This window comes from Bradyrhizobium sp., from assembly GCF_050014615.1.
Taxonomy (GTDB): Bacteria; Pseudomonadota; Alphaproteobacteria; order Rhizobiales; family Xanthobacteraceae; genus Bradyrhizobium.
Genome location: NZ_JBEKCZ010000002.1, coordinates 1 through 56797 on the forward strand (window position 1 = coordinate 1; position 56797 = coordinate 56797).

Below are 56797 nucleotides of genomic sequence, written 5' to 3' on the forward strand. Positions count from 1 at the left end.
CCGATCCATGCAAAGCCAGCAGGCTGACACCGGTCGCGAGTAGCACCTTGCGCATAGTGAATCCTCCCATTTGTGAACGAAGCGGTTCCGTCAAAACGGTCCACTTTTCAGTTGTGTTCATCGCTAGTCCTACTCCGATCGGAAATAGGAAACTTGCCTAAGAGAGAAGTGCGTTTGCGCGAACGACTATATTTTTCTCACACGCCTTCTCCCAGGGGCTTCGCCTGGAGGGTCGCGGACGCTCCTTGGACTACGTATTCTCCACGGGACGTCTTCGCCCTCTTTTTGGATGAATGTTTTCCGATACCATGTCACAGCCTGTGGGTCGCATCACGGCCTGTGAATTTAGAGTGCGGCAAGCAATGCCCACCTAAGTCATCGAAACAACAACGGCTTTCCCCGTTCACCGCTGCTGACGAAGTCAGAAGAGAGCAAAGCTTAGGTAACTCCTTGCGCGGAAGCAAGTTATGATTTGCGACCGTCCGACGACCGATTTGATCGTCTCTTGCACTGCAATGTAAATGGGAACCGTTATGATTCCTGTTGAACAAAGAGGAGCCTGCGATTGGAACCGCCTGCGATAACAGCGCGCCCTGTCGGCATAGCCTTTAGTATTATTCTTGCGCTGCTCGTTTGGAGCCCGGCTCTGCGCGAGAGCGGGGCGCGCGAACAAGAAACGCTCGAACCGCTACGGATCTCCGAAGTCGCGCCCGGCATCTACGTTCACATCGGCGATATCGCTATGATGAATGAAGCCAATCAGGGCGATACCGCCAATTTGGGTTTTGTGGTTGGCGAGAATGCGGTGGCGGTAATCGATTCCGGTGGCAGCGTTCGAGAAGGGACGCGCCTGCTCGCCGCGATCCGCGCGGTGACGCCAAAGCCGGTGCGCTATGTCATCAACACGCATGTTCATCCGGATCACATTTTTGGTAACGCCGCGTTCGTCCGGGACGAAACCATCTTCGTGGGGCACAGGAACCTGCCGCGCGCGATGACGGCGCGGGGCGACTTTTACCTGAAGGCGTTCCGAATCCCGCTCGGTGACGCGCTCATCGACGAAGTGAGGATTGTTCAGCCCACGCTGCTCGTCGACGACGAAATGCCAATCGATCTCGGCGGGCGCAAGCTGATTTTGAAGGCATGGCAGGCCGGGCATACCGACAATGATTTGACCGTGTTCGATAGCGCAACTTCGACCCTGTTTGCCGGCGATCTGCTTTTCGTGGCGCATGTGCCGGTCCTTGACGGCAGCATTCGCGGCTTTCTCGCTGACTCCGAGGAGTTGCTGCGTATTCCCGCCGAGCGCGTTGTCCCCGGACATGGACCTGTTGTCAGCGATTGGCGAGGCGCTGTTGAGGACGAGCGCCGCTATTTCAATGGCCTGGTCAGCGAGCTGCGCGCGCTCATTGCCAAGGGGGTCCCGCTCTCCCAGGCTGCCAGGGAAGCCGGGCGAAGCGAACAGTCGCGGTGGAAATTATTCGACGAGTATGGCTCGCGCAACGTCATTGCTGCGTTCAGCGAACTCGAATGGGAATGAGGCCCTTCGCAAGCCGGGTTGCGCCAGGCGCGGCGCAGCTTGCTGCCTGTCGGCTTTTCGTATAATTTACGTTGACGCTGTTTCATTTTGGAAGTGGAACTCGGCCATGTCGACCTTCTCCAGAGTGATCGCCGCCGCGCTGATGGCGGCGGTTTTTGTTGCGGTGCCGACGGCGGTGCGAGCTCAGGCTACCGCCGGCCAGGATCAGCCCTCTGAAGAGACCTGGAACAGCATCAAGGACGACATCTTCAAAGGTCGCCCCATTCTCGATGGCTCCGGGCTGGTGATCCTCGATGCGCCACGGCGTGCCGAGGATGCCGCCGTCGTGCCGATCGGCATGCGCGTCAACTTTGCCGGCGACGACAAGCGTACGCTGCAATCGCTGACGCTTGTCATCGACGAAAATCCCGCGCCGGTCGCAGGAACGTTCACGATCGGCCCGCGTTCCGGCGTGACCTCGATTTCGACGCGCGTCCGCGTTAATTCCTATTCCTATGTACGGCTGGTGGCCGAACTCAGCGATGGCAAACTCTACGGCGTCAAGACATTCGTGAAAGCGTCCGGCGGATGCTCCGCGCCGGCTTCTTCGAACGGCGATGCCACCACGTCGATGCTCGGGCAGATGAAATTCCGCACGTTCAGGCCGGAGTCGGGCGCGCCGCCGGAAGCCCAGCTCATGATGCGTCATCCGCAAAATTCGGGCCTGCAGATGGATCAGCTGACACGGCTCTATATACCACCGTTCTTTATCGAGAATCTCAAGATCTGGCAGGGTGACAATCTGCTGGTGGAGATGGAAGGCGGCATCGCAATTTCGGAAGACCCGAACATCCGCTTCAACTTCAAGCCCAACGGTGCCGACAAGTTTCGCGCCGAAGCCATGGATACGACCAGGAAACTGTTCAGGGACGAATGGTCACTCGAAAAATCGGTGTTATAGCGCTGCCGATGCCCAAGGCTTGATTGGAAAAAGGCTTAACCTGTAAAGAGGCTTAACTTAGAAAAAGCAGGCTTAGCTTAGAAAAAAGGCTTGGTTCAAAAGCAGCGAACTTCCGCTTCCGCTTGCGCCCGCCGGAATTCCTGCAATGCCAGCTTCGCCGTTTCGGTCGATCGGAACTCGGAACCAACCGGTCCCGTGACCTGGGACATCGACAGGATGGTTTCGGTCGTCACATACCGGTCATAAGGGATCAGCGACGCAATCACGTCGATCGAGCAGGAACATTTTTGCAGGATTTCCTGCGTTTCGCCGTTGGCCTTCATGCAACCAAAGACGTAGTCCGCGCGCGCCGCCGTCGGATAATCGTTGAGATCATCGGCGCGGGCAGAGGGTGCCGCGGCGAAAATCAAGACCGCGAAAACTGCGCCTGATCCGAAGGTGCGAAAGCCGATCATCTCAACGCCTCTCTCAGGTGTCCTGCACGCAAGAGCGAAGGCCTGGTCCAGCCTGCGTCAAATCGGCGGCGCCGATCAGGACTTTTTGCCGTCGGCGCCGAGTTGCGACGCCACGATGCGCTGCAACACAGGCGAGCAGCGTGGCTGCATTGCGTGGCCAATTTTAAATAGTTCTGTCAGGATAGGTAATCCGGGTCAAGCTTGTGCGGCTGAAGCTTGCTGCACGCAACGTGGTAGGCTAAATCGCGTTCATGAACCTGAAAGTCTGCGCGTGGAATTAGCTCAGGTCCCCGCCCTCGATGTCAGCCGCGTCAGCCATCGCTACGGTGCGCGGGTCGCGTTGAACGATGTGAGCCTGACGGTCCGCCAATCGTCCTTTACCGTGCTGCTGGGATTGAACGGGGCCGGCAAGTCGACGCTGTTTTCGCTGATCACCCGTCTCTATGCGATCCGATCGGGACAAATCCGCATTTTCGGGCACGATGTGGCGAGCGAGCCGGGGGCGGCCCTGAGCAAGCTCGGTGTCGTGTTTCAGTCCCGCGCGCTCGATATCGACATATCGGTGCGGCAGAACCTGCTGTATCACGCTGCGCTGCATGGTATCGGCAGCAAGCGAGCCAGCGAGCTGATCGCGCAGGTCCTCGACCGCGTGGCCATGACGGACCGTAGCCTGGACCGCGTCGGAAATCTCTCGATCGGCCAGATGCGCCGCATCGAGATTGCCCGCGCGTTGCTGCACCAGCCCCGCCTGCTGTTGCTGGACGAACCGACGGTCGGTCTCGACATCAAGGCTCGCGCCGACATTCTCGATCATGTTCGCCGGCTATCGAAGGTGGAGGGCATCGGCGTGCTCTGGGCGACGCATCTCATCGACGAAGCCGGCGCGGGCGACGACGTCGTGATACTGCACAAAGGCAAGGTGCTGGCCGGTGGTGCGATCGGCGAGGTCGTCGGCAAGTCCGGCGGCACCGATCTGCGCGATGCGTTCAACCGTCTGACCGGAACGGCCGATCAGGGTGAACTGGAATCCGCCGGATGACGGTCGCCGCACAAGCAACTGACAGACACAGCTTCACGCTGGCGCAGTATTTTATCTGCTTCAAGGGCATCGTCTGGCGCGAAGCGTTGCGCTTTATTCATCAGCGCGAACGGTTCGTCTCCGCGCTGGTGCGCCCGCTGGTCTGGCTTTTCATTTTTGCCGCCGGATTTCGCCAGGTGCTCGGTCTCTCGATCATTCCGCCATACGAGACCTATGTCCTCTACGAGGTCTACATCGCGCCCGGGCTGATCGCGATGATCCAGCTTTTCAATGGCATGCAATCGTCGCTCACGATGGTCTATGACCGCGAGACCGGCGGCATGCGTACGCTGCTCGTCAGCCCGTTCCCGCGCTGGTGGCTGCTGACGTCGAAGCTGCTGGCGGGCACGCTGGTCTCCGTTCTGCAGGCCTATGCCTTCCTGCTGATCGCCTGGTTCTGGGAAATCGAGGCCCCGCCACTCGGCTATCTGGCGCTGTTGCCGGCGCTGCTGCTCAGTGGGTTCATGCTGGGCGCGCTGGGAATGCTGATTTCGTCGCTGATCAAGCAACTCGAGAACTTTGCCGGCGTGATGAATTTCGTGATCTTTCCGATGTTCTTTGCGTCGTCGGCGCTCTATCCGCTGTGGCGTGTCAAGGAATCGAGTCCGCTGTTGTACTATGTGTGTGAGCTCAATCCCTTTACGCATGCGACCGAACTGATCCGCTTTGCGCTGTATGAGCAGGTGGCGTGGGTTTCGCTGGCCGTCGTGGCCGGTTGCACGGCGGTATTCTTGTTCGGTGCGATCCTGGCCTACGATCCGGCCCGCGGCTTTCTGGCCCGCCGTAATACCGCGGCCGGCTGAAGCGATTTCGCCTGCTTCAGAACGTGGCCTTCAGGCCGGCATAAAGCGCGCGAGGCCGCACCGGACTGAGCGAACGCGGATCGGTAAACGGCGCACCGCCATTGGCGAAATTGGGAACGGCGCCGGTATCGAAGAATGTTCCGTAAGTTGAATAGAGACTGTTGAAGATATTATCCGCACGCGCGTAGATCTGGTACGTCTTGTCGATCTGATAGGACGCGTGCAGGTTGACCGTCGTATAGGCTGGCAATTGCGGCGCCTGATTGGATGCGTCGCCCACGAAATACTGGCTGCTGACATAGAGCAGGTCGCCGCCGACCTTGAAAGCATCGGTGATGTTGTAGTCGAAGCCCAGCTTGACGCGATGGCGCGGGACCGCCGGAACCTGATCGCCCGGCTGCACCTGGATATTTCCATTTGCATCGGCGAACGGGCTGTTGGAGCCGAGCATCAGGGCGTCGAGGAACCGCGCATCGATGAAGGTATAGCTGGCATGGAATTCGTAGACGCCGGACTTCAGGTTGGCCTCGGCTTCCACACCCTGGCGGCGCGTCGAGCCGACGTTCTGGAAATAGCCGAATCCCTGCAAGATTGGATCGGGGATCGAGAGGATGTCGTTCGAATTTGTGGTGCGGAAGGCGCCGAGCTTCCATCCAAGCGTACCGATGCCTGCGCCGAATTCGTGCGTGCCGCGCAGGCCCGCCTCCACGGTTTTGGACACCACCTGCTGTAGCGGCGGATCGGAGACGAGGAACGTTGCGAGGATGCAGGGTTGCGCGGGATTGGCGCAACCGAGCTCCAGCGGGGTCGGCGCGCGATTGGCCTCGGAATAGCCGGCATAGGCCGTCACGCCGGAGTTGATTTTATAAGTTCCGCCGATGGTCGGATTGAACCGGGTGTAGGTGTCACTTCCGTTCAGCGAGGTGCCGAGCTGATCCTGCAGACTGATGTTGGCGACATTGAAGCGGCCGCCGCCCGTGATCGAGAACGCATGGGTGACGTCGAAGGTGTCGAGCGCATAAATTCCGGTGTACTGGTTGATGGTATGCAGCCCGACCGGTCCGTCCGAAACCGGGTTGCCGGATTGGCCGAGGAATATTCCGCTGCCGCTGACGACATAGTTTGAATTGATGGTGCCCAGTTCGGCGGTGGCCGTGAAATTCGTCACGCTGTGGTCGAAGCTGCCTCCGACCACGAAATGATTGTTGTGTCCGAACAGTTGATCGGTATTGGTCGCCTGCAACGATGCACCCGACGTCGTCGAATGCGTCGTCGTTCGATCGTTTTCTCCGAGGGTGGCACCGAGAGGGAATGGATTGGAAAGCTGCAATCCATTCAGGCCGTTTGCCGGCGTGACGCCGTCGCCGAAACAAAGCAGCGTCGAATTGGGGGCCGCGCAGGCCTGAGCTCCGGTCGGATTGCCGTCCTGAGTCTGCTGATCGAAAATCCGCACATGGGCGATACCTTCGACAGTCCAGGTCGGCGTCACCTCGACCTTTCCGGTCAAATTGACATAGCCAACGCGATTTTCCGAAGTTTGCGGTGTGGTGTAGTCGGCGCTGTAGTTTTGCTGAAGCAGTTCGGCTGGCACGGTCGCGGCCGCACCGAAAGTGTTCTGCGCGGCACCCATATTCATGTGGAATTCGCCGGTGTCGGTCTTGTAGCCAACGTCGCCGTAGAAGCGGTGAACATTCGAGGTTGAAAATTCGCGAAAGCCGGCGTCATGAAGCCCTTCAATCGCGCCGTAGATCGCAAAATTATCGACCTCCTTGCCCCATTGTCCCGAGCTTTGAATGCGGCCGTAAGAGCCGCCCATGGTATTGATTTCGGCGCCGTGATAGGTGAAGCCGTCCTTCATCTGGATGTCGAGCGCGCCGCCCAACGCATTGAGACCGAACGCGGGATTGTTGGTGACAACGCCGACCGACCGAATAGCCGCGGTCGGGATCAAATCCCAATTCATGGTGTCGCCGAAGGCTTCGTTGATGCGCACGCCATTCTGGTAAACCGCGAGCCCCTGGGGGGTGCCGGACACCGGAGACGAGACGAAGCCGCGAAATTCCACATCGGGTTGAAATGGATTGCCCGCGACCTCGTTGACGATAATTCCCGGCACGCTCTGCACCAGGGCATCGGTAATATTCAGTGACTGGGTGCGCGCGATAGCGGTCACGTCGACGATGGTAACGCTCGCCGGCACCTTGTCGGGATCGATGCTGGAGCCGGCCAGCGGTGTCGTCGGATACACCAGCACTCTCGGCAGGTCGCGAGCGGTGCGGGAAGCCGTTTGATCGCGGCCTGGTTTAACCCCTGGCTTGGTTCCGGTTACCACGATCGGCGGCAGCGCCTGAGTGCCATTGGGCGTGCTTTCGGCGGTCGCTTGGGCCGTGCGTTGGGTGGCGTCTTGGGCATATGCATTCCCAGACAACAGCCATATCGATATCGGCACTGTAAGCAGTACCCGGACGCCCATCTGCTTCATCCCATTCCGCTCGGACTGCGCCGAGTCTCGTTGGCTGGAATGCTAGGGGATCGCCGACCTCTGGACGTCGGGAAATTTAGGTCGGGAAATCGGGAAAAAGTCCCGGTCGGCGTGGTTCAGGCGGGTTGAAACAATTGGGACGGCTGGATGCCGCAGGGCACCGTGGCTTCCACGGTAACTCCTTGATTTGTCGATGCCACGGTCATGGTGCCGCCCAAAGCCAGCACCCGCTCGTGCATGCCGAGCATGCCGAAACCCTGTTTATGGTCGGCCGGCAGGCCCGCGCCATTGTCGCGCACGCGCACCATGATCGCTTCCGTTCCGGCGGTTCCCGCGGCAAAGGACGCCGCTGGTTCGACCCTGACATCGACGTGTGTCGCGCCTGCGTGGCGGAAGACGTTGGTGAGGGCTTCCTGGATGATACGGTAGATCGTCAGTTCCGCGGTTTCGCCGCGTGCGCCGAGTGAGGGCGAGATCGAGGTTTCGATCACGACGCCGGGGTGGGTTTCGCGCCACAGGCGCATCAACGCCGCCAGCGCATCGCTCAGCCCGAGTTCCGCAAGTCCTGCGGGCCGCAGCCGCTCGAGGACACGTCGATTGAACTGCTGCAGGGCATTCACCTGATCGGACATCGCGCCGATATGCTTGCGCAAAGCCTCGAGATCCGGCTCGGGGGTATCGGCCAACCGCGTCAGCGCGGAGGTGTGCGCGCGCAGTGCAAACAGATAGGGGCCAAACTCGTCATGCAGGTCGCGCGCGATTTCCTTGCGCTCGACATCCTGCAGCGACACCACCCGTTCGGCGAGCTGCCGTTTCTCTTCGACCGCCGTCCCCAGCACGGACGCGAGATGGTTCAGTTTGCGGCAGATCGTGGCCAGCTCGGGCGAGCCGCTGGGCCGGACGCGGGTATCATAGCGGCCTGCCTCGATGCCGGTCATGGCATCCGTGAGCCCTTCGATCGGCGCCAGCGCGCGACTGACGACTGTCATCGTGATCAGGAAAAGCGCCACGGCGATCGCTGACCCGATCTCGATTTGATCGACGATCCCGTCCCAGATCTCGGCGATCTCGTCGTTCGGATGCGAAGTAATGACGAGCGATCCCAACGATTGCCCGTTCACCCCGATGGGCACGCTGACAGTCGTTTTCTCCGGGTAAATGAGGGCGACAAACCATTCGGGGACCTGCTGCGGTTCGCCTGAAACGTCCGGTGGCGCGGTTGCCGCAGATGCGCTGCCTGGGGCCGGGTCGCGGGTGATGCTGACATGGCGCAGTTGCTTCAGGCCTTCGACGATTTGTTCGAGCCTGGCTTCAGGATCGCGAGCCTCGCTGAGACCTGACACCAACGTCTCGACGAAGCCGCGCGCGAGCCGGATCACGCTTTGATCCTCGGCCATCACCCGTGGCGCAGCATCCAGCAGGAGCCGGGCGATGTTGATGACCAGACCGAGCACCATGATGAGCGCCAAAAGTGTGTTGAGCCGTCCACGCAAGGACAGCCTCTGCCATATCGCCATGTTCCGCTCCGGCAGCTGCGCGCTGTTTGGTCACCGACATTGACAGCCGAAAACAGCGGCTATCTAATTGAAGGTACCTCACTTCTTCTGGAAGGACATAGTGCGAAGGTGCAGCAAGCGAGAGATCAAACGCCGCTGTGGTATATCGCGTCCGGCGCCGCCGCTGGTCCGTGCCGTGTTGCGCTGCAAACTGATTTGCGAAGGCCTTCCGATCCAGGATCTTCCGATCGATGTCGATGCGCATCCTGATCGTTGACGATCATCCGATCGTGGCTTCCGGCTGTCGTGCGTTGCTGGCCGGCACCCCGGACGTCACAATTCTGGAGACGCCGGACGCGGAAAGCGGCGAGAAGGCCTTTGTCGCCGAGCGACCTGACGTTTGCATCGTTGATATCAATCTGCCGGGAGTCTCGGGCTTCGAGCTCGCCCGCAGAATTCTGGCGCGCGATGGGACGGCACGGATCATCATGTTCAGCATGAATGACGATCCGATATTTGCCGCGCGCGCCATCGAGGCGGGCGCCAAGGGTTATGTTTCAAAATCCGGCGATCCCGCCGATCTGGTCGAAGCCATTCGCAAGGTGGGCGAGGGCGGCGTATTCCTGCCGCCTGCGATCGCTCAAAGCGTCGCCTTTGCCGGTCCGGGATTTGCCGAGAACCGTCTTGCGAAACTGACAGCGCGCGAGATCGAAATATTGCGCCTGCTGGGTGCCGGCAAGAGTCTCTCGGAAATCGCGTGGCTGGTGCATTCATCCTACAAGACGATCGCAAATACCTCTTCCGGCATGCGCCAGAAGCTTGGTTTGCGCTCGTCTTCCGAATTAGTGCGCTTTGCGATCGAGAGCCGCCTGGTCTGAAAGCCTAACCGGCTGCCATCTGCGATACCAATCGCCGCATTTCATCACCGATCGATGCGACGATGTCCTTGTCGCGCTTTCCCCGTGACGGCGGCAGTGATTTCTCGGCAATGATGCGGGTCGGCCGGTCGCACAGCAAGAACAGGCGATCCGACAATTGGATCGCCTCGTCCAGATCATGGGTCACGAACAGCGTCGTTACCCTGGTCCGCGTCGTCAACGCCACGAGTTCGTCGCGCAGCCGGTCGGCGATGGCCTGATCTAGCGACACAAAGGGCTCGTCAAGCAGAAGAAAATCCGGCCGCCCCGCGAAGGCGCGGGCGATAGCCGTGCGTCGTGCAAGCCCCAGCGACAATTCGCCTGGATACCGTGCCAGATGCGAGCCGAGGCCGAGGATATCGACCAGTTCCGTCAAGTCGGCGGCGCTATCGCCGGCAGGCAGTGCAAGCCGGATGTTTTGCTCGACGGTGCGCCAGGGCAGCAGGCGAGGCTCCTGGAATACGATCCCGAGACGGCCGGCTCCGGGTGTGCGGATCTCACCGCGGAAATCCGGATCGAGCCCGGCTGCGATCCTCAGAATCGTGGTCTTGCCGCAACCGGAAGGACCGATCAGCGCTCCGAACGAGCCGGCTTCGAGCCGAAGTTTCAGACCGCGAACGACTTCAACCGGCGTGCCATCGGCCGACAGATAGGTCTTCGATTCGATGCAGAGTTCAAGCGGGGCGGCGTCGCCAGCGGTTTGCACGTCGTTCAAGCGGTTGTACCAGATAGCCTTCGATCACGAGCATAAGCACGATGAAGCAGATCGCATAGCTCAGTATCTGGGCCATGTCGAACAGCGAGAAAGCCGAACCCAGCACGAAACCCACGCCATTCGGACGTCCGATCAGTTCGACCACCAGCACGATCTTCCAGACAATCGAGAGCCCGGAACGCGAACAGGCCGCCAGATAGGGAGCGAATTGCGGGATGGTCACGTGGCGAACTCTTGTGAGCAGCGAGAACTTGAATGCCCTGGCCATTTCGTCAAGTTCGGGATCGAGCGCACGGGCGCCCTCGCGCATGATGACAATCACGTTCGGGAGTTTGTTGACGGCCACGGCCAGAATCGCGGCGGTCTCGTTGAGGCCGATCCAGATATAGGCGAAAATGATGGTTACGAGCGCAGGCATGTTAAGCAGCACGGTCAGCCACGGATCAGCGTAGCGATCGGCGGTTTTCGAACGTCCCATCGCGTAGCCCGCGACGATGCCGAGGATCATCGCGATCGCAAACGAGATGATCACCCGTCCAAGCGTACAGGCCATATGAAACGGCAGTTCGCCGGAACGCAGGTCAGCGAGCATGGTCGTGCCGACAGTCAGCGGACCCGGCAGCAGGCGGGATTGAACCAGCGCCGCTGCAAGCGCCCAGCCCGCAATCAGGATGGCGAGCGAATAAATCCTCGTCAACGCTCGGTCTCCCGCGGAGGAGTTTGCGAGGGCGTTTGATAGTAAAGGCCGGGATCGAGTTCCTGCAGCGGGCCCACAAGTTCCGGGCCGCCGATGCCGGCAAGCGTTTTGAACAGCGCCCGCGCGTCAGCCTGTTCCGCCGCTATTGTTCGCCGCGGCATACCCTCCCGGGTCTGGTCGCGATAGGCCTGGAATGTCGATTGATCTTCCGCATTCATCAGCGGCCGCAACGCATCCCATTCCGCGTCGGATCGGCGCATGATGTCGTTGGCGCTCTGCGCAACCGCGATGAAGCGATCGATGGTGCTTTTGTGACTTGTCGCAAAGCCTTCCGAAAATGCGTAACCGATCAGCGCGATCGGTTGCTCGAGCCCGAGGGCAACTTCCGCCTCACGTACGTCAAGCAGGCGGCGATAGCCCTGGGCCTCCAGCCTGGCGCAGAAGTTCCAGTAATTGAGGCCTGCCTCGGCCTCACCCTGTTGCAATTTTTGAAAGATCAGCGGCGGCGCGCCGTACTGGAGCGTCGCCTCGCGTTTGAGGTCAATTCCCTGGCGGATCGCGGCAGCCTGGACAATAAGCCAGCCTTTATCGAGCGGGCCGCCGGCAACGGCGAGAACGCGGCCCTTGAGGTCGCCAAGGCCTCGTAACGGCGAATCCGCCTTGACCATGATGGAGCCGACCGCGCTGGAATAGGGATAGAACAGCAATTTGGCGCCGAGCGCCCGCGCACGGGCGACCCAAAGCCAATCAACGACGGCCAGATCGACCGAACCACTGTTAAGCGCGAGTTTGCCGGCGTCCGGCGAAGCGTATTCGGTGATCTGCAAATCCAGGCCGGCGATCGAGGCGAGGTCGTGACGGCGGATCACGTCCAGCTGCCAGGCGAACGTGCCGGTCTTTTGCAGGCCTATTCGCAAAGTCTCGCCGGCCAGCGTTGGAATTGCCCAGACGAGCAGACAAAGCGCCGGGAAAATTTTGAACATTCACGATGTTTCCGGGCGATCGGAAATCTGCTGCAAAGCACAATCGATCGCGGGTTCGAGGGTAGCCTCCAACGCGGTCATTCTTGCGTGAAATAATTGACGCTACAAGCTGGAATTCCTTCGAGGGCTTGATGGCGCAAAGCGGCGAGCAGTTCCAGATGCAGCGCCGCAAAGTGCTACGAAAGTCGCCTGAACTATGGCTATATGCGGTCATGGCAGAGTTCAAGGCATGGGGGCGTTGTGTTGCGCCGACAAGACAGGCGGCAACATTCGGCCTGTTGCTGGCATTTGCGATCATCCCAACCGGCGCCCGCACTGCAACAATCGATACCGAGCATCTGTTCGGCTTCACCATCGGCAGCGATGTCGGAGAAGTCGGCGAAAAAGAGATAGAAGGTTCCTTAACCGGCCGATTTGGCAAACAGACCGGAACGTACAATGCGGGCTCGGGCACCTTGTCGGCGGAATCGGTGCCGATCGCCAACCTTCGAACCGAGATCACCGCCGAGGTCCTCGGTTATGGCATTACCGGCGTTACCGGATTGGCCGATCAGCAATATGCCGCATTCGGAGGCCTGTCCGCCGATATCCGCTACCAGTTTCTGGATCGCGCGACCGCGCCGTTCGGTTTTGCGGTGGGCGCCGAGCCTCGTTGGGGGCGGGCTGACGACGTGACCGGCCAACCTGGCAGCCAATATAGCGTTGACTTTGTTGCCGCCGCCGACTGGGAACCGATCCGCAATCGCGTCGTCGCGGCGTTCAATCTGCTCTACCAGCCCGAGACCACGCGTTTGAAATGGACCGGCACGTGGTCACAGCAATCAACCGCGGGCGTGGCGATTGCCGTGATGGCGCAGATTAAATCCGGGATCTTCATCGGTGGCGAAGCGCGCTATCTGCGCGCATATGACGGGATCGGTCTGCAAACACTCGCCGGACAAGGCTTTTTCATCGGGCCGACGGTATATATGCAACTCTCTGAAAAAGCCTGGATGGCGTTTGCCTGGAGCGCCCAGGTTGCGGGCGAGGCGACGACGTCAGTCGGTTCGCTCGATCTCGTCAATTTCGAGCGCCGGCAGGCGCGTCTGCTGTTCGGCGTAAATTTCTGAGTTCAAGCCAGCTATTTCGCGCAGTTTTTCAGGCTCTTCTCCTCGATCGAAAACACCAGGCCTTCCCTGACCTCGATGTTCGGGACCACGCAGGTCCGTCCGCTTTTATCGACAAACTTGACGTCATAGATGCCAGGCGGCGTATCGGTAATTTTCAGGCGCTCGTCATGATCGACGGTATGATCCCGATCGTTGTCGGCCTGATTCCGGCCCCAGTCGTTCTTGCCGGCGGGCGAAAGTTGCACCGAAGTGAGGGTGTTGGCGGTCAGGTTCCAGAGCCTTGTGTCCTTTGCCAACGCGCTCATCGGAAGCAACGCCGAAATGAAGATTATCAGAGCCGTTGCCCTGGCCATTTTTTGCTCCTCCCGGAATATTGCGGCGTCAGCCTTTGTTTCCCGTGTTGCGGATCGATCTGGACGAAACCAGCGACCACGGCTGAGCAGCCGGATCGCCGGTCACCGATGCAAACGCGCGGCGTGCCAGCGCAAATGATCTTCCATGAACGTCGACACGAAGTAATAGCTGTGGTCATAGCCGGGCTGGCGCCGCAGCACGAGGGGGATGTTCGCCTGCGAACACGCGCGCTCCAAGAGTTCAGGCCGAAGCTGGGCGGTCAGGAACTGATCGGCATCGCCGACATCGACCAGGAAATCGGAAAACCGCGCGCCATCCTCGATCAGCGCGACAGTATCGTGCTTGCGCCACGTATCGCGCGCCTCGCCGAGGTATCCGCCCAACGCCTTGATTCCCCACGGCACTTGTGACGGGGCAACGATCGGCGAAAAGGCGCTGGCGGCACGATAGCGGCCGGGATGACGTAGCGCGATGGTAAGGGCGCCATGGCCGCCCATCGAGTGACCGAGGATCGACTGCCGTTCGCGATCGACTGGAAAATCCTTGGCGAGCAGTTCAGGCAGTTCTTCGGTCACATAGCTCCACATGCGGTAGTGGCGCGCGAACGGCGCTTGTGTCGCATCGACATAGAAGCCGGCGCCAAGTCCGAAATCGTAGGCGCCGGCGGCATCGCCAGGCACGCCTTCGCCCCTCGGACTGGTATCCGGCGCCACAAGGATCAAGCCCAATTCGGCGCAGGCTCTGCGAAATTCGCCTTTTTCGGTGACATTGGCATGCGTGCAGGTCAGGCCTGAAAGATACCAGACCACCGGCAGCTTCGCGCCATCCTGATGCGGCGGGACATAGACCGCGAAGGTCATGCCGGTTCCGGTTTCGCGGCTGGCGTGCTTGTAAACACCCTGCACGCCACCGTGCGATCTGTTCAAGGAAACGGTTTCGAGCGTCATGATTCTATGGCTCCGGCGCCCCAACGACGCGAAGAGGACAGGTCGAATAGGTCATTTCGTTCGGGCGGCCTTGTCAAGCGAGCGTTACTGGAACCGGGAGTTACTTTCGTTGCGATGCGGCAGAAAACCGATGCGGCGCCGTGCAGGATCGATACGCCGGGCACATGGATGTCTGCCATCATCGTCGCGTGCCTCATTTCGCTGTTCCGCGAGCCAAACCGCGCGTTCTTTGTCGAAATTTTGAAACGGCGGGATTATTTGGGCGTAATATTATCAAGCAGCGCTTTGAATGGAGGAGGGCGGATTGATTGAAATCATCCTGACGGTCTGTGCCATCGCCAATCCCGCCAATTGCGAGGAAAAGGAGCTTCAGTTCGCCTGGGAAGGGTCACTCCGGCAATGCATGATGGCGGCGCAGCCCTATATCGCCGAATGGATTGGTCAACATCCTGCCTGGCGCGCCATGAAATGGAGCTGCGACTATCCTGGCAGCAAGAAGCGAAAGATTTGATTTGGCCACGCCGGGCGCGTGTGGCAAGCGCTGCGCGTTTGCGCCGCTTTGGGGCAGCGCACCTGGCGTTGTGGAGGTTTAATTCGGACCGAAGGCGATCCCCCAGGGCAATTCGCCGACCTGAATCGATTTGATGACCCGCAAGCGCGCGACGTCGATGACCGAAATGTCATTGGAAACGCCATTTGTGACCAGCAGGTATTTCTCGTCCGGCGTAAATGCGCCGTGCCAGACCCGTTGACCCACCAGCAGATATTTCAAGATGGTGTGAGTGACGCCGTCGACGACGGCCACCCGATTGGCAGGTCCGAGATCGATGAAGCCGAGCTTTCCGTCGCGGGTGATATTGATGCCGACGGGTTGAATGGCCTCGGATCGAAGGCCCGGAATTTCGAACTTGACCGTTTGCTTGAGCTGGCGTGTCGCCGGATCGATGATCGCGAGGTCGCCGCCGATTTCCGAGGTGACCCATAATTCCGATCCGTCAGCCTTGAATGCGGAAAAGCGCGGACGCGATCCGACCAGCAGGTTACCGACGATCTGGCGGCTTGCGGTGTCGATGAAATGGACCATGCTGGTTGTTTCGGACGAACACACCAGGATCTTGGAATCCGGGCTGACCGCCATGCCTTCAGGCTCGATGCCGACCGACACCTCGCCGATCGATGCGCGCTTCTCGAGGTCGATGACCGTCACCATCGCGTCATTTTCATTGGCGACGTAGAGGATCTTGCCCGCCGGATCGATCGTGAATTGCTCGGGATCGGGACCTGAAGGCAATTCGCCGACCACGCTCAGGCTCTTGGTGTCGATGACCTGTATGCTGTCGTCGTCGCCGAGGGCGACATAGACCAGTTTGCCGTCACGGGAGACTTCGATGCCGCGTGGCCGCTGTCCGGTCTTGATGGTTGCGATCGTCTCCATCTTGTCGGTGTCGATGACGGAAACCGTATTACCTTTTTCGTTGGAGACGTAGGCGAGAAAGGCGAGCGCGGGATCGACTGACAGCCCGGCCAAGGCAAACGTAAAGGCAGGCACCGCAATCCATCGCAAATCGAACATGTGGTATTCTCCCGACATCGGACGGCAACAATTCACAGACGACCGCATTTAGCATGTCGTTGCTCCCCATCGCCAATGGAGTATCTTGACCGGCACGCGCAAATGCGACGGAAAACACAGCGAAGCTGCCGGTAATGCGGCATGAACGCGATATTGCGGTGCACCGAATCATTGGTTGTATCTAAAAGCATGGGTTCCGTCTGAAACATCGCATGGGAGGCACAATTTGCTCCGGATTTTCCTTGCTGTCTGCCTACTGACGGTTTCATGCGGAGCGGGCCTGGCGTCCGACGAGCCGGCGGAAATCAAGATCGGCTACCTGCGCCAGCTGCCATCGAAGATCAGGATATCGCTGATCGATGTACCGGCGGCCAATGACGGACTCGCTGGAGCCCAATTGGCCACCGAAGACGACAACGCTACCGGCCGCTTTCTCCATCAGCGCTACACCCTGGTTGAGCGCGTGCTTGGCGAGGGCGACGATCCGGTCGCGGCCATGAATGCGCTCGCCGACCAGGGCGTGTCCTTTATCGTGACCAGCCTCGATGCGGATCGGCTGCTGAAGGTCGCGGACGCCGGTCAGGCGCGCGGGGAGACGTTGATCAACGCATCCGCACTGGACGAACGCCTGCGCGAGCAGGATTGTCGCGCCAACGTCATACATGTTGCGCCGACGCGTTCCATGCTTGCCGACGCGCTGGCGCAATACCTGATCTGGAAGAAGTGGGACAAATGGGTGCTGCTCAGAGGCTCACACGAAAACGATGGTCTGTTCGCCGAAGCATTGCGTCACGCCGCGACCCGGTTCGGTGCCAAGATCGTCGAGGAGCGCGAGTTCAGGGATAACGGCGGTGCGCGACGCACCGATAGCGGTGTCGCCGAGATTCAGCGGCAGATGCCGGTGGTGACGCAAGGATTGCCCGCTCACGACGTGCTCGTTGCGGCGGATGAAAGCGAGGTTTTTGCCGGCTATTTGCCGTTTAGGACATGGGATGCCCGACCGGTCGCGGGCTCGGCGGGGCTCGTCCCCGTTAGCTGGAACGCGGCGTTCGACCAATGGGGCGCCGTGCAGTTGCAGAACCGTTTCACCAAAGCCTATCAGCGCCCGATGACGTCGCAGGACATCCAGGCCTGGACCGCCGTTCGCATGATCGGCGAGGCGGCGGTCCGAAGCGGCTCCGCCGATTCCGGCAAGATGCTCGCTTATATCAAAGGTCCGGAATTCTCGGTCGCAGCTTTCAAGGGTCAAAAACTGACCCTGCGCGACTGGAACCTGCAACTACGGCAGCCGATCCTGCTGTTCGATGGCAGGAATACCGTATCCGTTTCTCCGCAGGAGGGTTTCCTTCATCAGGTTTCGGCGCTTGATACGCTCGGGCTCGATCGCCCCGAAACCAGGTGCAAGTTCAAGTGACGATCGTCGCGACCGGCCTGGCACGGAGCCGTTCGGCACTCCGCGAAATAAAAGCCTGGGCGCGGATGCTGAAGCGCGAGGTTCATGCGATCTATTTTGCCGCTCAGAGCCCGCGCGTGCCCTGGTACACCAAGTGTCTGGCGATGGCCGTTGCCGGATATGCGCTTTCGCCGATCGACCTCATTCCGGATTTCATCCCCATCCTCGGCTATGTGGACGATTTGATTATCGTGCCGCTGGGAATATGGCTGGTGCTGTCATTGATCCCGGAAGACGTCATGACTGCGTGCCGCGCTCGCGCGGATCAGGCCGTCACGGGTCCGCACGGCAAGACCGCAGCGATCGCTATCATCGCGATCTGGATTCTCGGTGCGGCCGTGTTGGTTTGGATCGCGTTGGTCTACTGGCGCGGAACAAACTAGGTCACGTGCAAATCGCCGTCGTTGATGCCGTTGGCGCACATTGTATGCGTGTGCGGCTCGCAAATTGCGTTCGCGCAAATACGTATTTCTACGGAGGCGGATTGCTGATTGTGGCGCCGCTCCCGATCCAGGCGGCAATTGTTTTGGGGATGAAAGTGCGGCGCTGCGATTTTCGGCACGAAGCTTGCTTTCTTGACCGAGCCGGAAATTACAGGAGAGCACTGGATGACACGCATCATCCTCTGTTTGGCTATTTTCGGTTGTCTGATCGGGGCTGTGAATGCCCGTAACTTGGGACAGTGGGGCGCGGTCGATCCCGAACTTCGGCAGTGGTACGAAGCGCTGATGCAGCCGGACGTTCCGAATGCATCCTGTTGCGGCGAAGCCGACGCTTACTGGGCCGATGAAGTTCATGTCAGGGACGGCAAAACCTACGCGATCATCACCGATGACAGGGACGATGCGCCGCGCAACCGGCCTCACGTCGATATCGGAACGGAAATTGAAATTCCGACCAACAAGCTCAAATGGGACAAATCCAATCCAACCGGTCACGGCATCGTGTTCCTCAGTCGTAACCGCTATGTATTCTGTTACGTTCAACCCGGCGGGGTGTGATAAATCGCGTCTGCTGAATCGAATGTGCGCAGACCTGTCCGTCGGCCAACGCACGGATGACGATAATCTGCAGACTGTTGATCAGATCCAGCCGCGGGCCATTGACGCCGACGGTCTCAGCGTCCATCGATCAGAGCCATGAAATCAGTCTCCCGTTTTCCGGATTGGTGTTCGCTCTCCGAGAGCGATCGTGTGGCCGCGCTGGCGCAGAGCAGGAGACGGCTCGCCGGCATCGGACGCAGACTCCATGCCGTCGAGCAGATCTTGCCAGCGGACGTTTCGAACCGGGGTCCGCTCGACGGGATGCCTTACGCTGCCAAGGACATGATCGCGACCGGTAAGATCGAGCCATCATGGGGGTGTTCCGAACCTATGGCGGCCGCGCTTCCGCGCGCGTCGGTGATTGATCGCATGGAACAGGCTGGAGCCTGCCTCATCGGGACTGCTGCGATGACAGAGCTGGCCTACGAACCATCCGGTTTCGTTCGCGGCGGTGCTCTTAATCCGTGGTGCCCGGATGCAATTCCGGGCGGATCATCGAGCGGATCTGCGATCCTGGTCGCGTCCGGAGTCTGTTTTGCCGCGCTAGGTTCCGACACCGGCGGATCGATCCGTATTCCAGCGCACTGCTGCGGCGTTACCGGTCTCAAGCCGAGCTATGGCCGGATACCGCTTGACGGCACGATGGCTCTGGCGCCGAGCCTCGATACCATCGGGATCATCACCCGAAGCGCAGCGGAACTTGCGTTGATATGGCGGTCGAATACTGGTGAGCGCGCAAGCCTGGTCACGGAAAAGCCGTCGGGTACCATGCTGGCGGACGCGTTCGGCGCCTGCGATCCTGAAATCAGTGAAATTTGTCGTAGCGCCATCGACGTGCTCGCTGAAACCGGTATGTCCATCGATGCTAGATCCGGATTTCCCGAGCAGGCGGATCAAAATGCATTGCTGGTGCTGCAGGCGGAGGCAGCCCGGCAGCACAGCGAGCTTATTGATGATCCGCGCATCGACCCAACCTTGCGAAAACGCCTGAGCAAAGGCCTGACGATATCAGATCAATCACTTGGCCTGGCTCTTGATGCCCGCGGTGTGCTTCGTGGTGATTTTCTGTCGCGTTATCTTGGTGAAGCGACCGTCGCTCTGCTTCCGGTGATGCCGATCAGGACACCAGGTGTTGAGGATGTCGATACGGGGTCGGCGAATTTCAATCCGCGGGTGCTTTACGCGCTCAGCCGCTTCACCCGCTTCGTCAACTATTTCGGCTTGCCCGCTCTTGCTGTACCCGCAGGCTTTGACAGCCGGGGTATGCCGGTTGGTCTTCAAATTATCGGACGGCCGGGCAGCGACGCGCTGTTGCTTGAAATCGGGGTCAGGTTGCAGGCCCGGACCGATTGGCACGGTCGTGTGCCGACGGCGATTATGTCCGATGTCGCTGGCGAGCAAGGATTGATTGGGTGATTTGCCATCAATTCCCGCCGGCCGGCCTGCGCGATTCCGGCTTCAATTGGGCCCTGGAATGTTGCGCTGGGCGTGCGTGATATGACACGATCCTTGCATCGGATAGCACGACAATCTGACAGAGACTGAAACGGAGGGTCGACCGTGCGGATATCAGGACAGTGGATCAAGCTTCTCTTGCTGGTCGGGGCCGTCGGATTGCTGCCGCTGCCCGCGAGAGCCGTTGGACCTGAACCGGCGCCATTGGCGCAGCCGGTTCAATTGACGATCGGCTATCAGAAAGTCGGCCATTTGGCCCCCATTATTCTCATTGGCGACGAACTGAAGAAGCTCGGCGTCGATCTCAAACTGGTCGAGTTTGTCCGTTACGCCGACGCGCGCACCGCGCTGCTGGCCGGGTCTCTCGACGCCGCTTCGGTCGGACCCGCCGATCTCGCCATCTCGCTGGCGCAGGGTTCGACCAATGTAGTCGGGCTGATGGGCGTCGGCTCGTCACCGAAATACGTGATTGGCCGAAAGGGTGTGACGTTCGACTCCTGGGCTGATCTGAAAGGCAAGAAGATCGCCATCGCCCCGGGTTCCGCGGTCTGGTTTCAGTTCGCCGCGACGCTGGTTGAAAAGGGCATCCCCTATAACAGCTTCGAGGCCGTCAATATTCAGGGCGGCGGCGCAAATTTCGATCAGGCTTTGAAAAAAGGCGATGTCGACGGTCTCGTCACATGGGAGCCGTTCGAGTCGATTCCGCAAATCGATGGTTACGGTTACTTTGCCAAAGGCCTCGAATACAGCTCGTCGAATGCTGTTGGCGCCGAGCTTGGAATGTTCATGGCGGCGAGGCAGGCTGTCGATACCAAGCGCGCAGCACTTGAGCGCTTTGTTTGGGTCTATCTCAAAAAGCAGGAAGAGCTCGCTAAATCTCCTGCGGAATTCGCCGCGGCCTATGCCCAGCTCTCCGGCATGGCGCCTGATGTTGCCGCGCAAGCGTCGCAGATCATCAAACTGGGAGAGGTGATTTCGCCCGAACAGATCAAGCGCCAAGCCAAGGGATTTGCAGACCTTGGTGTCATCCAGAAGGATGTCTCGGATCAGATCGATGCGCATTGGGACAGCTCTTTCGTGGAGAAAGCGCTCGGCAAGTGACGACACAGGCGAGCCTGCTCGGGCTCGTCTGGCTGTCGTGAAAGATTGGATGTCATGTCGCTCTCGACCGAGCAAATAAACACAAAGCCGGCCAAGTCTCCCGCGCCGCGGGCTGCCTCTCGCGCGCTGGGCCTGGCATCGTCGATCTTTTCATCTGTCAGTCGTGCCAGTCTGCGGCAGGGCCTTCTGGCGGTTATTCTGCCGGTGGTGGTGATTGTTGTCTGGCAGATGGCGGGGACCAACGGTTCGTTGTTCGGCGGTGTGCTGCCGACCCCGGACCGCGCCTGGCAGGCCTGGAAAGTCTGGGCTTTCGGCTCCCCTGGCCTCAGCCTCAACCCCTACAGCGGAACATGGTTTGCCAATCTGATCTTTTCGGCGGAACGCGTCGGGAAGGGGTTTGTGGCTGCCATCATCGTCGCGGTGCCGGTCGGTCTTGCGATTGGATGGAATAGAATTGCTTCGGGCATGCTCGATCCCACGGTTCAGCTGCTCAGACCGATCCCGATCACCGCATGGCTTCCGTTCTCGATCGCGGTGTTCGGTATTCGGGATCTTGGCGCGGTATTCCTGATTGCGCTTGGTGCGTTTTATCCGATCGTGGTCAACACGGCGCAGGGTGCGCGCGATGTCGAACGTAATCTCATTCGCGCGGCCTTGATGATGGGGGCCGGAAGATGGACGGTGCTGAGGCGGGTTGTACTCCCGGCATCGCTGCCGTCGATTTTCACGGGGCTGCGGATCGGTCTCGGCATCGCCTGGACGGCCGTGATTGTCGCGGAAATGGTCGCGGTAAAATCCGGCCTCGGATATGTCCTTTGGGATGCCTATTACGTCGGGCGGATGGACGTCGTCATCGCCGATATGGTGTCCATCGGGCTGCTGGGCCTGATCAGCGACCGTGTCATCTTGCTGATCGAGAGCTGGGCACTGACATGGCGCCGGCTGCAATCATTCCAGTCATGAAATAAGGGCCATGGGCACGATCACCTTTGAAAATGTATCGAAGACGTTTGTGGGCCAGAAGAAAGTTCGGGCGCTGGACGGTATCAGCCTGACCATCAACGAAGGCGAATTTGTCGCGCTGCTTGGTCCGTCGGGTTGCGGAAAATCGACGTTGTTGAATCTGCTCGCCGGTTTCGAGAAGACAACGGAAGGTAACTTGCTGTTCGACGGCCAAACCGTGACGCGCCCCGGTCCGGACCGTGGTGTGGTGTTTCAGGAGGCTGCGCTCTTCCCATGGCTCAACGTTTGGGAAAATGTTGTGTTCGGTCCACAAGTCCAGGGCGTCGCCCGTTCCGATTATGAATCGAGGGCGCACGGCTTGTTGAAGCTGGTCGGACTGGAGGCGTTTGCGGACGTATTGCCGGTGCAGCTGTCGGGGGGCATGCGCCAGCGCGTCGGCATCGCGCGGGTGTTGGCGATGAGTCCGCGTGCGCTGTTGATGGACGAGCCGTTTGGCGCCCTTGATGCGCAGACGCGGCTCGCCATGCAGCAATTGCTGCTCGATGTGTGGCAGTCGCTCGGCACCACGGTCTTGTTCGTTACCCACGACATCGATGAAGCGATCCTGCTGTCGGATCGCATCTGTGTGATGTCGGCCCGTCCCGGCCGGATCATGCGGACCATTCCCATCACGCTGGCGCGCCCGCGCTCCATTGCAAGCCTTACCAGCCCGGAATTCATGGCCTACAAGGCCGCAATTATGTCCGATATGAAGATCGATAACCTCCACTAGACGTGAAATGGCAATGGCAAATCCGCGGATTCCCTTTGTGCTTTCGTCAGACCGTGAAGCTCTACCGGCCTTGGACGGAAAGCGCATCCTCGTCCATCTGGTCGTTAACGTGGAGAACTGGCAATTTGATCAGCCGATGCCGCGTACGATCGTGACGCCGCCGCACGGGCGCGAGACGGTACCCGATGTGCCGAATTTCTCCTGGGCAGATTACGGAATGCGCGCGGGACTGCCGCGCATTCTGCGCGCCTTTTCCTCGCGCGGTCTGCCGGCGTCGACCAGCTTCAATGCGGGGGTGATCGATGCATACCCGCAAGCCGCCATAGCGATGCGCGATGCCGGCTGGGAGTTCATCGGCCACGGCATGCATCAGAAAGCCATCAATCACGTCGAGGGCGGTGAAGAGGCCGTCATCCGTGCCAGTCTTGACAAGGTCGCGGACTTTACAGGACGGCGTCCGCGCGGCTGGTTGTCGCCGGGGCTGCGTGAGACCGTCGACACGGCCGATATCCTCAAGCGTAACGGGGTCGATTACGTCTGTGACTGGGTGGTGGATGATCGGCCCTCATGGATGAAGACGACGGCCGGACCGATGATCGCAATGCCTTACAATCTCGAGATCAACGACTCGATCATCTATGCGATCGAGCGGCACGCCACGGGCGAGATGGCCAACCGGCTGGAGTTTACCCTCCGCCGGTTTGAGCAGGAATGTCGCCATAGCGCGATTGTTCTGGCGATTGGCCTGCATCCGCATCTGATATCGGTGCCGCATCGCATCCATGAACTGGAGCGCATGCTCGACTTGCTGACGGCGTCGTCCGATGTCGGGTTCTTTACCGGCAGCCAGCTGGCAGACTGGTACACGGCAGTCATGCCGCCGCCGGTTATGGGTTGACGTGAAGTTTGGCTGCAGAATTTGATGGTGTGAAGCGAACCGCGGGAGCTACGGATCAATCGATCCGGCGAGATGGTCTTCAATCCGCTCGCAAATGATGGCGCCGCAGTTTCTCGCGCTGAATGCAACGCGCCGCGCGGTCCGCGATCCTCTTGTTGGAAATGCCGTAATCGACGACATGAACGGTAAATCGGCCACTCAGATCGCCAAGAATGGCAACGCCGGCCACCGTCTCGCATCCGGGCCAGAGACGAAGCTGCTGGAGGCAATCCCGGGTCAGATCTGCCCGGCTGATTTCGACGGTGTGTTTGAGAAATCCCATGGGCGCAAATCCAAATGCCGGATAGTTGCACCGGGCCCGGATGCTTGTCCTCACGATAATACTTGTGAGGTAATCGCGTTTCCCGATAACCGGTGCCAAAGAGCCTGCGGCGACGTTGAGGGGCGCCGGCCGGTATCACCCAACGGCTGAGCCGGCGATCCCCCGAACCGGCCGGCGCGGCTGACCTGTGGGCCCGTTTATGTGGGCTCTGGGCCGAGTTCGGGTCCTGCTGGAATTGGCATGTCCACCGGTTGGGCTATGGCGGAAATGACCCGAAAATGCCGATAACGGCGTTTTCGACCCATAGCGGACTCCGTCTCGTTAACGGTTTTGGCCGCGGCCATATTTGAGGCCTTGACGGTCGAGGACCTCATCGTATGAGATGAGGCCATGATCCAGGGCCGATCAATTGTGCTTCTTCTCGCGATGGCCACACCGGCGTCGGCGGAAACAATGAGTTTTGAAAGCGCGGCGTCAATATTGGGCGCAAGCTGTGGCCAGGATATCGACGCGAATTGTCTCGGCGTCAATCTCGACCCCGTTCGCCTTAAGGAGTGCCTCGCTCGAAATCAGGACGTGGTGTCGCCTCAGTGCAAGGCTGACTATGTCAAAGCCTTCGATGCGATCCAGAAACGCGTGGCCGCGCGGGCGGCCGTCTCCAAGATGTGCGAGCGCGACAAACAAAAACTGTGTGGCGACGCGCAAAACGGAACGGGCCCCGTTGTCGAATGCCTGTTGACGAAGTCGCGGGGGGTAAGCGTAAAATGCACCCAGGCCATTCGCGAGGCGGGGTATCGCTGATGCGAGTGGGGATGAAAGGTCTGCGCGGCTTCGGTCTCTTGACGGGTTCCGTCATCATGTTCGCGGTGCTTGCCACTTCGGCATACCCTGAGGACGCGATCACGACGGAAACCATGGTCAGCCAGCTTACTGGTCTGGAAGCCAGTCCGGACATGGATGTCGTCGCGTTGCGCCAGCGTGTCCTCGATCGAGTCAAGTCGAAAACGGACGGGCCCTCGTTAAAACGGCCGCCGGTCGCCGCCGAGTTGCTGGGGTTGCCGCACTTCAACGTGGAAGTTAAATTCAATCCCGACTCTCCGATCATCAGACCTGAATCCTATCAAACGCTCGGGCGTATCGCCGATGCCCTCTACGATCCGACAATGTCGTCCTATGGGTTCTTGATCGTTGGTCATACCGAGTCGACCGGCAAGCGCGAGTACAATCTGACTTTAAGTCAAAGGCGAGCCGACTCGATCCGTGATGTGCTTGTGACGACCTTCAAGATATCGGCAAAACGCATTCAGGCGGTTGGTCTGGGCGAAGAGCAATTGCTGGATGCGACCCACCCGACGGCAGCGATCAACCAGCAGGTCCAGGTGATGACCGTTCGCAAAGCGCTTTAGAGCATGATCCGGAAAAGTGGGAACCGGTTTTCCGAAAGATCATGCTCAAACAAAAAGATCGGCGACGAGCATGATTCAACCCAGTTGAATCATGCTCTAGCGGCGCTCCGGGCTAAATTCAAAACTCTGTTGCAATTCCAGGAACAAGATCAGCGAATGGGTGACTTCATGACAAAAATTGCCTTAGCAAGCATAGTATGCGCCATGGTCCTGATGGGCTCTGCCTCCGCCGGCGACATGGTCCGCGTCGAGCCTGCCTCTTCGGGACGCCCATACGATTACGTCGTGCATGTCCAGAACACCTTCGGCATCGGTTATAATCCGCTGGTGAGACAGGACCGCGACCGTATGGCGTTGCGGGCATTGGGGGGACAGTGTCGGGCAGCCCGAATTGTCGGAGAAGACAAAATAACCACCGAGATTTGGGGGATAACGAGCAGTTTGCCCGACTACGTCGTCATGGTGAAGTGCGCGTAACGATTAGTTGCGGGCCGGAAAAGCGGGCAGTTTACGGGCGCACCGCCGGCCACAGCCGCTCGTCTGGCGGGGCAATCTCGGTGACGAGATCCCGGATCAGGATTTTCTTCGGCAACGGCGCCAGGGCCGTCACGCCCTCCTTCAGCCGGACCGTACAGGCGTAATCGACCTTGCCGTCGATCAGCATCATGCACTCCTTGCAGGCGTTGGCGTTGATACAGGAGAACCGAAACGCCAGCGACGGATCGGCCTCGCGCCGAAGCGCGCGCAAGCCGTCGAGCACGGACTGGCCATGTTCGAACGCGACCTCGAAGCTTTCGATGTGTTGGGGCTCGCCGAGCGCGCCACGTTGGATGGCGAGTGTTGCCTTCACGCCGCAGCCCTCCCGGTCGATGGTGCGCAGCGGCTGAGCTGGAGCTTGCCGTGCGAAAGAGCTACGAGCTGATTGATGCACCAGTTGTCATCGAGACCGGGATGATCTTCCCGCTGATGCGCACCGCGGCTCTCGGTGCGGGCGAGCGCCGGCAAAGTGATGGATTGCGCCACCAGCAGCATGTTGCGCAGGTCCAGCCAGTCGACCAGAACGGGATCGAACGCCGCCGCGGACGAAAACGGCACTTCGCCGATTTCGGTCTTCAATCGCGCGATGGCCTCGAGGGCGAGGCGCAGCTTCGCTTCGGTGCGGAACGGTCCGACCATATCGGCCATCAGTGCCTTCAACTCCGCAACGACTGCCGCGAGATTAGGGGCGTCGCGCCGTTGCGCGCTACGCAGCAGATCGAGCGCGGGAGCAGCGGCCTGTGGCCGCCACAGCATTGAGCTTTGCAGCGCGTGCTGCGCCGCATTGCGACCGGCGCGGGCGCCGAACACAAAGGCCTCGGTGATCGCGTTGCCCGAGAGGCGGTTGGCGCCGTTGGCGCCGCCGACCGCTTCGCCGCACGCGTAGAGACCGGGCACGCGCGCTTGCAGTGCCTCGTCGACTCGCACGCCGCCCATGTGGTAATGCGCGATCGGCGCGACCTCCACCGGGTGTTTGGCGAGATCGATGCCGTTGGCGGCCAACCGGTCCACCACCGGCCCGAAGGCGCTGCGGATCTCCGCCTCCGGAAGATGCTGGAAGCTCAGATAGGCGCCGCCGGCGGGGCTGCCGCGGCCGGCTTCGACCTCCTTGGTGATGGCGTAGGTCGCAAGATCCCGTGTCAGCACGTAACGTCCGTCACTGCGGTTGTCGCGCGTCGCATAATCCTGCTCGAATTCACGCATGTCGGCATTGAGCAGCTTGCCGCCCAGCTTGTAGCGGAACGGATCCCACATGATCGGGTCCATGCCGACCAGCCTCGGCGCCAGATGTCCGATGGGAAAGAACTGCACGAACTCCATGTCGATGAGTTCGGCGCCGGCGCGCAGCGCCAGCGCATAGCCGTCGCCGCCCATATTGGAAGACGCGCTGTTACGGCGATACAGCCCAGTCAATCCGCCGGTGGCGATCACCACGGCCCTAGCGGCGAGCGTGACGGCCTGTCCGGTCGGCAGATGAAGCGCGGTCGCGCCACAGGTTTCGCCGTCCCGAACCGCGATATCCACGATTACAAGCTCGCCGATGCGGCGGACGCCGTTCGCGGCGTTCAGCTGCGAACGCAGCGTGCGCGACACCGCGGGGCCGGTGGACAGAAAATCGACATAGGCGCAACGGGGGCGATCGTGGCCGGGCGCTTGCGCCTGCTTGATGTGGCCATCCTCGCGCGCCCAGCCGACCTTCCAGCCGTCCATCTCGCGCAGCCGCCGCGGTCCATCTTCGCACAGCAGCGCGGCGAGACGTTCATCGCAAAGTCCGCGTCCGGCCGCGAGCGTATCGGACAGATGATATTCCCAATGATCCGGCGTCTGCTCGCCCAGCGCCGCGGCGACCGTCATTTGGGCCATCACCGTGGCGCCGCCACGCCCGATCAGGCTGCGGTCCGCCAGAACAACCGCCGCTCCGGCACTGGCGGCTTCAAGCGCCGCATACATGCCGGCGCCGCCGGCTCCGATCACGAGGACGTCGGTCTCGATGTGCGTCGGCACCGCGGCGGCCTCATTGTTTTCAGCAGTCGTCATCGCCGTTCCGGCTTCTCGTTGGTTTTGGCGATCATGTGTCGCTCATGTTGGCCGCAACACAGTATCAGGCGGGATCGAAATAGTGGATCTCCATCAGGAGACAGCCGTTTTCCGATTTGAACGGACCGTGAAACGCGCCGGGTGGGCGGCAAGCATAGGTGTTCGGCTTGAAAGCCTCGCCGCCCTTGCCCTCCTTGTCGTTGCCGACGGTCAGGTCGCCTGCGAACAGGAACACTTCTTCCCAGTATTCGTGCACGAACGGCGTGGTGGTGTAGACCCCGGGCGCGAATCGGAGCAGGCGGGTTCGGCTGCCACGCTTGTTCACCTCATCGAGAGCGCCGGACAGGATCTTTTGCTGAATGCCGGCCGGATAGCCTGCCGGGGTCTCCCAGCCGCTGGCCATGTCGAGCGTGTGAAATTCATCGTGGGCTTTGTTGATTGACATTGCAAACTCCTGACTTGGTCAAGCGACGGCGCGGCTGGGCGGATTGGTGTGCGAAGCAAGCTCATCCGAAAGGTCATAGCTGGAGAGCATCCGGTCAAGCAACGCCGCCGCGGCCTTCCAGTCGTAGGTACGAAATGCGTGGCCCTTGGTGACAAACGTGGCGCCTGCATAGAACATTTCGTACTGGGAATGACGTGAAGCGAATTCAGAACCGACCGCATCCCACGCCAGTTTGTAGAATTTGACCCGATCGACCGCGCTGGCGGCCGGGGATTGCTGGGTTTTTCCGATCAGGCCCGCGATTTCCGGATTGCCGAAGTCTTTCACCGATGACGGCAGCATGATCATTCCGCCTCCCGCCAGCTCGCGCAACGTATTGATGACTTTCGCGTAGAGCTGCTGCGTCAGCGTCTGCGCCGCGTACAGCATTTGCCGGTCGGGGACGAAATAGCGGCCACGAAGCTGCCCTTTGGTCTCCATCGCGACCACAAAGGCGTCGACCATGCTGGCCTCGGCGGAAAGCTGGCCGAGCATTTCACGCACCTGCGGGAATCCGATGATCCCGTTGATTTCAGCGGTGCGGTGGGCGATTCCGAGCAGGAAACGCAGCTTCACGGCCAGACGGATCTGCGCCTGGTAGTTCTGATAGACATGGGCCGGCGTCGCATGAAACTGCTTCTGGCACATCTCGATATTGTCGGCGATGAAGACGCGATCCCAGGGCACCTTGACGTCATCGAAATAGAGCACGGCATCGTTTTCATCGAAGCGGCTTGCCAGCGGATTATCGAATACCGACGGCGCAGCCGCCTCATATGATTTTCTCGAAAGGATTTTCAGCCCCTTGATGTTCATCGGAACCGCAAAGGAGAGAGCGTATTTTTCGTCGCCGGGCTGCAGCGGCTGGATGCAGGTCACGAAGACCTCGTTGGCCATGATACCGCCGGTTGCCAGCATCTTGGCGCCCCGCACCGTGATACCAGCCGCGTCGCGGTCGACCACGGCAGCGGTAAGATAGGGATCGGCCTGCTGGGCGGCGCTTTTGGATCGGTCGGCCTGGGGATTGATAATCACATAGGTAAGGTAAAGATCGTTGTCGCGCGCATGGCGAAAGTAGTCGGCGAGCGCGGTCGCGCGGGCAGGGTCATAGGCTTCGAAGATGTCGAGCCCCATGAACATCCCGGAAATGCAGGAGGCGACGTGGTCGGGCGCGCGCCCCATGAACCCCGCATGCAGCTCCGTCCAGGCCTCCAGTCCTTGACGTCGCACAACGAGTTCGTCGTAACTGGCGGGCAACTGCCAGATCCTGTTGGCTGTTGTCGCGGTCTCGGTTTCGAATGTCATCAGCTCGCGATTTTCAGGCGCGCTCTGGAAATCGAACATGCGGCCAATCGAGGCGACCGCGCCGCGAAAGGCCGGATGAACCGTCACGTCCGCAACGCGCTCGCCGTCGAGATAGATCTCGCGGCCGTCGCGCAGGCTCGCGATGTGCTGTTCGCCGGTCTTGATCATGGTTGGCCTCGATCGTCCGCGTTCACTGCGGGCCACTTGGTTTTTCGCCAATATAGCTTTATAACAAAGCTATATTGATTTGTGCGCTTGTTGCTGTCAAGGGTATCCATCCGCCGTGCAGGGCCCGACGCAACTTGTTCTCCGGCTGATCGCTCGCTACAAAACGGCAAACGCCGAGCAGGATTCGGCGAGGCAGGAATCGAATGGCTGAGAAAACCAGATCGCGATCGATCGCGCCCCAACCCACGGTTTCCCGGCCCGAATTGCTGGTCGGAAATTCCGACCATGCCTTCCGCCAATTCGTCCATGACACGCTGGCTTTTTCGGCGCGGCTGCAGCAGGTGCGCAGCCATCTCGGGCAGGTGATCGGTCTTTCCGGCACCCAATATACGGTCCTGATCGCCATTGCTCATCTGCGCGGAGAAGACGAAAAGGTCGGTGTCAATCTGGTCGCGGATCACCTGCATTTCAGCGGCGCCTTCATTACGATTGAAATCAACAAGCTGGTCGCGGCGGGGCTGGTCGAAAAGGAAACCGATTCGGTGGATCGCCGGCGCGTCGTGCTCAGCATTACGCCGAAGGCACGGGCACTTCTCAACCAACTGGCGCCCGTGCAGCGGCCGGCCAATGATTTGCTGTTCAGCTGCCTTTCCGCAAAGGACTTCGAGCGGCTGCGCAAGATCATGTCCCGCATGGTCGGGACGGCAGACCAGGCGGTCAACCTGCTGGAATATACCACGCCGATCGCGGCGGCGCGTTCGGCCAAATAGCTCCATTTCCGCTGTTGGCTAGCTCGCATGATGTTGCGGCCTCGCGCTGGCACCGAGGAAGGCTTCGGACACCGCGGCGTTTCCCGCCAGTTCGCTCGCCGTCCCCGATATCACCATGTGCCCGGTCTCCAGCACATAGGCGCGGTCGGCGAATTTAAGGGTCTGTCGTGCCTTCTGTTCCACCAGCATGATGGTCAGGCCTTCCGATCGAAGATCGCCAATCATGCCGAAAACATAGTCGGTCATTTTCGGCGCCAGGCCGAGCGATGGCTCGTCGAGCAGGAGCAGGCGAGGCCTGGACAGGCACGCCCGCGCGATCGCCAGCAATTGCTGCTCGCCACCGCTGAGAAGGCTTGCCAGCCGGCTGCGTCGCGCTTCGAGTATCGGAAAGCGTTCGAACATCCGGCCGACGTCCGCCATCGCCGCACGCCGGTCCCGCCGGCAATAGATCCCCATCAGCAGATTTTCTTCGACCGTCATGCGGGCCAGGATGCCGCGGCCTTCGGGCACCAGCGAAATACCGACGCGCAAATTGTGCTCGGCGGAATTGGGTTTCAACATCTGGCCCCTGAAATGGATTTCGCCACGAAACGGCAGCAGCCCTGCGATGGCGCGCGCAATCGTCGTCTTGCCCGCACCGTTGGCGCCGAGCAGCGCCACGATTTCTCCCTCCCGGATGTCCAGATCGATCTCCCGCACCGCGGTCACGGCGCCATACTGGACCCGAAGGCCTCGGATCGAGAGCATCAGGCTTCCTTTCCGAGGTAGGCATCCATCACGATCGGATCGGCCTGGATCTCGCCCGGAAGCCCCTTTGCAATCAGAACGCCGAAATCCAGCACGTAAAGGTAATCGCAAAGGTTCATCACAAAACTCATGTCGTGTTCGATCAGCAGGATGGTCAGGCCACCGTCGCGCAGACGCAGCATCAAGCGGCGGATGTCCTCCGCCTCATCGTGGTTCATCCCCGCCACCGGCTCGTCGAGCAGCAGCATCCTCGGGCTCGCTGTGAGCGCGCGCGCCATTTCGACTTTTCGCTGCGTCCCGTATGAAAGCGAGCGGGCACGCTGATGGCGCACCTCCTGGAGGCCGAAGAATTCGAGCACCTGCTCGGCCCGCGCGATGGCGGCTCGGTCCGCCCAGTTGATCGGAAGGGCCCTGCGCCACAGAGCGCCCTGACCAGGCTGGGCCACCAGCAAATGTTCCCAGACCGTCATGCTGGAAAAAAGCCGGATGTTCTGGAATGTGCGCACCGCTCCGGCCCGCGCGATCCGGTATGGCCGCCACTGTGTGATCGGCTGCTGGTCGAGAAATACGTCGCCGCTGCTGGCGCGGTAGGCGCCGGTGATGACGTTGAAGAGCGTGGTCTTGCCGGCGCCGTTCGGCCCGATCACGCCAACGATCTGCCCTTGCCGCACCTCGCAGGACAACCCTGAAAGAGCCTTGATTCCACCAAAGGATTTGGTGACATCGCTCAATTGGAGGAGCGGCTTGCTCATGCCGCCTGCTTGTACGGTACGAGCCGGCGCAGCAGCGCGCGGTCGAGGATTCCCTGACGCCTGATCAGCAGCACGATGATGAGAAGGGCCCCGAATGCCGCGGGCCGCCAGTCATCGAGGGCGCGCAATTGTTCAGGAAGCAGCACCAGCAGTGCCGCCCCAACCAGCGATCCGGCGCCGATGGTCGATCCGCCCAGAATGACCGCGAGCACGAAATCGATGGAGCGCTCGAATCCGAAATTGCCGGGTTCGATATAGACATGATGATGCGCGAAAAGTCCGCCGGACACCGCGGCAACCGCGGCACTCATTCCGAACGCGCCGATCTTGGTCATGGTGGTGTTGAGACCGATCAGGTTGGCAGCCGTCTCGTCGTCGGCGACCGCGCGCATCTCGAGCCAAATTCGGGACGATTCCATCAACCAGACCAGAAGCAGAATGAGGCCGACCCAGATCCAGACGTAGCTGACTGATATATGAGCCATGCCGTGAAAGCCGCCCGCGCCGCCCGTGATATCAAGGTTGAGAAACAGGCTGCGGACCATCTCGCCAAACCCGAGCGTCGCCATGGCGAGAAAGATTCCCTTGAGGCGCAAGGCGGGAAACCCGATCACGACGCCGATCATCCCGGACAATATCGCGGCGATCAAAAGCGCCGGTGTCAGCGGCACGCCTGCTATGACGGTCAGGTAAGAGCTCAGATAGGCCCCGATCGCCATGAAGCCGGCATTGCCCAGCGACAGCTGGCCGGTGGCCAGGATGATGTAGACGCTCAATGCGCCGAGCGTGAGAATGCCAACATCTGCGAGCAGACCAGCGGTATAGGTCGACATCACACGCGCTGCCCTTGGTCTGCGCCACTGCCGCCGAGCAGTCCCTGCGGGCGAAACAGCAAAATCGCGATCATGAAGCCGTAGACCACGAAATCCCTGATCTGGGAGCCGCCATAGGCGACGGTGAGCACTTCCGCAATGCCGATCAGCGGGCCCGCAAGCAGGGCGCCCCAGATCTGGCTGGTTCCGCCGATCACCATCACGGCGATCGCCTTCAGTCCGATCTCGACGCCGACATAGGGCGTGATGGCGGCGTAGTGGATCGCGATCAGAACCCCGGCCGCCCCCGCCAGGGCGCCTGACATCATGAACGCGGTCAGCGTGATCCGGCTGCCGGAGACGCCGAGCAGGCGCGCGACGTCGCGATTTTCGGCGACGGCGCGCAGCGCCCGGCCGATGGAAGTCCGCTGCACGATGTAAGCCATGATCGCGACCAACGCCACGGTCACGCCGATGACGATCAACTGCAGTTCGCCGATGCTGACGGATCCAAGCGTGATGCGGCCGCCGAGGTATTCGTCCGGCAATTGCAGGGGATCCGAGCCCCAGACGTTGGTCGCGATATTCTGAAGAATGATCGAAAATCCGAGCGTGCTCAGCATCGGCGTGACCAGAGGTGCATCGCGCAGCGGCTCATAGCCGATCTTCTCGATCACCGCCGATATGGCCGCGGCCCCCGCCATTCCGGCGGCAACCGCGACCGGCAACGACAGATTCGCTGTGATGACAGCGAATCCCAGATATCCGCCGATCATGAACAACTCGGCGATTGCGAGGTTCAGGATGCCCAATATGCCCATCACGATGGAAAACGACAGCGCGAGCAGGGTGTAGACTGCTCCCAGGGTCACGCCGTTGACAAGTTGCTGCAGAAGCATGAAGGAACCGCGCTCGCTGGGCCCGTTGATGTAAGCTCAACCAATTCCCTGATGCTGCTCAGACCTCGATGCCGTCTAACCGTCGACACCGGGAGCCGAACAACACCCTCAATTGTTTGCAGCCGAAAGCCTCAGCAGGCCGGATGACCTGGCACCGAGCTGCATCCCTGCACCTTGGTCGCCCAGGCCCCATTCTGGCCCTGCAGCACATAGAATGCCTTGATGGCATCACCGTCGTCGTTGAAACTGATCGGACCGCCCAATCCCTTGAAGTTATCAAGCTTGACGAGGTAGTCCCGGACTTTGACGCGATCGGATTCAAGGTCTTCCGGCTTGCCCGTCACGCCCGCATTCCTGGCCGCATCGACATACATGCTGACGATCTCATAGATATTGGCGTCGTACATGCTGGGCTCGATCTCCGCGGGCAGCCCGGACTCCTTGCGCAGCATCGGTTGCAGCTCCGCGACAAACGGCGCCGCACGATCACCTGTCATCGAAGCGAAGAAGGTCGCGGGCGCGACAATGGGAAGCTCCGGAGCCGCCTTGAGAATCGCCGAGGAAATCAGCTGCGTGGCGCCGACCACCGGTTTGAGGAAGCCCTGGCGCTTCATCTCGCGCAGCACCGTCACCGCCTGGCTGTAGTCGGCGCTCAGGACGACGCCGTCGGGATTGAGCGACTTCATCTTCGTCACCTGGGCGCTGACATCGAGGTCGCCGGTGTTGAAGGAGAGCGGGTCATTTTCATTGACGATCGTGATGCCATTTTCCTTCATCAAGGCGGGCATGATCTTGGTGCCGACGGTCGAAGCCGTCGCGTCCTTGGCATCGAAGATGATGGCGACGGTCTTGATATCGAAGGTTTTCTTGAAATAGGGCACCGTCGACTTCGCCAGGATCGACTCGTCGATGGTGTTGCGGAAAGCCCATGGACGATTGGCCTTTGCCACCCCGGGCTTTGATGAAGCCTGCGACATCGAGACCACCTTCATTTCGTTGGCGACGGGGAATGTCACCTCGGCGGCGCTGCTGGTCAGCGGACCGGCGACCGCGATCACCTTTTCATCGCCGGCCAGCTTGCGCAGCGAGCTTGCCGCCTGCGCCGGCTTTGTCGCGTCATCCAGGATAATGACCTTGAGCCTGGCGCCGTTGATGCCGCCGGCCTTGTTGACCTGCTGCTCGAACATCTTGAGCGTCACCGTGTTGCTGCGGCCCCATTCGGCGAAGGGGCCGCTGCTCGGAACGATCGCCCCGATCGCGATTTCGCGGCCGGCTTGCGCATGCGCGGAGCCGGCGGCCGCTATGTGCAGAATGGTTGCGGCCAGAAGCACGGACCATTTATTGCCAGTCGAATTCATCGAACACTCTCCCAGAATTGTGCAGCCCAGATCATCTTTCACCAGTTTCGGACATGCCGGTTACGTGCATAGACCGTGCCATCCGTGTCCACCGACCAAATCATCTCCCAGAATAGAATTAATGACAAACAAATAATAGACAGCTTTCAAAACTAGATTTATTACAAAGGTATTACCGATGCGTTCGGTCTCCGGCAAATGGACGCTGCTTCGAAAATCGCCGTGATTGCTCATTTGTTGAACAGTTGCGCAGCGAAGAAATCCTGATTATGGCGCTCCTCGCTTGCGGGCTGACCTCGGTGGCACATCGAGCTTGGTGATGTTCGGCTTTGCGCTGGATTCCGACAGGTAGCGCTGCAGCGCCATCGCCTGTTCGCTCGATTTGACGAGACGCTCGATCATGTCGACCAGCAGTGCAAATTCCTTGGCGGTAAGACAGCCGAATTGAACGTCGTTGACCTGCCTCTGAATCGGTGCGAGCCGTTCGAGCATGTCTCGTCCGCGCGCCGTTACGCTCAGGCACAATCGGCGTTTATCCACGGGATGACCGGCTTTCTCGATCAGTCCTTTCTGCAAGAGCTTGTTGGTGATCACGGTGGTGAAGGCGCCGCTGAGATGCAGGTGGTCGGCGACGTCCTTGACGCTGACATTTCCATCCGCCGACAGGTGTCCGATCGAAATCAGCATCGTATATTCGATGCCCGCGAGGCCGATCAGGGCTCCGTGGCCTTCGCGCACCGACGAATGGCGCGCCAGAAAACCAAACAGGTTATGAACCAGGCGGCGAAATTGCTGATCGGAGCCGTCGACCAGCAGCTCCGGCCGCGAAATCGTCAACGCGGCCGGCCGCGCCGGCTTGAGCAGCGGCGGCTTTATCCTGGATGATGCCGCTATCCGTTCTCGTCCCATTTGTTTCAACTCACAGTCATTGGCGGTTTATCTTGACGGCTACAATCGCTGCACACAGTGATTCTCCGTACATCGAGGTCAGTGAGCGGCTCCCGAAAAATCGCGCGGCAGCGCGCAGTGCGCAACCCTGACGTTTCGGGTCGATGCGGGCGTATTGCGACTGCGGCCAACGAAACGCGGCACGCCGTCGGTGAAAACGGCGGCAACCGCCGGCACGTCGCCGTTGCGCAGGGCGGAGAGGGCGTCGGGCTGAGAGCCGCCCGCGCAGGCGTCGATCAAGACGACGTCGGCATCCTTGCCTGCTCCGAGCAATCCGGAGTTCAGCCGGTAGACCCGGGCGTTGTTCCCGGTCGCCGCCGCGATGGCCTGTTCCGGCGGCATGCCGCCGAGGCTCGCGAGGTGACTGATGGTATAGAACATGCCGAGCGGCATGATGCCGCTGCCGGTCGGCGTATCCGTCGCGATCAGCAGCCGCTCCGGTTGGCCCGCTTGGTCCAGCAATTTCGCCGTCAACAGCGCGGTGCGCAAATTTCCCGCCGTGCAGAGTTGCAGCGCGATATCGCTTTCGTTCACCAGCCGCGCGAAGCCGGCTTCAGGCATCGCCACCGGGCCGCCATTGACGTGGAAGGACACGCAGGGATTGGAGGCGAGCACGTGCTCGGCCCAGATCCCTGAAGAGCCGGGAATCGAGGATCCGCCGGTGTGCATGGTCGTCACCATTCCCAGCCGGCGAGCGGCCTGCATCAGCGGAGCGTATTCGAAAGGTGTTGCGAAGGCACCAAAGCCGGCTTTGGCCAGCCACAGGCCTTGTGCAACCAGATCGGCGAGATCGGCTTCGGTCAGGCCGGGTTCGAGAATGATGGAGCCGGCGTGGACACGCATCCCGCCGGGCCGGTAGTCGAGAAAGCAGGCGCGCGCGGCCAGCGCCAGCGCTTTGACTCCCGCGGCATCCTTGGGGCGGCCGGGGACGTGCACTTCCGACGCCGTGATGGAGGTGGTGGTGCCGCCATGCAGGTAGCTTTCGAGATATCCGACCACACGCTGGCGCGGGGTGTAATCACCAAACGTGATATGGACATGGCTGTCGATCAGGCCGGGGATCGCCGTCGTGCCGGCCGCGTCGACGACGACGTCGCATCCCGCAACGGTGTCGGACGACAGCGTGCCGATCGCGGAAATCAATCCGTCTTCGAGCAGAATGCCGTCGCCGGACGCGAACGGTTGCTTCAGGTCGCCGGTGACGATGGTGCGGATATTGACAATCGCGGTACGCACACAGTCCTCCAATTATCGCAGGCCGTCTTTGCCGACGATATCCTTCGCGGCCAGGCCGCCGACGCGCGCATTGAGCCGGCCCCGGTTGGCGAGGCACACGATGAGCGCGACTTCGTCCGATCCGGGCGCATCCGGCGGCAGCGTGATCGTCATGCCGTCGTAGTGCGATCTGACATAGAGAGCGTCCTTGTGCGCCAGGGGAATATCGATCTGGCTGCCGGGCGCGGCGAGCTTGGTGAAGGAGGGGATCCAGGCCTGCGCGCCTCCAACCGCGTCACGCAGCGGCGCGGCGAACGTCGTCGTCAGCATCGCGTTGACGTGTTCCAGTTCGCCGCCGAGGCCGACGACGCCGCCCTTGCCGTAGCTTTCCGTCTTGTAGGGACCCATGGCGTCGATCGCGAGTTTCGCCAGAACGCGGCCGGCTTCCGCGCTTGCCGCGATCGCCTCCGACAGGTCTTCCTCAAATCTTCCGGCATAGGGATTGCCGATGATAGCGATGGCCGCCACGCGCCGCAGCGGCACGGCATGGCGCTGACCGGCCTCGACTTCCTTGTGATCGCAGAGGGACAACAGGCGGCGAATATCGAGTTTCATGGGAGCCTCTCGTGAACCTTGAAGTCACGGATCAATTCGGCAAGCAATCGCGTCCGGCATCAGGCCGCCTGACCTGCGCTCACCCGAGAATCCGCCAGGGTATAACCATCGGTTATCCGCGTTGCCATCGCTGCCGCGCGATCCCAATCATAGGTGCGGTAGCTGTGACTGCGGGTGACGAATTGAGCTCCGGCATAGAACATTTCGTATTGCAGATGACGGGAAGCAAATTCGGATCCGACGGCGTCCCAGGTCAGTTTCAACAGCTTGACCCGATCTTCGCCGCTCATGACCGGAGACACCTGCGTCAGCGAAATCATGCGCGCGATATCGGGATTGTCGAAGTCGGCGGCGGAAGAGGGCAGCATCATCAGCGCGCCGCCCGCCAGTTCCCTGATCGTGCTGATGATCACCGGGTACATCTCCTGCGACTGCACCTGAGCCGCGTACAATAGATGCTTGTTGGGGAGGAAATACTCGCCGCGCATCGCGCCGCCGGCCTCCATGCCCAATACCATCCCCTCGATCAGGGCGGCCTGCGATGCCAGCTTGCCCAACACGTCCACGACAGGCGGGAAATTGATGGTGCCGATGGTGCGCGCAATGCCCCGGGCCAGGCCGACCAGAAAGCGCAGCTTCACCGAAAGCCGGATCTGGGCCTGATAGTTCTGGTACACATGGGCCGGCGTGTCGTGAAGCTGGGCCCGGCACATATCCGTATCGCGCAGCACGAAAACGCGCTCCCAGGGAACCTTGACGTCATCGAAGAACACCAGGGCATCGTTTTCATCAAAACGATAGGACAGCGGATTGTCATACTCGCTGACGGCGTGCGCCTCGAACGACTTGCGCGATAGCATGTTGATGCCCTTTGTTGCCATCGGCAGCGCGCACGAAAAAGCAAGATGCTCCTCTCCGGGCTTCAAAGGCTGTCCGGAACTCACAAAGATCTCGTTCGCCATGATCGCGCTGGTCGCGAACAGCTTGGCGCCGCGGATGGTGATGCCCGACGAATCCTGGTCGACGATGCGGGCAACCATGTCCTCGGCGCCCTTGCCCTGATCCCCGAACGCCTTGGACCGGTCGCCCTGTACGTTATTGATGACGTAGGTGAGAAACATATCGTTGTTGCGAACATAGTCGAACCATTCGCGAAAGGCGTGGCCGCGCTTTTCATCGTGCCGGTCGAGGACCTCTATGCCCATCATCATGCCGGACATCGAAGATGCGACATGGTCCGGGGATCGCCCGAGAAAGCCGCAGGATACTTCCGCCCATTCGGCCAATGCCTTGCGGCGCTGGACCAGATCGTCATAGCTCCGCGGCAACTGCCAGCACCGATTGACGCGCCGACCGCCGCCGATATCGAAGGTCATGCGTTCGAGATTGTCCGGCGCCGACTGGTAGTCGTACAGCGCCCCTGCCGACGCCACGGCGTTTCGATAGGCCGGATGCTCCGAAACGTCATGGACCAGCTTTCCGTTCAGATAGACGGATCGGCCGTCGCGCACGCTTTGAATGTGCTGTGCGCCGTTCTTCACGGAGACGGTTTTCGTCGGTTCAGAACCCGCCATCGCGATGCTCCATGGCATGGCGCGCCAGTTCAATCCAGCCGCGCACGGTGCGTAATAGCATCAAACAATAGCTAACTTTAGAAGCTATTTCAACAGCCAATTTTGGGACGATATGTTCGTGGTCGCGGGGGAGCACAGCGTGGTGCGTGCGCTCCCATTGGCCGAGGCAGATTTATTTCAACTGGCTACTCAGAATTCCGGAAACTGAGCAGGCGGCGGATCATCCGGATGTTCGCGTAATCGATCATCTTGCCATCGACCGTGACGGCGCCCTGTCCGTTGCGCTCGGCTTCCTCGAGCGCGGCGATGGCGCGGTGCGCGTAGGCGATCTCCGCGTCGGAAGGAATGAAGGCGTCGCGGGTGATCTCGATCTGGCTGGGATGAATGACCTGCTTGCCGTCGAAGCCCATCGCGGCGGCTTTCATCGCGGCCGAGGCCGTGGCCCTGGCATCACGGAAGGCGCCGCATGGTCCGTCGATGGCGCGCAGTCCGAAGGCACGCGCGGCAACCAGGATCCGCATCATCGGATAGGCAAAGAGATCGAGCGGGACCTCCTGATAACCTTCCGCCGCGCCGGCGACATGCCGGTAGCCCGGCGGCGAGGCCCCGATTTCGGCGCTCCGGGCGCCGATGGAGGCCGCGAAATCGCCGACGCCGAGATGCAGGGCGCTCACCAGCCCGCCCGCTGCCGCGAGCGCCTCCACATTGACCAAACCGCGTGCGGTCTCGATCAATAATTCCATTTCGACAGGCGCATGGCGCGCGCCCGCGGCCGCGGTGATCCATTGACCGATGGTCGCGACATCGCTCACGGCTTCGGCTTTTGGCACGATAAAGCCATCCAATCGCTCGATACCGCCGAGCCGTTCGATCTCATGTTGGATCGACGGGCTGTCGATGGCGTTGAGCCGCACGGAAACGGTTTTTCGGCCCCAATCGAGCGCGGTCAACGCATCCGCGGCGGCTTCCAGCGCGGTGGCTTTCTCGGCCACGGGAACGGCGTCCTCGAGATCCATGAACACCGCATCGGCGGCCGAAGCCGCCGCGTTCTGCACCAGCCGCGCGCGATGCGCCGGTACGGCGAGATAGCTTCGGGTCAATCGAGGTGCGGTCATGTGCGCGCCATCCGCGGCAGACCGAGTTCGGCCAGGATCGCCTCCGTGTGCTCGCCCACGGCGGGAATGTCGCCCATCACAGGGGAGACCCCGGGGATGGTGATCGCGGGCAGAAAACTGGTCAGCGGTCCGTTGGGCGATCCGACCTTGCGAACGCGATCGCGGGTGTGAAGCTGCGGATGCTCCAGGAACGCTTCGACGGTATTCATGTTGGCATTCGCGATCGACGCTTGCTCGAGGCGCTGCATCACTTGTTCGGCCGAAAATGGTGCGAAGTGCTGTTCGATCAGCGCTTCCAGCGCATCGCGATGCTGCATGCGCTGCGGGTTGGTGCAGAAGCGCGGATCGTGGGCGAGCGCCGCGTCGCCAAGCACCTGCGCGCAGAGCGCGGTCCATTCGCGTTCGTTCTGAATGCCGAAGAAGATCACGCCGCCGTCGCCGGCGCGAAACGGGCCGTAAGGCGCGATCGTCGCGTGACGCGTGCCGGTGCGCACCAGCGGTTTGCCGGCGCCTTCGGTGTAATACGCCGGATAACTCATCCACTCCGTCATCGAATCGAACAAGGACACTTCGAAGGCCATTCCCTTGCCGGTACGCTCGCGGTTGAACAGCGCCATCAGCACGCCGTTTAGAATGTACATGCCGGTTGCGGTATCGACCACGGCGATTCCGCATTTCGCCGGCTGCTCCTGGGTGCCGTTGACCGACAGAAATCCCGCCTCGCACTGGACCAGGAGGTCGTAGGCCTTTTTCTGGCCGTAGGGACCACCGCTGCCATAGCCGGAAATGTCGCAGGCGATCAGGCGAGGGAAACGTTCGACCAGTGTCGCGGCATCGAGGCCGAGCCGCTTGGCGGCGCCCGGCGCCAGGTTCTGCAGAAACACGTCCGCCCGCGGCAGCAGCGCATCCAGCACCTGCTTGCCTTCGCGGCTTTTGACATCGAGTGCGAGGCTTTCCTTCGATCGGTTGGTCCAGGCGAACTGGCTCGACATTCCGTTCATCACGTAATCGTAATCGCGGCAGAAATCGCCCTTGCCCGGGCGCTCGATCTTGATCACCCGCGCGCCCCAATCGGCGAGATGGCGGCTGGCGAGCGGGGCGGCAATCGCCTGTTCGAGCGAAACGACGGTGATGCCGGACAGGGGCAAAGCGGACTGTCCTGCGTTCATGGCATCTTCTCCAGAAGAATGTGCGACGAGTTGCGCGGCCGGATGGCCATGACTAGACTGACATGACGAGACTGATAGCTCGCATTGGCAGGCCTTATTATCAAGCCGATAATCCGGATTGGTGGGTTGCGCCGTAAGCGCTGATCAACAGCGTTCGATAACAAATCAGGGAAGGAACCCGGACGTGCAGCCATTTATGCGCAAAACAATGCTGTTGACCTTGGCCGCGGTGGCGATGGTGATCTGCAGCGAGGCCAGTGCCCAACAGCCGATCATTATCAAGTTCAGCCATGTCGTCGCGCCGGACACGCCGAAAGGGAAGGGCGCGCTGAGATTCCAGGAACTGGCGGAGAAGTACACCGGCGGCAAGGTCAAGGTCGAAGTGTTTCCCAATTCCACCCTGTACAAGGACAAGGAAGAACTCGAGGCGTTGCAACTCGGGGCCGTGCAAATGCTGGCGCCGTCGCTGGCGAAATTCGGCCCGCTCGGTGTCAAGGAATTCGAGGTTTTCGACTTGCCTTACATCATCCCCGACAAGGCGGCGCTCGCGCGCGTCACCAAGGGCAAGGTCGCCAGGGATCTGTTCGCCAAGCTGGCGCCGAAGGGCATCGAGGGCCTCGCTTACTGGGACAACGGCTTCAAGATCATGACGGCCAACAAGCCGCTGCATCATGTCGCCGACTTCCATGGCATGAAAATGCGCATTCAGTCGTCGAAGGTGCTTGAGGCCGAGATGCGGGCGCTGGGTGCCATTCCCCAGGCCATGGCGTTTTCCGAGGTGTATCAGGCGATGTCGACCGGCGTCGTCGACGGCGCTGAAAACCCGCCTTCAAACATCTTTACCCAGAAGATGCACGAGGTTCAAAAATACGCAACTATGTCCAACCACGGCTATGTCGGCTACGCCGTCATCGTGAACAAGAAATTCTGGGACGGGCTTCCCGACGAAATCCGCACACAAGTGCGAAAGGCGATGGACGAGGCGACCGACTATGCCAACGGGATCGCGCAGCAGGAGAACGATGACGCGATCGCCGCGATGAAGAAGGCCGGCACCATGACCTTCTACGAACTGACAGCCGACGAAAAGGCCGAATGGATGAAGGCCATGCAGCCGGTGGCGGATGAGATGGCGTCGCGCATCGGAAAGGATCTAATTGCCGAATTCCAGAAGGAGGCCGCGGGCGGGAGCTGAATCCGTCCTCGCGGCATCCGGTGGCGGTGCGGTGGTTACCTGACCAGCGGGCAACCGCCATCGCCGAGCGGCCGGAATGCCTCGGCGGCGGGAATGGTGGCAACCAGTCTGTAGAGATCCCACTCGCCCTTCGACTCCTCAGGCTTCTTGACCTGGAAAAGATACATGTCGCGCAGCACCCGGCCGTCGATGCGCAGCGTGCCATTGTGCGTCATGAAATCGTCGATCGGCGTGGCCCGCATTTGCGCCATCACCTGGTCGGCGTCCTTGCTGCCGACCGCCTTCACCGCTTTCAGGTAATGCGTAACAGCACTATAAGCGCCGGCCTGGGTCATGCTCGGCATCCGCTTGTTGCGTTGATAAAAGCGTTGCGACCAGGCCCGCGTGGCGTCGTCGAGGTCCCAGTAAAACGCCTCGGTCAGCATCAGGCCCTGCGCGTCCTTGAGGCCGAGGCTGTGGATGTCGGAGATGAAAGCGATCAGCGCCACCAGTTGCGCGCCCGACTTCGGCAGGCCGAATTCGATCGCCTGCTTCACGGTGTTGGTGGTGTCGGCGCCGCCATTGGCGAGGCCGATGATTTTGGCGCCTGAAGATTGCGCCTGCAGCAGATAAGACGAGAAATCCGAGGTGTTGAGCGGATGCTTGACCGAGCCGAGCACCTTGCCGCCATTCGCGGTGACCACCGCCGCGGTGTCGCGCTCCAGCGTCTGGCCAAACACATAATCGGCGGTGATGAAAAACCAGTCCTTGCCGCCGCGCTTGACGATGGTTTCGCCGGTGCCGTGCGACATGGCGTAGGTGTCCCAGGTCCAGTGCGCGGTATAGGGCGAGCACGATTTTCCGGTGATGTCGGAACTGCCGGCGCTGGTCACCATGGCGATCTTCTTCTTGTCTTTCGACAATTGCATGATCGCCAGCGCCATGCCGGACGCCGGAATATCGGTGATCACGTCGACGCCGGAATCATACCAGTTGCGCGCGATGCCGGATGCGACATCGGGCTTGTTCTGTCCGTCGGCGGAGACCACCTCGATCGGCTTGCCGAGCACGCTGCCGCCGAAATCCTCGATCGCCATCTTCACCGCTTCAACCGAGCCCTGCCCGCCGATGTCGGCATACACGCCGCTCATATCCGCGAGTACACCGATCTTGACGGGATCGGTGTCGGCGCAGATGGCGACGCCCGGCAATATAGAGAAGGTGAGCGCGATCAGCGCGCGAACGATGGGTTTGCGATTCATGGATTTCCTGCCCGGATGTCTTGCGATCTCGGTCTGCGCCGATTGAAGACATTCAGTCAGAATTATCGAGCGCGGGCAAGGCGTCCGATGCCCCCGGAAGATCGGATCCCGAGAGGATGAAGATCGGCTATCAGGCCGCTTCCTCGCGGTACCCGCTCGCAAGCACCTTGGCGATGAATCGCGCAATCGCCTCGCCGACTTCACGGGGGGAATCCTCCTGAAGGAAGTGGGCGCCCTCAACAGTGATTTCCTGTTGATTTGGAAAGCCTCGGCAGAATTCGCGCTGTGGTCCGATCAGGAAGCCGCTTGGATCGCCGTTGATGAAGAGCTTGGGGATCGAGCTCGTCGACAGCCAGCGCGAATATTGCTCGACGACGGCCACGACGTCGGCCGGCTCGCCGGCGATCGGAAGATCACGCGTCCAGGCCAGCATCGGCCGCCGCGCCTCGCCGGGAATGCGCCAATGGCTGCGATAGACCTCCATTGCCTCGGCCGAGATACCGCGCAGCGGCAGCAGATATTCGACGAACAGATTCTGTTCCAGGATCATCTTTTCGCCGGCGTCGCTGCGCTGGCCGGTGAAGAAGGCGCGGGTCGCCTGCGGCCACTCGTCCCATGATCGGAACGGGCGCACGATCCCTTCCATGTAGATAATCGCCTTGACCCGCTCGGGGTGACGCCGCGCCCAGTCGAAGCCCAGTGCCGAACCCCAGTCATGCACGACGAGGATGACGTTCTCGTTGAGGCCGAGCGCGTCGAACCAGCCGTCGACATAGCGTTGCTGATCGGCGAGCCGATAGGCGCCATTGGGCTCGGCGCCCGAATTTCCCATTCCGGGATAATCCGGCGCCAGGCAACGGCCGAATGGCAGCGCATGCGGAATGATGTTGCGCCAGAGATACGAGGGCGTCGGGTTGCCGTGCAGGAAAACGATCGGATCGCCTGCACCGACATCGACATAGGCCATGGGAACGCCGTGTACCGTGACGTATCGACGAAAGCTGTCGTTTTCGGTCGAGATGTTGTTTGCGGTATTCATGAGTCTTTCCTATAGTAAGTTTTTCTAAATCATATATCTCTGTCCTCACCGGAGCAGCTTCGCAGCGCGATGAGATATGAAGCTTATAACTTGACAGATAGTGTCGATGTTCCAAGGTTAAAAACGAGCATTTCTAACTCAGATAGATAAGTAAAACTAATGCGAATGCCGTCGCTAAATGGTTTGCGTGCCTTTGAGGCAACCGCTCGCCACCTGTCCATGAAACATGCGGCCGAGGAGCTGTGCGTCACGCCGAGCGCGGTCAGTCAATTGCTCAAGGGCCTGGAAAGCGATCTCGGCACCTCGCTGTTTCGGCGCGACAACCGCGCCATCGCGCTGACCGAGGCGGCGCAGGCGTTATTGCCGCCTGTACGAAACGCTTTCCGCTTGATCGCCGACGCGGCCGAGAGAGTGCGTGGCGACCCCCATGGAGGATTACTGACGGTCAGCGTCGCGCCGTTTTTCGCCGAGAGCTGGCTGGTGCCGCGGCTTGGTGATTTCCACACGCGCCATCCCGGCCTCGATCTCCGGATCATCGCAGCGACGACGCTCGCCAATCTGACGTCGGGCGAAGCGGATGTCGCGATCCGGCACGGCCTTGGCTCATATCGCGGCATGGTGAGCGATCTCTTGATGGCGCCGCCGGTTATTCCGGTGGCCGCCCCTGTCTTGCTTGATCGCCTTGGCCATCCCGCCGACGCCGGGGCGCTGGTCGACTGGCCCAAGATTCACGACGCCGATCGAGGCGGCTGGGCGAAGTGGTTTGCTAGTCAGCGCGTGGACGATCCGGGCTCGGTACGCGGTCCGTCATTTGACGATCCGGCGTTGCTGCGGACCGCCGTACTCGCAGGACAGGGCGCGGGATTGCTGCCGGCGCCTTTGGTCGAATCCTATATCGAGGATGGCAGATTGGTCGCGGTGGGTGCGCAAGCGCTGCTCGAGGGGTTCGCCTATTATCTGGTCGTGCCGAGATCGAATGTTGGTCGAGCGAATATCTCGGCATTCCGCTCCTGGATACTGCAGGCAGTCTCGGACGAGCGTCGCGCGTGATGGCGACGCCCGCGGGCTCGCTCAGTCCTGCTATGCGCCGGTGACGCGCCAGATCACGTCGCCGACATCGTCCGCCACCAGAACGGAGCCGTCGGCACCGAGTGTTACCCCGACCGGCCGTCCATATGACTCCCGCTCATCAGGTGCGAGAAACCCGCTCAGAATATCCCGCGGCGGCCCGGACGGGAGCCCATTCGCGAATGGCACGAACACGACCTTGTAGCCACTGAGCGTGCTGCGATTCCAGGAGCCGTGCTGGCCGATGGCCATGCCCTCCGGAAAGCCCGGAAGTGTATTGGCCGGCAACCAGCATAGGCCCAGCGACGCGGTGTGTCCGCCCAGCGCGTAGTCCGGCGTGATCGCCTTTGCGACCGCGATAGGATCCTGCGGCACCCGATCGTCCACCGTCTGTCCCCAGTAGCAATAAGGCCAGCCGTAGAAACCGCCGTCGCGGACCGAGGTCAGATAGTCCGGCGGTGTCTCGTCGCCGAGGCCGTCGCGCTCGTTGACCACGGTCCAGAGTGTGCCTGTCCGCGGCTCCCACGCCAGGCCCACCGGGTTGCGCAGGCCTCCGGCAAAGATGCGGCTGGAGCCATCAGCCAGATCGAGCTCGTAGATCGCAGCCCGGCCTTCCTCTACTTCCATGCCGCTCTCGGCGATATTGCTGAGCGAGCCGACCCCGACATAGAGTTTCCGGCCATCGGGACTCGGCAGCAGGCTCCGCGTCCAGTGCCCGCTTGGCTTGAAGGTGATGAGCTTGCGCCCTGTCGCGCTAATCCGGTCCGCGCCCGTCGTATACGGGAAGGCCACCACGCCGTCGGTGTTGCCGACATAGAATGTGTCGCCCAGCAACGCCATGCCGAACGGCTGGTTCAATCCCTCCATAAAAGTCTCGCGTTTTTCGGCGACGCCGTCGCCATCGGCGTCGCGCAACAATGTGATGCGGTTCGCGCTGACGCCGAGGGCGGAGGCACGCCGCATCGTCGCCTGCATCGCATAGCTGAACACGCTCCTGATCGGTCCCGCGACCTGATTAGCCTCGGCAACGAGGACGTCGCCATTGGGCAGCACGTTGATCCAGCGCGGATGTTTCAGCCCGGTCGCAAACGCATTGACCTTGAGCCCCGGCGCCGCCACCGGCACCTGCCCGTCGCTCCATCCTTTGGCTGACGGCATCTTGAGCGTCGGGAGCATGCCTTGCGGCTTCGCCGCCGGGACCACCGGCGCGTTGCCCCAGGCCGGCTCAGGCGCGACGCCCTGAAGCCGGCGCCACAGCAGCGCGGCGGCGCCGATCAGCGCGACTATTCGCGCAAAAATACCGGATAAGCTCATGTCATTCCCCTGTTTGATCGCGCGTACACTATCCGACGCCAGTTCGCGTTAAAACCTTGTCACCGGCCAGCATCCATACTCTCCAGAAATTCCTTCACCGAACTGACCGCGCCGGTGTTGGCGGCGATATATCCGGGCAGCGTGGCGATGGCGGCGTGAAATTCTTTGCCCTTCATGATGTCGAGCACACGCTGCATCGGCTCGGTCTCAAGAAAGGCGCGTTTGCAGACAAAGAAATAGTCTTCCGTCAGCAGCCGGATGAAATCCAATCCAAATTGCCGCGCCGCGGCCTCGACACCAAAACTCGCGTCCGCCATGTCGCTGGCGACATAGGCCGCGACGGCGGCATGGGTAAATTCCATTTGCTGCCCACCTTTGATGCTGGCCTGGTCGATCCTGTGCAGGGCCAGTAGCTGGTCGAACAACAGCCGCGTTCCCGAATCGTGGTCGCGATTGACAAAACGGGCCTTGCGCTCGACGAGGTCTTGCAGTGACGCGATCTTGAGCGGATTGCCGCGCTTGACCATCAGTCCCATCTCGCGTGTGACGAAACTGATCACCCGGTCCTCGCGGGGATCGAGCCATTCCTTGCAAGCCTGGATCCCCTGGGCGCGCAATTCGCCGCGCGGCAGATGCACGCCGGAGAGGTCGCAGGCGCCCTGCGCCAGCGACACCAGGGAATTCTGGTTGCTGACATAGCGCAGGTCGACGCCGATGCCGGGTTCACGATCGAGCAGCTCCCGCAGCTTCGAGACCGCGAAGCCATGGCTGGCGTGAACGCGGATGACGGAAGGCCGCTGATGCAGAAACGGCTTGATCTCGGTGGCGAGTTCCTGCGCCAGGTTTTCCAGTTGCGGACCGAGACGCGCCTGCATGCGCTCTCCGGCCCAGACCAGTTTTTCGCCGAAGGCCGTCAGCCTGGTGCCTTTGCCGCGATGGGTTTCGACCAGCGGCACGCCGAAAAAATCGGACCATTGCTCGACCAGATTCCAGACATGCCGGTACGAAAGATGGGCGTGTGCCGCAGCACTGGTCAGCTTTCCGGTTTTTCGGATCTCGTTGAGGATCCCGAGCATCACCACGGCGGTTTGCGGGCTGCCTTCCTTGCGAAATCGCCAGACGGTCTCGATTTCAATATCCAACATGTGCGCGCCAATGTTATGAATTTTACTTCATATATGTCTGATCCATAGGCATACAATATCATATTTTATACTGGAAATACCCTCCTACATTAAACAACAAGAACCGGAGGAAATATGATGTCAATTGCATATGACTATTCACGCGATACCTCGCCCGTCGCGCCGGCCGCCAAGGACCGGCTGCTGCTGATCGATGGCCGTCGGGTTCCGTCCGCCTCGGGGCGCACCTTCAAGTCCCTCAATCCGGCGACCGAACAGGTCATCGCCACCATCGCGGAAGGCAACGAAATCGATGTCGATCACGCGGTGGCTGCGGCGCGCCGCGCTTTTGAGGGTCCGTGGCGCACGATGCGTGCCGCCGAACGCGGTCACATCCTGCTCAAATGGGCGGATCTTCTGAAGCAGCATGCGGACGAAATCGCCGAACTGGAAAGTCTCGATGCCGGCAAGCCGATCTCGGCGGTGCTGCGGCAGGATCTGCCGGCGGCCATCGACACCCTGACTTACTATGCCGGCTGGGCGGACAAGATCAGCGGCGAAGTCGTGTCCACGCGCGACGACGCGCTGACCTATACGGTGCGCGAGCCCGTCGGCGTGGTGGCCGCGATCGTGCCGTGGAACTTCCCGCTGATGATCGGGATGTGGAAACTGGCGCCGGCGCTGGCGTGCGGCTGCACGGTGGTCATGAAGCCGGCCGAACTGACGTCGCTGTCGGCGCTGCGCATCGGTGAACTCGCGCTTGAAGCGGGCCTGCCGCCGGGTGTGCTCAATATCGTCACAGGTCCCGGCCGGACCGTGGGGGAAGCGCTCGTCAATCACCCTGACGTCGACAAGGTCACGTTCACGGGATCGCCGGGCGTCGGCCGCGGGATCATGCGCGGCGCGGCGGGCAACTTCAAACGCGTATCGCTGGAACTCGGTGGCAAGTCCGCCAATGTCATCTTCGACGATGCCGATCTCGATGCGGCGTCGAAGGCCGCGGCCGCCGGCATCTTCTTCAATGCCGGGCAAGTGTGCTCGGCGGGCTCGCGCGTGCTGGTTCAGGAGAAGGCGTATGACGAGGTGGTCGAGCGGCTGACGGCACGGGCGAAGGCGCTGCGCATCGGCGATCCCAGCGATCGCGCGACGGTACTGGGCCCGGTGATTTCCGAAAAGCAGATGAAGAGCATCCTCGATTACGTCGATATCGGCCAGAAGGAGGGCGCCTCGCTCACGACCGGCGGCCAGCGCGTCGGCGACCGCGGCTACTTCATCAGCCCGGCGGTGTTCGCCAACGTCAAACACGAGATGCGCATCTCGCAGGAAGAAATCTTTGGTCCGGTGGTCAGCGTCATCAAGTTTCGTGACGAAGCCGACGCGCTGCGGATCGCCAATGGCACAGCCTACAGCCTCGCGGCCGGTGTCTGGAGCCGCGACATGGGCCGGGTGCAGCGTTTCACCAGGAAGGCGAGGGCCGGCACCGTCTGGATCAATACCTATGGCTATACCGATGTACGGTTACCCTGGGGTGGCGAGCGCGACTCCGGTCTCGGCCGGGAACACGGCACCGCGGCGATCGATAACTTTACCGAGCCGAAGGCCGTCTGGATGAACCTCAACGTCTGAGGGTATCAGCTCTCGCAGCAGAGCCGCCGTCAAAGATCAAACGCGGGCCGTGTGGCCCGCGTTTTCGCGTCATACTTTTGCTTTTACAAATCGCGCCTTACTTCGTCAGCGAGACAGGCTTGATCGTGAACGGGCCCGGATCCTTTTCCTTGTTATCGCCGATAATGTAGGACAACTTGCCTTCCGCGACCCAGGCGGTATTGCCGACCTGCGTCACGGAGACCGGCTCAGCGAAGCCGTCCTTGACGGTTTCGATCTCCGCCTCGTCGCCTTTGATCGTGACCATATCCAGTCTGCCGGCACCCTCGATCAACAGGAAGTTGTCACCGAATGCGCGCATGGCATCTGCGTGGTCGAGTGGGCGTGACGTCTTCAGCGCGGAGACGGTGCCGGCCTTGCCATCCTTGACTTCGATCTTGAACAACGCAGCCGGGATAAAGGTCGTGACATAGACATTGCCGTCCGCTCCGACCGCGATGCCGTCGAGGCCGACGCCATCCTTGGCCGGCGCCAACATTGGATCGCTCGCCCAGACATCGAGCGTCGTGCCACCCGGCTTCAGGCCGTACACAATGGGCGTGAACGAGTCCGTGACATAGGCGGTCCCGTCACCGCCGACGGCAATGTCGTTGCACAGCGATTTCGGATCCTTGAGCGGAAAGCTGCCCTTCGGTGCGCCGCTGGCGAGATCGAAGGTTTTCAGCCAGGCCCCCTTGGTGTCGCTCGGGCCGGGAACGCCAAACCCCGTTATATCGTTTGAACAGACATATAACGTGCCGCTCTTCTCGTCGGCTAGCACACCGAGCACCGAGCGACTCCCGGCGGTGCCGGGCTTGATGAACTGCTCGGCCTTTCCGCCGGGAGCGGCTTTCACCACACCGCCAAGGTTGAAGCTGCCGACATAGAGTGTGCCGTCCTTGGTGGATGTCAGACTTTCCGGAAAGCTCTTGTCGGGAACGCCGACCGGTGTGGTCTGGGCATGCGCCATGCCGCCTGGCACGACACCAAGTATGAGGGCCAATCCGGCCGTGCCGAGCGCACGTACGCAAAAGCTCTTGAGCAATTCTCCCTGTGCACGCGAGCTTGAAGCAACGCTGTGTTCTTGTTTCATGATTGATATCCCTGATCGTGATGAGTTGAATGAGGTAACGTCTCAGGGGCCGATCATCACCAGCCATCGGTCGCTGCGTTACGCGAGCGCAGGGAAGGGCCACGATCCAACGATGGCAGCCCAGAATTAACCCGATGTTGAATTGTAGGGGATGCTTTTTGGGCGCTGCAATAAAAATAAATACGACGTGAAAATGACAAAGCCGCCAAGCGGAATATGATCGCTTGACGACTTCGCCGTGGGGGACTGCCCGGACGGGGAAATGTCCGGTGAGGCGTTGGTAGCATCGCCTCGCGGTGAGTTATGTGAACCAGGTCACACGCCGCTGAACAAAGCGTCGCTCTCAAGAAACGCGCTCGGCTGCGTCTCCTGCAAGGACTTATCGGTCCGCGTATCAGGTTTTGATCCACACCGCCTTGACGTTGAGATATTCTTCCAGGTGTTGCTTGCCGGACTCGCGGCCATAGCCGCTCATCTTGTAGCCGCCGAACGGCACCGCCGGGTCCATCGCCTGATAGCAATTGACCCAGACCGAACCCGCGCGAAGCGCCTTGGCGACGCGATGCGCTTTGCTGACGTCCTTGGTCCAGACCCCACTGCCCAACCCGAACGTGGTTGCGTTGGCGCGCTGGATCAATTCGTCGCTGTCCTTGAACGAGATCGCCGAAATCACCGGTCCGAAAATCTCCTCCTGCGCGATCCGCATATTGTCCTGCACGTTGGCGAATACGGTCGGGGGCACGAAGTAGCCCTTCGACAGCGCGCCTTCGGTCAGCCTGGCGCCGCCGGCCAGCGCGCGAGCGCCTTCCTGGCGGCCGATGTCGAGATAGCCGGAGACGCGCTCCATTTGCTGCTCGGACACCAGCGGCCCGATCTGGGTGTTGGGGTCGAGGCCGTTGCCGACCTGCAGCTTCTTGCCGTATTCGGCGACGCGGCCGACGAATTCGTCATACACCTGATGCTCGACAAACAGCCGGGTGCCGGCGCTGCAAATCTGGCCTGAATTGGCGAACACCGCCATCGCCGCGCCCGGCACCGCCTGCTCGAGGTCGGCGTCGGCGAAGACGATGTCGGGCGATTTGCCGCCCAATTCGAGCGACACCCGCTTCAGATTGCCCGCGGATGCCCTGATGATGGACTGTCCGGTGACATGCGAGCCGGTGAAGGCGACCTTGTCGACGCCGAGATGCGACGCCAGTGCGGCGCCGGCGGTCTCGCCGAATCCCGGCACCACGTTGACGACGCCGGGCGGGATGCCTGCTTCCATCACGAGCTCTGCGAGCCGCAGCGAGGTCAGTGGTGCTTCCTCGGCGGGCTTGAGGATCACCGTACAGCCGGTGGCGATGGCGGGGCCGATCTTCCAGACGCTGGCGCCGAGCGGGCCGTTCCATGGAATGATGGCGCCGACGACGCCGACGGGTTCCTTCAGCGTGTAGGAGAAGATGTCGCCGGGTAGCGAGTTCTCGATGGTCTCGCCATGCAACGCGGTCGCTTGTCCCGCATAGTATCGCAGCATTCCGAGCACGCGCTGCTTGTTGCCGCGGGTACGGGTGATCGGCGCCCCCATGTCGAGGGTGTCGAGCTGCGACAACTCCTCGAAATTCTTCTCGACGAGGTCGGCGAGCTTGAGCAGCAGGTTCTGCCGTTCAAACGGCTTGACCTTGCTCCAGGGTCCTTCGAAAGCCCGGCGGGCGGCCGCGACCGCGCGGTTGATATCCTCGGCATCGCCCTCGGCGACGGTGGCGAGCAATTCGCCGGTCGCGGGATTGTGCGTCTCGAAGCGCTTGCCGGATGCGGCGTCGATCCATTTGCCGTCGATCAGCATCTTCTTGTAGGAACCATCGGCGTAGGGATGGCGCGCGATCGAGACGGGTTGCGCTATGTTCATGGTGTTCCGCTCCCTTGATAGTGGGCCTTTTGCAAAGACCTTTGGAAATTCGCTGAGGCATTTAGAGTACATCGAACTTCGCGAAGAGGTAAAGGCGCCAGCGGGCAGATCAAGCACCTGCGAACGCGAACCTCATATGCTTATTTCGCGGAGGCCTGCAGACTTCATTCTCAAGCCGTTCGACTGTTGTCTTTTGCAGGTATTGCGGGTTTCAACTGCCTGATTGGGCGGTATTTCACGTCCTGGACCGGTCTCCCGACGTATTGCCAGCGGACGGAATGCGGGATATCGTTATATCTATATGAATATGACGTGTCTGGAACTATTCCGTGTCTGACTTGTCGGTTGTCCATCATCATCGGGCCGGGGCCAGTATCCTGTTGCCGCGCCGGCAAAACGATCTGTCGCCCCTCGTTGCGACCGACGCCAAGGGCCGAAGGTCCAAAATCTGGGATATCGCGCCGTCGCTGCATTGCTCCATTATAGGAACATGCCTCTCGGCCGCCGAGTTGCGCCAATTCTTCGTCAGGCTTGGGGACGCCGACGCCAGAACGGCCTCGGATAACATTCTGCATGGGCGCGGGGTTCGCAGCGCCGGAAAGCACGATCTGGTCGGAAAATTGCTGAACAAGATGCTGGACAACCGCCATGAGGCGTCGATCCGGCGTTTTGCCAAAGCTTCCAGCGCGGCGGAGACAAGAGAGCTCTGGCTTGAGGCGTTCGAACAGGGAAATATCCCCGGCGGTTATTGGGCCGTCCTCACCCATCCTGCGACCGATCGGCCTCTTGTCGAAGAGGCTTTTGGCCAGGTGCACATACTGTCGCATATGGTTGGCTCGTCCAACCGCATCGATATCGCGCGACTGCGTACGCTTGAGCGTGACCTCGGCGAACGCGACGAGAAGATTTCACGACAGCAGACGCGTCTGTCCGAGAGCGCCCGGGAGCGCGCGGGACTTTTGCGCAAGGTCGAAGGCCTCGAAATGGAGGTCCGCCGGCGCGAAGCCACTGAGCGAACCGCCGCTGAGTTGATTTCGGGTGCGGTCACCGCCGCCACGCTGCTGCAGCGGCTGGATACGCAGATGGCCCATTCGAGCACATTGGCCGCGCGGGTGGCGGAACTCGAAAGCCAGGTCGAAAAGGCCCGCAAATTTGCGGCGGCTCTCAACAAGCAAAACGACCAGCTTCAACGCGAAGTCATCGCACTCGAATCCGAACTCAGGATCGATGATGCAGACGAGCCCGCCGCGAAAGTTGAGCACGACCTGCTTGGCGTAACCGTGCTATATGTGGGTGGGCGTCCCGGATTGATCGATCAGTTGAAGGCGGCTGTCACCAGACGGGGGGGCACGCTGCTTTCCCACGACGGCGGCATTGAAGAAAATCTGGCGGCGCTGCCGGGACTGATCAGCCGTGCCGATGCCACCTTCTTTCCGATGGATTGCATCAGCCACTCGGCTGTCGGGCACATCAAAAAGTATTGTCGCGACGGACATAAGTCGTTCACGCCGCTTCGAACCGCAAGTGTGGCAAGCTTTATCGCCGCCATCGGCCATCGCGATATCCGTCACAGCCCTCAGCTGGCCCAAGTCTGAATGCCCAAGTCTGAATGCCAAAGTCTGAAAAGCGACGGGAAACCACGGCCGATGACCAGCCGGGTTCCGGCTCACGTCGGTTGCCCCAAGCCGCGGCCAGACCACGCACCCCGGCATTTTCGACGGCATTGAAATAATCGTGCTTCCGACATCGAAGTATTCGGAGGAATATAACGTTGACGGCCCATTCGGCCGGGAGCACACTCGACCGCAGGCGCGCTCGCATTAGATCCTGAAAGACAGCGATGCCCGAGGTCAAAGAACCTCAAATACGCAAGACCGGTCCTGTGCAGGCCGGTTTGTGGTCGAGGCAACGCCCTCAGTAGTGACTGCCCGTAAATCAACAACGCTACGACGCCAAATGGCGCGCAACAGGGAGAACGTTCATGTATCATGAAGCGATCGAGAAAGTTTCCAAACAGGTTCTGATCCGAGAGCGCTACGAAAATTTCATCGGAGGTAAATGGGTAGCTCCGCAGGAGGGGCGCTATTTCGATAATCCCAGCCCCGTCACCGGTAAAAGGCTTTGCTCGGTTCCGCGCTCCTCTGCAGCCGACATCGAGCTCGCGCTTGACGCCGCCCACAAGGCCAAGGACGCCTGGGGCAAGACCTCGGTCCAGGAACGCTCCCACATCCTCAACAAGATTGCCGACAAGCTGGAAGCCAATCTGGAATTGCTGGCGCTGGTCGAAACCCTCGACAATGGAAAGCCGATCCGCGAGACGACCTATGCCGACATGCCGCTGGTGGTCGACCACTGGCGCTATTTCGCCAGCGTCGTGCGGGCCCAGGAAGGCGGCATCTCCGAGATCGATCACGAGACCGTCGCCTATCACTATCACGAGCCGCTCGGCGTCGTCGGTCAGATCATTCCCTGGAATTTCCCGATCCTGATGGCGACGTGGAAATTGGCGCCAGCACTTGCCGCGGGCAATTGCGTGGTGCTCAAGCCCGCCGAGCAGACGCCGCTCGGCATTCTCGTCGTGATGGAGTTGATTGCCGACATCCTGCCTCCCGGCGTGATCAACGTCGTCAATGGTTTCGGGGTCGAAGCCGGCAAGCCGCTCGCGCAGAACAAGCGGATCGCCAAGATCGCCTTCACCGGCGAGACCACGACGGGCCGGCTGATCATGCAATACGCTTCCGACAACATCATTCCGGTGACGCTCGAACTGGGCGGCAAGTCGCCGAACATCTTCTTCGCCGATGTCATGGACACCGACGATGAGTTCTTCGACAAGGCGCTCGAGGGCTTCGCCATGTTTGCCCTCAACCAGGGCGAGGTCTGCACCTGTCCCAGCCGTGCGCTGATTCAGGCGTCGATCTACGACCGGTTCATGGAACGCGCCGTGGCCCGGACCAAGAAGATCAAACAGGGTCACCCGCTCGACGCCACCACCATGATCGGCGCCCAGGCCTCGAACGACCAGCTTGAGAAGATCCTTTCCTACTTCGACATCGGCAAGCAGGAAGGTGCCAAAGTGCTGACCGGCGGCAAACGTGCCCAGCTCGGCGGCGAAATCGCCGAAGGCTATTACGTCGAGCCGACGATCTTCGAAGGCAACAACAAGATGCGGGTATTCCAGGAA

General features: G+C 60.9%; 55 protein-coding genes (1 of these 55 cut by a window edge). 24 read left to right on the forward strand and 31 right to left on the reverse strand.

The genetic code is table 11. The features are described 5' to 3' along the window. Positions 1 to 565: 565 nt before the first annotated feature. Positions 566 to 1540: a quinoprotein relay system zinc metallohydrolase 2 gene (locus tag ABR948_RS00460; protein WP_428113150.1), complete on the forward strand. Its 975-nt coding sequence runs from the start codon at positions 566 to 568 to the stop codon at positions 1538 to 1540. Between the two features lie 106 nt (positions 1541 to 1646). Further along, positions 1647 to 2480 (forward strand): quinoprotein dehydrogenase-associated SoxYZ-like carrier, encoded by an 834-nt coding sequence (locus tag ABR948_RS00465; RefSeq protein ID WP_428113153.1) that lies wholly within the window; start codon positions 1647 to 1649, stop codon positions 2478 to 2480. Between the two features lie 95 nt (positions 2481 to 2575). Here the strand turns inward: ABR948_RS00465 and ABR948_RS00470 are convergent, their stop codons facing one another. Then, complete coding sequence (locus ABR948_RS00470) at positions 2576 to 2935, reverse strand: hypothetical protein (RefSeq protein ID WP_428113154.1); 360 nt, start codon at positions 2933 to 2935, stop codon at positions 2576 to 2578. A 271-nt stretch (positions 2936 to 3206) separates the two neighbouring features. Between ABR948_RS00470 and ABR948_RS00475 the strand changes: the two genes are divergently transcribed. Continuing rightward, positions 3207 to 3974: an ABC transporter ATP-binding protein gene (locus ABR948_RS00475; protein WP_428113156.1), complete on the forward strand. Its 768-nt coding sequence runs from the start codon at positions 3207 to 3209 to the stop codon at positions 3972 to 3974. Continuing rightward, complete coding sequence (locus ABR948_RS00480) at positions 3971 to 4816, forward strand: ABC transporter permease (protein WP_428113159.1); 846 nt, start codon at positions 3971 to 3973, stop codon at positions 4814 to 4816. The genes ABR948_RS00475 and ABR948_RS00480 overlap by 4 nt, the downstream gene beginning before the upstream one ends. Before the next feature lie 16 nt (positions 4817 to 4832). Here the strand turns inward: ABR948_RS00480 and ABR948_RS00485 are convergent, their stop codons facing one another. Both ABR948_RS00485 and ABR948_RS00490 read right to left on the reverse strand, forming a co-directional pair. Continuing rightward, complete coding sequence (locus tag ABR948_RS00485) at positions 4833 to 7298, reverse strand: TonB-dependent receptor (protein WP_428113160.1); 2466 nt, start codon at positions 7296 to 7298, stop codon at positions 4833 to 4835. 116 nt (positions 7299 to 7414) lie between these two features. After that, positions 7415 to 8809: a histidine kinase gene (locus ABR948_RS00490; RefSeq protein WP_428113285.1), complete on the reverse strand. Its 1395-nt coding sequence runs from the start codon at positions 8807 to 8809 to the stop codon at positions 7415 to 7417. Positions 8810 to 9051: 242 nt separating this feature from the next. On the opposite strand from ABR948_RS00490, the gene ABR948_RS00495 reads away from it, so the two are divergent. Next, positions 9052 to 9672, forward strand: a complete 621-nt coding sequence (locus ABR948_RS00495) for a response regulator (RefSeq protein ID WP_428113287.1) — start codon at positions 9052 to 9054, stop codon at positions 9670 to 9672. Positions 9673 to 9676: 4 nt separating this feature from the next. Here ABR948_RS00495 and ABR948_RS00500 read toward each other — a convergent pair whose 3' ends face one another. From ABR948_RS00500 to ABR948_RS00510, 3 genes are read right to left on the reverse strand one after another with little or no spacing between them, the layout of a single operon-like run. Then, positions 9677 to 10417 carry an ABC transporter ATP-binding protein gene (locus ABR948_RS00500; protein ID WP_428113289.1) on the reverse strand — a complete coding sequence of 247 codons (741 nt, stop codon included), beginning with the start codon at positions 10415 to 10417 and terminating at the stop codon, positions 9677 to 9679. Then, positions 10386 to 11123, reverse strand: coding sequence for an ABC transporter permease (locus ABR948_RS00505; protein WP_428113162.1), 738 nt, complete (start codon positions 11121 to 11123; stop codon positions 10386 to 10388). The genes ABR948_RS00500 and ABR948_RS00505 overlap by 32 nt, the downstream gene beginning before the upstream one ends. Next, entirely contained in the window at positions 11120 to 12106 is a 987-nt protein-coding gene (locus ABR948_RS00510) for an ABC transporter substrate-binding protein (RefSeq protein WP_428113165.1), read from the reverse strand. The genes ABR948_RS00505 and ABR948_RS00510 overlap by 4 nt, the downstream gene beginning before the upstream one ends. 131 nt (positions 12107 to 12237) lie before the next feature. Here ABR948_RS00510 and ABR948_RS00515 point away from each other — a divergent pair, with 131 nt between their 5' ends. Beyond that, positions 12238 to 13215, forward strand: a complete 978-nt coding sequence (locus ABR948_RS00515) for a DUF6662 family protein (protein ID WP_428113167.1) — start codon at positions 12238 to 12240, stop codon at positions 13213 to 13215. An 11-nt stretch (positions 13216 to 13226) separates the two neighbouring features. On the opposite strand, the gene ABR948_RS00520 is transcribed toward ABR948_RS00515, so the two are convergent. Then, positions 13227 to 13568 carry a hypothetical protein gene (locus ABR948_RS00520; RefSeq protein WP_428113170.1) on the reverse strand — a complete coding sequence of 114 codons (342 nt, stop codon included), beginning with the start codon at positions 13566 to 13568 and terminating at the stop codon, positions 13227 to 13229. A gap of 102 nt (positions 13569 to 13670) precedes the next feature. Continuing rightward, entirely contained in the window at positions 13671 to 14516 is an 846-nt protein-coding gene (fghA, locus tag ABR948_RS00525; protein ID WP_428113171.1) for an S-formylglutathione hydrolase, read from the reverse strand. Positions 14517 to 14820: 304 nt separating this feature from the next. Here fghA and ABR948_RS00530 point away from each other — a divergent pair, with 304 nt between their 5' ends. Then, positions 14821 to 15027 (forward strand): hypothetical protein, encoded by a 207-nt coding sequence (locus tag ABR948_RS00530; protein WP_428113174.1) that lies wholly within the window; start codon positions 14821 to 14823, stop codon positions 15025 to 15027. A 78-nt stretch (positions 15028 to 15105) separates the two neighbouring features. On the opposite strand, the gene ABR948_RS00535 is transcribed toward ABR948_RS00530, so the two are convergent. Next, entirely contained in the window at positions 15106 to 16089 is a 984-nt protein-coding gene (locus tag ABR948_RS00535; protein WP_428113177.1) for a PQQ-dependent catabolism-associated beta-propeller protein, read from the reverse strand. Positions 16090 to 16315: 226 nt separating this feature from the next. Between ABR948_RS00535 and ABR948_RS00540 the strand changes: the two genes are divergently transcribed. The 8 genes from ABR948_RS00540 (at position 16316) to ABR948_RS00575 (ending at position 23774) form a co-directional block, all read left to right on the forward strand. Continuing rightward, the gene (locus tag ABR948_RS00540; protein ID WP_428113179.1) at positions 16316 to 17503 is read left to right on the forward strand and encodes an ABC transporter substrate-binding protein; all 1188 of its coding nucleotides are present in this window, start codon (positions 16316 to 16318) and stop codon (positions 17501 to 17503) included. Between the two features lie 65 nt (positions 17504 to 17568). Beyond that, a complete protein-coding gene (locus ABR948_RS00545; protein ID WP_428113291.1) occupies positions 17569 to 17925 on the forward strand; it encodes a YkvA family protein in 357 nt (118 codons plus the stop codon). A gap of 192 nt (positions 17926 to 18117) precedes the next feature. Further along, positions 18118 to 18543 (forward strand): hypothetical protein, encoded by a 426-nt coding sequence (locus tag ABR948_RS00550; protein WP_428113182.1) that lies wholly within the window; start codon positions 18118 to 18120, stop codon positions 18541 to 18543. Positions 18544 to 18681: 138 nt separating this feature from the next. After that, positions 18682 to 20001, forward strand: a complete 1320-nt coding sequence (locus tag ABR948_RS00555) for an amidase (RefSeq protein WP_428113184.1) — start codon at positions 18682 to 18684, stop codon at positions 19999 to 20001. A 144-nt stretch (positions 20002 to 20145) separates the two neighbouring features. Beyond that, positions 20146 to 21141 carry an ABC transporter substrate-binding protein gene (locus tag ABR948_RS00560; protein ID WP_428113186.1) on the forward strand — a complete coding sequence of 332 codons (996 nt, stop codon included), beginning with the start codon at positions 20146 to 20148 and terminating at the stop codon, positions 21139 to 21141. Between the two features lie 54 nt (positions 21142 to 21195). Continuing rightward, the gene (locus ABR948_RS00565; protein ID WP_428113187.1) at positions 21196 to 22104 is read left to right on the forward strand and encodes an ABC transporter permease; all 909 of its coding nucleotides are present in this window, start codon (positions 21196 to 21198) and stop codon (positions 22102 to 22104) included. Between the two features lie 10 nt (positions 22105 to 22114). After that, positions 22115 to 22876: an ABC transporter ATP-binding protein gene (locus ABR948_RS00570; protein WP_428113190.1), complete on the forward strand. Its 762-nt coding sequence runs from the start codon at positions 22115 to 22117 to the stop codon at positions 22874 to 22876. 13 nt (positions 22877 to 22889) lie between these two features. Then, positions 22890 to 23774, forward strand: a complete 885-nt coding sequence (locus ABR948_RS00575; RefSeq protein WP_428113192.1) for a polysaccharide deacetylase family protein — start codon at positions 22890 to 22892, stop codon at positions 23772 to 23774. A 79-nt stretch (positions 23775 to 23853) separates the two neighbouring features. Here the strand turns inward: ABR948_RS00575 and ABR948_RS00580 are convergent, their stop codons facing one another. Beyond that, positions 23854 to 24096, reverse strand: a complete 243-nt coding sequence (locus ABR948_RS00580) for a hypothetical protein (protein WP_428113194.1) — start codon at positions 24094 to 24096, stop codon at positions 23854 to 23856. Positions 24097 to 24486: 390 nt separating this feature from the next. On the opposite strand from ABR948_RS00580, the gene ABR948_RS00585 reads away from it, so the two are divergent. From ABR948_RS00585 to ABR948_RS00595, 3 genes are read left to right on the forward strand one after another with little or no spacing between them, the layout of a single operon-like run. Then, positions 24487 to 24897, forward strand: a complete 411-nt coding sequence (locus ABR948_RS00585) for a hypothetical protein (RefSeq protein WP_428113196.1) — start codon at positions 24487 to 24489, stop codon at positions 24895 to 24897. Between the two features lie 11 nt (positions 24898 to 24908). Further along, positions 24909 to 25502 (forward strand): OmpA family protein, encoded by a 594-nt coding sequence (locus ABR948_RS00590; RefSeq protein ID WP_428113198.1) that lies wholly within the window; start codon positions 24909 to 24911, stop codon positions 25500 to 25502. Positions 25503 to 25505: 3 nt separating this feature from the next. Further along, positions 25506 to 25979 (forward strand): hypothetical protein, encoded by a 474-nt coding sequence (locus ABR948_RS00595; RefSeq protein WP_428113200.1) that lies wholly within the window; start codon positions 25506 to 25508, stop codon positions 25977 to 25979. Positions 25980 to 26010: 31 nt separating this feature from the next. Here the strand turns inward: ABR948_RS00595 and ABR948_RS00600 are convergent, their stop codons facing one another. From ABR948_RS00600 to ABR948_RS00615, 4 genes are all read right to left on the reverse strand, one after another. After that, entirely contained in the window at positions 26011 to 26352 is a 342-nt protein-coding gene (locus ABR948_RS00600; protein ID WP_428113202.1) for a 2Fe-2S iron-sulfur cluster-binding protein, read from the reverse strand. Further along, entirely contained in the window at positions 26349 to 28076 is a 1728-nt protein-coding gene (locus tag ABR948_RS00605; RefSeq protein ID WP_428113204.1) for an FAD-binding protein, read from the reverse strand. The genes ABR948_RS00600 and ABR948_RS00605 overlap by 4 nt, the downstream gene beginning before the upstream one ends. 64 nt (positions 28077 to 28140) lie before the next feature. After that, on the reverse strand, positions 28141 to 28521 hold the full coding sequence (locus tag ABR948_RS00610) for a cupin domain-containing protein (protein WP_428113207.1): 381 nt from the start codon (positions 28519 to 28521) through the stop codon (positions 28141 to 28143). 18 nt (positions 28522 to 28539) lie between these two features. Continuing rightward, positions 28540 to 30033 carry a 4-hydroxyphenylacetate 3-hydroxylase family protein gene (locus tag ABR948_RS00615; RefSeq protein WP_428113209.1) on the reverse strand — a complete coding sequence of 498 codons (1494 nt, stop codon included), beginning with the start codon at positions 30031 to 30033 and terminating at the stop codon, positions 28540 to 28542. A gap of 203 nt (positions 30034 to 30236) precedes the next feature. Here ABR948_RS00615 and ABR948_RS00620 point away from each other — a divergent pair, with 203 nt between their 5' ends. Beyond that, positions 30237 to 30803 (forward strand): MarR family winged helix-turn-helix transcriptional regulator, encoded by a 567-nt coding sequence (locus ABR948_RS00620; RefSeq protein ID WP_428113212.1) that lies wholly within the window; start codon positions 30237 to 30239, stop codon positions 30801 to 30803. A gap of 18 nt (positions 30804 to 30821) precedes the next feature. Here ABR948_RS00620 and ABR948_RS00625 read toward each other — a convergent pair whose 3' ends face one another. From ABR948_RS00625 to ABR948_RS00675, 11 genes are all read right to left on the reverse strand, one after another. Next, the gene (locus tag ABR948_RS00625; protein ID WP_428113214.1) at positions 30822 to 31550 is read right to left on the reverse strand and encodes an ABC transporter ATP-binding protein; all 729 of its coding nucleotides are present in this window, start codon (positions 31548 to 31550) and stop codon (positions 30822 to 30824) included. Further along, positions 31550 to 32302: an ABC transporter ATP-binding protein gene (locus ABR948_RS00630; protein WP_428113216.1), complete on the reverse strand. Its 753-nt coding sequence runs from the start codon at positions 32300 to 32302 to the stop codon at positions 31550 to 31552. Before ABR948_RS00630 ends, ABR948_RS00625 begins: the two co-directional genes overlap by 1 nt. After that, a complete protein-coding gene (locus tag ABR948_RS00635; protein ID WP_428113217.1) occupies positions 32299 to 33135 on the reverse strand; it encodes a branched-chain amino acid ABC transporter permease in 837 nt (278 codons plus the stop codon). The genes ABR948_RS00630 and ABR948_RS00635 overlap by 4 nt, the downstream gene beginning before the upstream one ends. Continuing rightward, positions 33135 to 34013: a branched-chain amino acid ABC transporter permease gene (locus ABR948_RS00640; protein ID WP_428113220.1), complete on the reverse strand. Its 879-nt coding sequence runs from the start codon at positions 34011 to 34013 to the stop codon at positions 33135 to 33137. Before ABR948_RS00640 ends, ABR948_RS00635 begins: the two co-directional genes overlap by 1 nt. 131 nt (positions 34014 to 34144) lie before the next feature. Beyond that, positions 34145 to 35371, reverse strand: coding sequence for an ABC transporter substrate-binding protein (locus ABR948_RS00645; RefSeq protein WP_428113221.1), 1227 nt, complete (start codon positions 35369 to 35371; stop codon positions 34145 to 34147). Positions 35372 to 35638: 267 nt separating this feature from the next. Then, complete coding sequence (locus tag ABR948_RS00650; protein ID WP_428113224.1) at positions 35639 to 36280, reverse strand: MarR family winged helix-turn-helix transcriptional regulator; 642 nt, start codon at positions 36278 to 36280, stop codon at positions 35639 to 35641. Between the two features lie 78 nt (positions 36281 to 36358). Beyond that, positions 36359 to 37555, reverse strand: coding sequence for an amidohydrolase family protein (locus ABR948_RS00655; protein WP_428113227.1), 1197 nt, complete (start codon positions 37553 to 37555; stop codon positions 36359 to 36361). A 12-nt stretch (positions 37556 to 37567) separates the two neighbouring features. Then, on the reverse strand, positions 37568 to 38149 hold the full coding sequence (locus ABR948_RS00660; protein WP_428113229.1) for an amino acid synthesis family protein: 582 nt from the start codon (positions 38147 to 38149) through the stop codon (positions 37568 to 37570). 59 nt (positions 38150 to 38208) lie between these two features. Next, positions 38209 to 39723 carry a 4-hydroxyphenylacetate 3-hydroxylase family protein gene (locus ABR948_RS00665; RefSeq protein ID WP_428113231.1) on the reverse strand — a complete coding sequence of 505 codons (1515 nt, stop codon included), beginning with the start codon at positions 39721 to 39723 and terminating at the stop codon, positions 38209 to 38211. Positions 39724 to 39908: 185 nt separating this feature from the next. Next, positions 39909 to 40838: an HpcH/HpaI aldolase/citrate lyase family protein gene (locus ABR948_RS00670; protein ID WP_428113233.1), complete on the reverse strand. Its 930-nt coding sequence runs from the start codon at positions 40836 to 40838 to the stop codon at positions 39909 to 39911. Then, complete coding sequence (locus ABR948_RS00675; RefSeq protein WP_428113235.1) at positions 40835 to 42007, reverse strand: CaiB/BaiF CoA transferase family protein; 1173 nt, start codon at positions 42005 to 42007, stop codon at positions 40835 to 40837. Before ABR948_RS00675 ends, ABR948_RS00670 begins: the two co-directional genes overlap by 4 nt. A gap of 196 nt (positions 42008 to 42203) precedes the next feature. On the opposite strand from ABR948_RS00675, the gene ABR948_RS00680 reads away from it, so the two are divergent. Continuing rightward, positions 42204 to 43202, forward strand: coding sequence for a TRAP transporter substrate-binding protein (locus ABR948_RS00680; RefSeq protein WP_428113293.1), 999 nt, complete (start codon positions 42204 to 42206; stop codon positions 43200 to 43202). A gap of 35 nt (positions 43203 to 43237) precedes the next feature. Here the strand turns inward: ABR948_RS00680 and ABR948_RS00685 are convergent, their stop codons facing one another. Both ABR948_RS00685 and ABR948_RS00690 read right to left on the reverse strand, forming a co-directional pair. Further along, the gene (locus ABR948_RS00685) at positions 43238 to 44443 is read right to left on the reverse strand and encodes an ABC transporter substrate-binding protein (RefSeq protein WP_428113238.1); all 1206 of its coding nucleotides are present in this window, start codon (positions 44441 to 44443) and stop codon (positions 43238 to 43240) included. A gap of 130 nt (positions 44444 to 44573) precedes the next feature. Then, positions 44574 to 45482 carry a haloalkane dehalogenase gene (locus ABR948_RS00690; RefSeq protein ID WP_428113240.1) on the reverse strand — a complete coding sequence of 303 codons (909 nt, stop codon included), beginning with the start codon at positions 45480 to 45482 and terminating at the stop codon, positions 44574 to 44576. A 165-nt stretch (positions 45483 to 45647) separates the two neighbouring features. Here ABR948_RS00690 and ABR948_RS00695 point away from each other — a divergent pair, with 165 nt between their 5' ends. Further along, the gene (locus tag ABR948_RS00695; protein WP_428113243.1) at positions 45648 to 46532 is read left to right on the forward strand and encodes a LysR substrate-binding domain-containing protein; all 885 of its coding nucleotides are present in this window, start codon (positions 45648 to 45650) and stop codon (positions 46530 to 46532) included. Between the two features lie 30 nt (positions 46533 to 46562). On the opposite strand, the gene ABR948_RS00700 is transcribed toward ABR948_RS00695, so the two are convergent. Together ABR948_RS00700 and ABR948_RS00705 are read right to left on the reverse strand one after the other, a co-directional pair. Next, positions 46563 to 47864 (reverse strand): PQQ-dependent sugar dehydrogenase, encoded by a 1302-nt coding sequence (locus tag ABR948_RS00700; protein WP_428113244.1) that lies wholly within the window; start codon positions 47862 to 47864, stop codon positions 46563 to 46565. Between the two features lie 59 nt (positions 47865 to 47923). Continuing rightward, the gene (locus tag ABR948_RS00705; RefSeq protein WP_428113246.1) at positions 47924 to 49009 is read right to left on the reverse strand and encodes a substrate-binding domain-containing protein; all 1086 of its coding nucleotides are present in this window, start codon (positions 49007 to 49009) and stop codon (positions 47924 to 47926) included. A gap of 117 nt (positions 49010 to 49126) precedes the next feature. Between ABR948_RS00705 and ABR948_RS00710 the strand changes: the two genes are divergently transcribed. Further along, on the forward strand, positions 49127 to 50614 hold the full coding sequence (locus tag ABR948_RS00710; protein ID WP_428113247.1) for an aldehyde dehydrogenase family protein: 1488 nt from the start codon (positions 49127 to 49129) through the stop codon (positions 50612 to 50614). Positions 50615 to 50711: 97 nt separating this feature from the next. On the opposite strand, the gene ABR948_RS00715 is transcribed toward ABR948_RS00710, so the two are convergent. Beyond that, positions 50712 to 51725, reverse strand: a complete 1014-nt coding sequence (locus ABR948_RS00715; RefSeq protein WP_428113250.1) for an NHL repeat-containing protein — start codon at positions 51723 to 51725, stop codon at positions 50712 to 50714. A gap of 394 nt (positions 51726 to 52119) precedes the next feature. Further along, positions 52120 to 53613 (reverse strand): aldehyde dehydrogenase family protein, encoded by a 1494-nt coding sequence (locus ABR948_RS00720; RefSeq protein ID WP_428113252.1) that lies wholly within the window; start codon positions 53611 to 53613, stop codon positions 52120 to 52122. A 620-nt stretch (positions 53614 to 54233) separates the two neighbouring features. On the opposite strand from ABR948_RS00720, the gene ABR948_RS00725 reads away from it, so the two are divergent. Further along, positions 54234 to 55208 (forward strand): DUF2325 domain-containing protein, encoded by a 975-nt coding sequence (locus ABR948_RS00725; protein ID WP_428113254.1) that lies wholly within the window; start codon positions 54234 to 54236, stop codon positions 55206 to 55208. Between the two features lie 386 nt (positions 55209 to 55594). Continuing rightward, positions 55595 to 56797 carry the 5' portion of an aldehyde dehydrogenase gene (gene adh / locus ABR948_RS00730; RefSeq protein WP_428113256.1) on the forward strand. Its footprint extends 318 nt past the window's final position, so the window shows 1203 of its 1521 coding nt (coding positions 1-1203); its start codon is at positions 55595 to 55597; the stop codon falls past the right edge of the window.

Excerpts from the sequence above, each read along its gene's own strand:
- ABR948_RS00570 (WP_428113190.1), top strand. The coding sequence starts at position 22,115 with ATGGGCACGATCACCTTTGAAAATGTATCGAAGACGTTTGTGGGCCAG.
- ABR948_RS00700 (WP_428113244.1), bottom strand. The coding sequence starts at position 47,864 with ATGAGCTTATCCGGTATTTTTGCGCGAATAGTCGCGCTGATCGGCGCC.
- ABR948_RS00660 (WP_428113229.1), bottom strand. The coding sequence starts at position 38,149 with ATGAAACTCGATATTCGCCGCCTGTTGTCCCTCTGCGATCACAAGGAA.
- ABR948_RS00545 (WP_428113291.1), top strand. The coding sequence starts at position 17,569 with ATGCTGAAGCGCGAGGTTCATGCGATCTATTTTGCCGCTCAGAGCCCG.
- ABR948_RS00585 (WP_428113196.1), top strand. The coding sequence starts at position 24,487 with ATGATCCAGGGCCGATCAATTGTGCTTCTTCTCGCGATGGCCACACCG.
- ABR948_RS00715 (WP_428113250.1), bottom strand. The coding sequence starts at position 51,725 with ATGAAACAAGAACACAGCGTTGCTTCAAGCTCGCGTGCACAGGGAGAA.
- ABR948_RS00650 (WP_428113224.1), bottom strand. The coding sequence starts at position 36,280 with ATGGGACGAGAACGGATAGCGGCATCATCCAGGATAAAGCCGCCGCTG.
- ABR948_RS00675 (WP_428113235.1), bottom strand. The coding sequence starts at position 42,007 with ATGAACGCAGGACAGTCCGCTTTGCCCCTGTCCGGCATCACCGTCGTT.
- ABR948_RS00535 (WP_428113177.1), bottom strand. The coding sequence starts at position 16,089 with ATGTTCGATTTGCGATGGATTGCGGTGCCTGCCTTTACGTTTGCCTTG.
- ABR948_RS00610 (WP_428113207.1), bottom strand. The coding sequence starts at position 28,521 with ATGTCAATCAACAAAGCCCACGATGAATTTCACACGCTCGACATGGCC.
- ABR948_RS00520 (WP_428113170.1), bottom strand. The coding sequence starts at position 13,568 with ATGGCCAGGGCAACGGCTCTGATAATCTTCATTTCGGCGTTGCTTCCG.
- ABR948_RS00625 (WP_428113214.1), bottom strand. The coding sequence starts at position 31,550 with ATGCTCTCGATCCGAGGCCTTCGGGTCCAGTATGGCGCCGTGACCGCG.
- ABR948_RS00620 (WP_428113212.1), top strand. The coding sequence starts at position 30,237 with ATGGCTGAGAAAACCAGATCGCGATCGATCGCGCCCCAACCCACGGTT.
- ABR948_RS00595 (WP_428113200.1), top strand. The coding sequence starts at position 25,506 with ATGATCCGGAAAAGTGGGAACCGGTTTTCCGAAAGATCATGCTCAAAC.
- ABR948_RS00485 (WP_428113160.1), bottom strand. The coding sequence starts at position 7,298 with ATGAAGCAGATGGGCGTCCGGGTACTGCTTACAGTGCCGATATCGATA.
- ABR948_RS00465 (WP_428113153.1), top strand. The coding sequence starts at position 1,647 with ATGTCGACCTTCTCCAGAGTGATCGCCGCCGCGCTGATGGCGGCGGTT.
- ABR948_RS00580 (WP_428113194.1), bottom strand. The coding sequence starts at position 24,096 with ATGGGATTTCTCAAACACACCGTCGAAATCAGCCGGGCAGATCTGACC.
- ABR948_RS00515 (WP_428113167.1), top strand. The coding sequence starts at position 12,238 with ATGGCGCAAAGCGGCGAGCAGTTCCAGATGCAGCGCCGCAAAGTGCTA.
- ABR948_RS00635 (WP_428113217.1), bottom strand. The coding sequence starts at position 33,135 with ATGTCGACCTATACCGCTGGTCTGCTCGCAGATGTTGGCATTCTCACG.
- ABR948_RS00605 (WP_428113204.1), bottom strand. The coding sequence starts at position 28,076 with ATGACGACTGCTGAAAACAATGAGGCCGCCGCGGTGCCGACGCACATC.
- ABR948_RS00695 (WP_428113243.1), top strand. The coding sequence starts at position 45,648 with ATGCCGTCGCTAAATGGTTTGCGTGCCTTTGAGGCAACCGCTCGCCAC.
- ABR948_RS00565 (WP_428113187.1), top strand. The coding sequence starts at position 21,196 with ATGTCGCTCTCGACCGAGCAAATAAACACAAAGCCGGCCAAGTCTCCC.
- ABR948_RS00510 (WP_428113165.1), bottom strand. The coding sequence starts at position 12,106 with ATGTTCAAAATTTTCCCGGCGCTTTGTCTGCTCGTCTGGGCAATTCCA.
- ABR948_RS00685 (WP_428113238.1), bottom strand. The coding sequence starts at position 44,443 with ATGAATCGCAAACCCATCGTTCGCGCGCTGATCGCGCTCACCTTCTCT.
- ABR948_RS00720 (WP_428113252.1), bottom strand. The coding sequence starts at position 53,613 with ATGAACATAGCGCAACCCGTCTCGATCGCGCGCCATCCCTACGCCGAT.
- ABR948_RS00480 (WP_428113159.1), top strand. The coding sequence starts at position 3,971 with ATGACGGTCGCCGCACAAGCAACTGACAGACACAGCTTCACGCTGGCG.
- ABR948_RS00495 (WP_428113287.1), top strand. The coding sequence starts at position 9,052 with ATGCGCATCCTGATCGTTGACGATCATCCGATCGTGGCTTCCGGCTGT.
- ABR948_RS00645 (WP_428113221.1), bottom strand. The coding sequence starts at position 35,371 with ATGAATTCGACTGGCAATAAATGGTCCGTGCTTCTGGCCGCAACCATT.
- ABR948_RS00615 (WP_428113209.1), bottom strand. The coding sequence starts at position 30,033 with ATGATCAAGACCGGCGAACAGCACATCGCGAGCCTGCGCGACGGCCGC.
- ABR948_RS00705 (WP_428113246.1), bottom strand. The coding sequence starts at position 49,009 with ATGTTGGATATTGAAATCGAGACCGTCTGGCGATTTCGCAAGGAAGGC.
- fghA (WP_428113171.1), bottom strand. The coding sequence starts at position 14,516 with ATGACGCTCGAAACCGTTTCCTTGAACAGATCGCACGGTGGCGTGCAG.
- ABR948_RS00470 (WP_428113154.1), bottom strand. The coding sequence starts at position 2,935 with ATGATCGGCTTTCGCACCTTCGGATCAGGCGCAGTTTTCGCGGTCTTG.
- ABR948_RS00640 (WP_428113220.1), bottom strand. The coding sequence starts at position 34,013 with ATGCTTCTGCAGCAACTTGTCAACGGCGTGACCCTGGGAGCAGTCTAC.
- ABR948_RS00575 (WP_428113192.1), top strand. The coding sequence starts at position 22,890 with ATGGCAAATCCGCGGATTCCCTTTGTGCTTTCGTCAGACCGTGAAGCT.
- ABR948_RS00680 (WP_428113293.1), top strand. The coding sequence starts at position 42,204 with ATGCGCAAAACAATGCTGTTGACCTTGGCCGCGGTGGCGATGGTGATC.
- ABR948_RS00590 (WP_428113198.1), top strand. The coding sequence starts at position 24,909 with ATGAAAGGTCTGCGCGGCTTCGGTCTCTTGACGGGTTCCGTCATCATG.
- ABR948_RS00555 (WP_428113184.1), top strand. The coding sequence starts at position 18,682 with ATGAAATCAGTCTCCCGTTTTCCGGATTGGTGTTCGCTCTCCGAGAGC.
- ABR948_RS00630 (WP_428113216.1), bottom strand. The coding sequence starts at position 32,302 with ATGAGCAAGCCGCTCCTCCAATTGAGCGATGTCACCAAATCCTTTGGT.
- ABR948_RS00710 (WP_428113247.1), top strand. The coding sequence starts at position 49,127 with ATGTCAATTGCATATGACTATTCACGCGATACCTCGCCCGTCGCGCCG.
- ABR948_RS00670 (WP_428113233.1), bottom strand. The coding sequence starts at position 40,838 with ATGACCGCACCTCGATTGACCCGAAGCTATCTCGCCGTACCGGCGCAT.
- ABR948_RS00665 (WP_428113231.1), bottom strand. The coding sequence starts at position 39,723 with ATGGCGGGTTCTGAACCGACGAAAACCGTCTCCGTGAAGAACGGCGCA.
- ABR948_RS00690 (WP_428113240.1), bottom strand. The coding sequence starts at position 45,482 with ATGAATACCGCAAACAACATCTCGACCGAAAACGACAGCTTTCGTCGA.